General features: G+C 54.1%; 57 protein-coding genes and 1 tRNA gene (2 of these 58 running past the window's edge). 24 read left to right on the forward strand and 34 right to left on the reverse strand.

Annotated elements, in window-relative coordinates; genetic code table 11:
- The 6 genes in view from hisF to IT893_RS15840 are tightly spaced (at most 34 nt apart) and all read right to left on the reverse strand, a layout consistent with a single transcriptional unit that may run on beyond the window.
- Positions 1–236 carry the beginning of an imidazole glycerol phosphate synthase subunit HisF gene (gene hisF, locus IT893_RS15815; protein WP_064779755.1) on the reverse strand. It extends 535 nt beyond the left edge of the window, so the window shows 236 of its 771 coding nt (coding positions 1–236); the start codon lies at positions 234–236; the stop codon falls past the left edge of the window.
- Between the two features lie 34 nt (positions 237–270).
- Positions 271–1314, reverse strand: coding sequence for a nucleotidyltransferase family protein (locus tag IT893_RS15820; RefSeq protein ID WP_064779756.1), 1044 nt, complete (start codon positions 1312–1314; stop codon positions 271–273).
- Positions 1314–2414, reverse strand: coding sequence for an N-acetylneuraminate synthase (gene neuB, locus IT893_RS15825; RefSeq protein WP_064779757.1), 1101 nt, complete (start codon positions 2412–2414; stop codon positions 1314–1316). Before neuB ends, IT893_RS15820 begins: the two co-directional genes overlap by 1 nt.
- The gene (neuC, locus tag IT893_RS15830) at positions 2411–3604 is read right to left on the reverse strand and encodes a UDP-N-acetylglucosamine 2-epimerase (protein ID WP_064779758.1); all 1194 of its coding nucleotides are present in this window, start codon (positions 3602–3604) and stop codon (positions 2411–2413) included. Before neuC ends, neuB begins: the two co-directional genes overlap by 4 nt.
- Entirely contained in the window at positions 3594–4808 is a 1215-nt protein-coding gene (locus IT893_RS15835; protein WP_197145886.1) for a LegC family aminotransferase, read from the reverse strand. The genes neuC and IT893_RS15835 overlap by 11 nt, the downstream gene beginning before the upstream one ends.
- A 15-nt stretch (positions 4809–4823) precedes the next feature.
- Positions 4824–5825 carry an NAD-dependent 4,6-dehydratase LegB gene (locus IT893_RS15840; protein ID WP_064779759.1) on the reverse strand — a complete coding sequence of 334 codons (1002 nt, stop codon included), beginning with the start codon at positions 5823–5825 and terminating at the stop codon, positions 4824–4826.
- A 330-nt stretch (positions 5826–6155) separates the two neighbouring features.
- Here IT893_RS15840 and IT893_RS15845 point away from each other — a divergent pair, with 330 nt between their 5' ends.
- The gene (locus IT893_RS15845) at positions 6156–6302 is read left to right on the forward strand and encodes a hypothetical protein (protein WP_157097693.1); all 147 of its coding nucleotides are present in this window, start codon (positions 6156–6158) and stop codon (positions 6300–6302) included.
- A gap of 15 nt (positions 6303–6317) precedes the next feature.
- Here the strand turns inward: IT893_RS15845 and IT893_RS15850 are convergent, their stop codons facing one another.
- A complete protein-coding gene (locus tag IT893_RS15850) occupies positions 6318–7505 on the reverse strand; it encodes an alpha/beta fold hydrolase (protein ID WP_252723976.1) in 1188 nt (395 codons plus the stop codon).
- The gene (locus IT893_RS15855) at positions 7402–8202 is read right to left on the reverse strand and encodes a hypothetical protein (RefSeq protein ID WP_197145888.1); all 801 of its coding nucleotides are present in this window, start codon (positions 8200–8202) and stop codon (positions 7402–7404) included. The genes IT893_RS15850 and IT893_RS15855 overlap by 104 nt, the downstream gene beginning before the upstream one ends.
- A gap of 329 nt (positions 8203–8531) precedes the next feature.
- On the opposite strand from IT893_RS15855, the gene phaR reads away from it, so the two are divergent.
- On the forward strand, positions 8532–9149 hold the full coding sequence (gene phaR, locus IT893_RS15860; RefSeq protein ID WP_197145890.1) for a polyhydroxyalkanoate synthesis repressor PhaR: 618 nt from the start codon (positions 8532–8534) through the stop codon (positions 9147–9149).
- Here the strand turns inward: phaR and IT893_RS15865 are convergent.
- A complete protein-coding gene (locus IT893_RS15865) occupies positions 9115–9363 on the reverse strand; it encodes a hypothetical protein (protein ID WP_197145892.1) in 249 nt (82 codons plus the stop codon). The genes phaR and IT893_RS15865 overlap by 35 nt on opposite strands.
- Positions 9364–9432: 69 nt before the next feature.
- Here IT893_RS15865 and IT893_RS15870 point away from each other — a divergent pair, with 69 nt between their 5' ends.
- Together IT893_RS15870 and IT893_RS15875 are read left to right on the forward strand one after the other, a co-directional pair.
- Positions 9433–9789 carry a hypothetical protein gene (locus tag IT893_RS15870; protein ID WP_008889413.1) on the forward strand — a complete coding sequence of 119 codons (357 nt, stop codon included), beginning with the start codon at positions 9433–9435 and terminating at the stop codon, positions 9787–9789.
- A 168-nt stretch (positions 9790–9957) separates the two neighbouring features.
- The gene (locus IT893_RS15875; RefSeq protein ID WP_062956477.1) at positions 9958–10353 is read left to right on the forward strand and encodes a helix-turn-helix domain-containing protein; all 396 of its coding nucleotides are present in this window, start codon (positions 9958–9960) and stop codon (positions 10351–10353) included.
- 146 nt (positions 10354–10499) lie between these two features.
- Here IT893_RS15875 and proB read toward each other — a convergent pair whose 3' ends face one another.
- The 4 genes from proB to rplU form a co-directional block, all read right to left on the reverse strand.
- Positions 10500–11624, reverse strand: coding sequence for a glutamate 5-kinase (gene proB / locus IT893_RS15880; protein ID WP_197145894.1), 1125 nt, complete (start codon positions 11622–11624; stop codon positions 10500–10502).
- Positions 11621–12658 (reverse strand): GTPase ObgE, encoded by a 1038-nt coding sequence (obgE, locus tag IT893_RS15885; RefSeq protein ID WP_197145896.1) that lies wholly within the window; start codon positions 12656–12658, stop codon positions 11621–11623. Before obgE ends, proB begins: the two co-directional genes overlap by 4 nt.
- 167 nt (positions 12659–12825) lie before the next feature.
- A complete protein-coding gene (rpmA, locus tag IT893_RS15890; RefSeq protein WP_008889409.1) occupies positions 12826–13086 on the reverse strand; it encodes a 50S ribosomal protein L27 in 261 nt (86 codons plus the stop codon).
- Between the two features lie 35 nt (positions 13087–13121).
- Entirely contained in the window at positions 13122–13433 is a 312-nt protein-coding gene (gene rplU / locus IT893_RS15895) for a 50S ribosomal protein L21 (protein WP_008889408.1), read from the reverse strand.
- Positions 13434–13749: 316 nt separating this feature from the next.
- Here rplU and IT893_RS15900 point away from each other — a divergent pair.
- Positions 13750–13839: transfer RNA gene (locus IT893_RS15900), tRNA-Ser, on the forward strand.
- Between the two features lie 12 nt (positions 13840–13851).
- On the opposite strand, the gene IT893_RS15905 is transcribed toward IT893_RS15900, so the two are convergent.
- Positions 13852–14592 (reverse strand): glycosyltransferase domain-containing protein, encoded by a 741-nt coding sequence (locus IT893_RS15905; protein ID WP_197145898.1) that lies wholly within the window; start codon positions 14590–14592, stop codon positions 13852–13854.
- A 144-nt stretch (positions 14593–14736) separates the two neighbouring features.
- Here IT893_RS15905 and asnB point away from each other — a divergent pair, with 144 nt between their 5' ends.
- Positions 14737–16689, forward strand: a complete 1953-nt coding sequence (asnB, locus tag IT893_RS15910) for an asparagine synthase (glutamine-hydrolyzing) (protein WP_064779765.1) — start codon at positions 14737–14739, stop codon at positions 16687–16689.
- Between the two features lie 34 nt (positions 16690–16723).
- On the opposite strand, the gene mntR is transcribed toward asnB, so the two are convergent.
- Positions 16724–17149 carry a manganese-binding transcriptional regulator MntR gene (gene mntR, locus IT893_RS15915; protein ID WP_197145900.1) on the reverse strand — a complete coding sequence of 142 codons (426 nt, stop codon included), beginning with the start codon at positions 17147–17149 and terminating at the stop codon, positions 16724–16726.
- Positions 17150–17290: 141 nt separating this feature from the next.
- Between mntR and IT893_RS15920 the strand changes: the two genes are divergently transcribed.
- From IT893_RS15920 to IT893_RS15935, 4 genes are read left to right on the forward strand one after another with little or no spacing between them, the layout of a single operon-like run.
- Positions 17291–18265, forward strand: coding sequence for a metal ABC transporter solute-binding protein, Zn/Mn family (locus tag IT893_RS15920; RefSeq protein ID WP_197145908.1), 975 nt, complete (start codon positions 17291–17293; stop codon positions 18263–18265).
- Positions 18266–18320: 55 nt separating this feature from the next.
- Positions 18321–19121, forward strand: a complete 801-nt coding sequence (locus IT893_RS15925) for a metal ABC transporter ATP-binding protein (RefSeq protein WP_252723977.1) — start codon at positions 18321–18323, stop codon at positions 19119–19121.
- Between the two features lie 5 nt (positions 19122–19126).
- Positions 19127–20356 (forward strand): metal ABC transporter permease, encoded by a 1230-nt coding sequence (locus IT893_RS15930; protein ID WP_197145910.1) that lies wholly within the window; start codon positions 19127–19129, stop codon positions 20354–20356.
- Positions 20353–21303, forward strand: a complete 951-nt coding sequence (locus tag IT893_RS15935; RefSeq protein WP_197145912.1) for a metal ABC transporter permease — start codon at positions 20353–20355, stop codon at positions 21301–21303. The genes IT893_RS15930 and IT893_RS15935 overlap by 4 nt, the downstream gene beginning before the upstream one ends.
- A gap of 52 nt (positions 21304–21355) precedes the next feature.
- On the opposite strand, the gene IT893_RS15940 is transcribed toward IT893_RS15935, so the two are convergent.
- Positions 21356–22423: a siderophore-interacting protein gene (locus IT893_RS15940; RefSeq protein ID WP_197145914.1), complete on the reverse strand. Its 1068-nt coding sequence runs from the start codon at positions 22421–22423 to the stop codon at positions 21356–21358.
- Positions 22424–22606: 183 nt separating this feature from the next.
- Between IT893_RS15940 and IT893_RS15945 the strand changes: the two genes are divergently transcribed.
- The 4 genes from IT893_RS15945 to IT893_RS15960 all read left to right on the forward strand — a co-directional run bounded on the left by IT893_RS15945 (position 22607) and on the right by IT893_RS15960 (position 27139).
- Positions 22607–23458: a GNAT family N-acetyltransferase gene (locus IT893_RS15945; RefSeq protein WP_252723978.1), complete on the forward strand. Its 852-nt coding sequence runs from the start codon at positions 22607–22609 to the stop codon at positions 23456–23458.
- A gap of 423 nt (positions 23459–23881) precedes the next feature.
- A complete protein-coding gene (locus IT893_RS15950; RefSeq protein WP_252723979.1) occupies positions 23882–24721 on the forward strand; it encodes a motility protein A in 840 nt (279 codons plus the stop codon).
- A gap of 44 nt (positions 24722–24765) precedes the next feature.
- On the forward strand, positions 24766–25701 hold the full coding sequence (locus tag IT893_RS15955) for an OmpA family protein (protein WP_197145918.1): 936 nt from the start codon (positions 24766–24768) through the stop codon (positions 25699–25701).
- 61 nt (positions 25702–25762) lie between these two features.
- Positions 25763–27139, forward strand: coding sequence for a pentapeptide repeat-containing protein (locus IT893_RS15960; protein ID WP_197145920.1), 1377 nt, complete (start codon positions 25763–25765; stop codon positions 27137–27139).
- On the opposite strand, the gene IT893_RS15965 is transcribed toward IT893_RS15960, so the two are convergent.
- The 9 genes from IT893_RS15965 to IT893_RS16005 form a co-directional block, all read right to left on the reverse strand.
- Positions 27136–27651, reverse strand: a complete 516-nt coding sequence (locus IT893_RS15965; RefSeq protein ID WP_197145922.1) for a GNAT family N-acetyltransferase — start codon at positions 27649–27651, stop codon at positions 27136–27138. The genes IT893_RS15960 and IT893_RS15965 overlap by 4 nt on opposite strands.
- Before the next feature lie 8 nt (positions 27652–27659).
- Positions 27660–29621 carry a DNA mismatch repair endonuclease MutL gene (mutL, locus tag IT893_RS15970; protein WP_197145924.1) on the reverse strand — a complete coding sequence of 654 codons (1962 nt, stop codon included), beginning with the start codon at positions 29619–29621 and terminating at the stop codon, positions 27660–27662.
- A 110-nt stretch (positions 29622–29731) separates the two neighbouring features.
- Positions 29732–31063 carry a pitrilysin family protein gene (locus IT893_RS15975; protein WP_197145926.1) on the reverse strand — a complete coding sequence of 444 codons (1332 nt, stop codon included), beginning with the start codon at positions 31061–31063 and terminating at the stop codon, positions 29732–29734.
- A 1-nt stretch (position 31064) separates the two neighbouring features.
- Complete coding sequence (locus IT893_RS15980; RefSeq protein ID WP_252723980.1) at positions 31065–32459, reverse strand: pitrilysin family protein; 1395 nt, start codon at positions 32457–32459, stop codon at positions 31065–31067.
- 206 nt (positions 32460–32665) lie between these two features.
- On the reverse strand, positions 32666–33247 hold the full coding sequence (locus IT893_RS15985) for a DUF3035 domain-containing protein (RefSeq protein ID WP_063088643.1): 582 nt from the start codon (positions 33245–33247) through the stop codon (positions 32666–32668).
- A 50-nt stretch (positions 33248–33297) separates the two neighbouring features.
- Positions 33298–33771, reverse strand: a complete 474-nt coding sequence (gene lspA, locus IT893_RS15990; protein ID WP_064787433.1) for a signal peptidase II — start codon at positions 33769–33771, stop codon at positions 33298–33300.
- 66 nt (positions 33772–33837) lie between these two features.
- Positions 33838–36675 (reverse strand): isoleucine--tRNA ligase, encoded by a 2838-nt coding sequence (gene ileS / locus IT893_RS15995; protein WP_197145930.1) that lies wholly within the window; start codon positions 36673–36675, stop codon positions 33838–33840.
- A gap of 109 nt (positions 36676–36784) precedes the next feature.
- A complete protein-coding gene (locus tag IT893_RS16000) occupies positions 36785–37741 on the reverse strand; it encodes a bifunctional riboflavin kinase/FAD synthetase (RefSeq protein ID WP_064787435.1) in 957 nt (318 codons plus the stop codon).
- A gap of 130 nt (positions 37742–37871) precedes the next feature.
- On the reverse strand, positions 37872–38309 hold the full coding sequence (locus IT893_RS16005) for a MaoC family dehydratase (protein ID WP_063088640.1): 438 nt from the start codon (positions 38307–38309) through the stop codon (positions 37872–37874).
- A gap of 243 nt (positions 38310–38552) precedes the next feature.
- Between IT893_RS16005 and IT893_RS16010 the strand changes: the two genes are divergently transcribed.
- The gene (locus tag IT893_RS16010; RefSeq protein WP_197145932.1) at positions 38553–39344 is read left to right on the forward strand and encodes a class I SAM-dependent methyltransferase; all 792 of its coding nucleotides are present in this window, start codon (positions 38553–38555) and stop codon (positions 39342–39344) included.
- Here IT893_RS16010 and IT893_RS16015 read toward each other — a convergent pair whose 3' ends face one another.
- Positions 39345–40136, reverse strand: coding sequence for a sterol desaturase family protein (locus IT893_RS16015; RefSeq protein WP_197145934.1), 792 nt, complete (start codon positions 40134–40136; stop codon positions 39345–39347).
- A gap of 175 nt (positions 40137–40311) precedes the next feature.
- On the opposite strand from IT893_RS16015, the gene IT893_RS16020 reads away from it, so the two are divergent.
- The 5 genes from IT893_RS16020 to IT893_RS16035 all read left to right on the forward strand — a co-directional run bounded on the left by IT893_RS16020 (position 40312) and on the right by IT893_RS16035 (position 45694).
- Positions 40312–41340 carry a M23 family metallopeptidase gene (locus IT893_RS16020; RefSeq protein WP_197145936.1) on the forward strand — a complete coding sequence of 343 codons (1029 nt, stop codon included), beginning with the start codon at positions 40312–40314 and terminating at the stop codon, positions 41338–41340.
- A 121-nt stretch (positions 41341–41461) separates the two neighbouring features.
- Positions 41462–43897 (forward strand): EAL domain-containing protein, encoded by a 2436-nt coding sequence (locus IT893_RS16025; RefSeq protein WP_197145938.1) that lies wholly within the window; start codon positions 41462–41464, stop codon positions 43895–43897.
- 218 nt (positions 43898–44115) lie between these two features.
- Positions 44116–44238, forward strand: a complete 123-nt coding sequence (locus tag IT893_RS20255) for a hypothetical protein (protein WP_255356118.1) — start codon at positions 44116–44118, stop codon at positions 44236–44238.
- Positions 44239–44444: 206 nt separating this feature from the next.
- Positions 44445–44771, forward strand: a complete 327-nt coding sequence (locus IT893_RS16030) for a hypothetical protein (RefSeq protein ID WP_063088636.1) — start codon at positions 44445–44447, stop codon at positions 44769–44771.
- A gap of 59 nt (positions 44772–44830) precedes the next feature.
- A complete protein-coding gene (locus IT893_RS16035) occupies positions 44831–45694 on the forward strand; it encodes an NUDIX hydrolase family protein (RefSeq protein WP_197145940.1) in 864 nt (287 codons plus the stop codon).
- 81 nt (positions 45695–45775) lie between these two features.
- Here IT893_RS16035 and IT893_RS16040 read toward each other — a convergent pair whose 3' ends face one another.
- From IT893_RS16040 to IT893_RS16050, 3 genes are all read right to left on the reverse strand, one after another.
- Positions 45776–46258 (reverse strand): hypothetical protein, encoded by a 483-nt coding sequence (locus tag IT893_RS16040; RefSeq protein WP_063088634.1) that lies wholly within the window; start codon positions 46256–46258, stop codon positions 45776–45778.
- A gap of 114 nt (positions 46259–46372) precedes the next feature.
- Complete coding sequence (locus IT893_RS16045; RefSeq protein ID WP_064780015.1) at positions 46373–46834, reverse strand: hypothetical protein; 462 nt, start codon at positions 46832–46834, stop codon at positions 46373–46375.
- Positions 46835–46960: 126 nt separating this feature from the next.
- Complete coding sequence (locus IT893_RS16050; protein ID WP_197145942.1) at positions 46961–47620, reverse strand: NnrU family protein; 660 nt, start codon at positions 47618–47620, stop codon at positions 46961–46963.
- A 199-nt stretch (positions 47621–47819) separates the two neighbouring features.
- Here IT893_RS16050 and IT893_RS16055 point away from each other — a divergent pair, with 199 nt between their 5' ends.
- The gene (locus IT893_RS16055; RefSeq protein ID WP_063088632.1) at positions 47820–48260 is read left to right on the forward strand and encodes a GcrA family cell cycle regulator; all 441 of its coding nucleotides are present in this window, start codon (positions 47820–47822) and stop codon (positions 48258–48260) included.
- Positions 48261–48360: 100 nt separating this feature from the next.
- Here the strand turns inward: IT893_RS16055 and IT893_RS16060 are convergent, their stop codons facing one another.
- Together IT893_RS16060 and IT893_RS16065 are read right to left on the reverse strand one after the other, a co-directional pair.
- Positions 48361–50322: a bifunctional 2',3'-cyclic-nucleotide 2'-phosphodiesterase/3'-nucleotidase gene (locus tag IT893_RS16060; RefSeq protein WP_197145944.1), complete on the reverse strand. Its 1962-nt coding sequence runs from the start codon at positions 50320–50322 to the stop codon at positions 48361–48363.
- A gap of 153 nt (positions 50323–50475) precedes the next feature.
- Complete coding sequence (locus IT893_RS16065) at positions 50476–51756, reverse strand: MFS transporter (RefSeq protein WP_197145946.1); 1281 nt, start codon at positions 51754–51756, stop codon at positions 50476–50478.
- 155 nt (positions 51757–51911) lie between these two features.
- Here IT893_RS16065 and IT893_RS16070 point away from each other — a divergent pair, with 155 nt between their 5' ends.
- Complete coding sequence (locus IT893_RS16070) at positions 51912–52712, forward strand: helix-turn-helix domain-containing protein (protein WP_197145948.1); 801 nt, start codon at positions 51912–51914, stop codon at positions 52710–52712.
- 11 nt (positions 52713–52723) lie between these two features.
- Here IT893_RS16070 and IT893_RS16075 read toward each other — a convergent pair whose 3' ends face one another.
- The gene (locus tag IT893_RS16075; protein WP_197145949.1) at positions 52724–53302 is read right to left on the reverse strand and encodes a hypothetical protein; all 579 of its coding nucleotides are present in this window, start codon (positions 53300–53302) and stop codon (positions 52724–52726) included.
- Positions 53303–53676: 374 nt separating this feature from the next.
- Entirely contained in the window at positions 53677–54237 is a 561-nt protein-coding gene (locus tag IT893_RS16080) for a hypothetical protein (RefSeq protein WP_197145950.1), read from the reverse strand.
- Between the two features lie 420 nt (positions 54238–54657).
- On the opposite strand from IT893_RS16080, the gene IT893_RS16085 reads away from it, so the two are divergent.
- Positions 54658–55695 (forward strand): AraC family transcriptional regulator, encoded by a 1038-nt coding sequence (locus IT893_RS16085; RefSeq protein WP_197145951.1) that lies wholly within the window; start codon positions 54658–54660, stop codon positions 55693–55695.
- Positions 55696–55831: 136 nt separating this feature from the next.
- A complete protein-coding gene (locus IT893_RS16090; protein WP_197145952.1) occupies positions 55832–56773 on the forward strand; it encodes a DMT family transporter in 942 nt (313 codons plus the stop codon).
- Between the two features lie 8 nt (positions 56774–56781).
- Here the strand turns inward: IT893_RS16090 and IT893_RS16095 are convergent, their stop codons facing one another.
- Positions 56782–57671 carry the 3' portion of a ketopantoate reductase family protein gene (locus tag IT893_RS16095; protein ID WP_064779786.1) on the reverse strand. It continues 4 nt past the right edge of the window, so the window shows 890 of its 894 coding nt (coding positions 5–894); its start codon lies off the right edge, out of view; it ends in the stop codon at positions 56782–56784.

The raw sequence follows: 57671 nt of genomic DNA on the forward strand, positions 1-57671 counted from the left end.
GGAATAAAAACATTCTCCGTTGTAGATCGGACGATATCGCCAAGACCATTTCTCTGATAAAGACTCGCGACAACATCCATATAGATGATCTCGTCAACGCCTTGCTTATAGTACTCTTCAGCAAATGAAGCCGGGTTTCCCAGTTTTCTGAGCCCTTCTAAGTTTATAGATTTGATTAAGTTCGGTGCCTTAACGTCCAAGCGCGCAATTAGTCTTTTTTTGCTTTTTGAGATCATCTCGTACGACTTCCAAAAATCTTAGATCTTAAATTTACTTATCCGAATACTCTTCATTCGCGAGCTCTAAATCATCTGGTCTACCAACATCCCTCCAAGCTTCGAGAATAGGAAAGACGTGAGTCGGATAATTCGACTCCCTGATAATTTCAAATAAAGTTGGCATATCCAAATACTGGTTTGGCTTCACAAAATTCAAAACATCTGGCTCAAGCAGATAAATTCCCGCATTCACCAAATAGGTTGATGTTGGTTTTTCTTCAATTTGTAAAATTTTGTATCCATCGACATTAACCACACCGAAAGGCACTTCATAAGAGTGTTCGCGCACGCACATGGTCGCTTTACAAGGATGGGTGTGATGGAAGTCTATCAAGTTCCGAGTGTTAACCTGCGTTAACACATCGCCATTCATAACTAAAAACGGATCCTTAATGTCTTGGTTTATCAAAGAAAGAGCCCCTGCAGTACCTAAAGGCATTTTCTCTTCAACATAACTAATATTTAATCCTTTGAATTGCCCGTCACCAAAATACTCTTTAATCATTTCACCTTTGTAATTCAGCGATATTACAATATTGACAAACCCTTCACTAGCAAGTCTATCAAGTATGATTTCAAGCATGGGCTTACCTGCGACATGAACCATCGGCTTGGGAACAGAATCCGTAAATGGGCGAAGTCTCTTTCCTCGACCACCAGCCATAATTACAGCAGTATTTGGAATCTTCTCTTGGTTCAAAAGTCCATCAAGGGTTTCAAGCCCAACCAATTTTCCGTTTGGCCCCAAAATAGGAACGTGTCTCAAAACCCTGCTCACCATCATGCTCAAGAGGTGCTCCTTGTCATCAAGCAAGTTGGCAGTAGTTGGCTTAGAGTTCATCACCCGTGAGACCGGAGCATCGAAAGGCATACCATTCAAAATAGCGCGTCTAATATCTCCATCAGTAACAGTTCCTAACAGTTCGTGTTCAGGGCTGACAATGAGGACAATTCTTGCAGGGTGACGATCTAAAATCGCGATCGCCAGCTTAACTTCATCTTCAGGCTCTAAAACAATTTCTGATATATCCTGCATCAAATTTGGTCTTCCAATACTGAAGTATCTATCATCTCATCTTCGAGATAATCACGGTTTGACTTGCGCCCAAGAATATCCCAGATAGCCATAGGCGAAAGCCCTCCACCGGGCCGCTTGGCAGTAACATCAGCTGCTGTAAATTCTTCACCTGACCTTATGTTACGTTTTACCACTAAGCTTTTACGAACAACGTTCAAGTTTTCGCCTTCGGCATCGTTGCAAACCTTCGTTGGCAGTCCCATCAAACGTTCGACATCACGAACCCCAGCAACTAATTTTTGCAAATCATGAGGCTCAATGGATGCGGCGTGGTCTGGTCCTTCCATCCCACGGTCTAACGTAAAGTGTTTTTCAATAACAGTTGCTCCATTGGCCGCTGCGGCAATTGATGCCATAATTCCTTCAGTGTGGTCCGAGTACCCAACAGGTAAACCAAAATGCTTGGCTAGCGTCCCCATTGCGCGCAAATTGACTTGATCAAAAGGTGTTGGATATTGGGTTGTGCAGTGTAGAATTGTAACTTTCTTCTCCAACATTTCTATCCCGCGCTCGCTTTCACGGGCGGCTCGAAATGCTTCCATCCTGGGACTTTCGCCCTGAGATGAAAGATATCCGAATGCGAGAACCCCCAATGCATCGGAGATTTCTTCTACCGTGCTCATGCCTGTCGAGAAAATGATAGGTAGCTGAGAACGCGCAGCCTCTAACAACAACATCCCATTTGTTATCTCACCAGAGGACATTTTAAGTTTTTGAACCTTTACGTCACGAACAAGAAAGTCGAGTTCCTCCAAGCCGAAGGGAGTAGACAAGAACTCTATCCCCGCGTTTTCGGCATAATCTTTAAGTTCAAAATGGGCATCTCGACTTAACTCTAGGACTTTTAACATGTCATACTGAGAACTGTCTGACTTGCTATTTCGTTCTTGGTAACGCGCCTTAGGAGCTGATTTCGTAACCAAATTTTCTGAAAAGAAAGTTTGAAACTTAACCGCATCTGCCCCGGCTCTGGCTGCTTCTTCAACCAAATCTTTAGCAATTTGCAGTGATCCGTTATGATTAACTCCAGCTTCAGCTATAATATAAACTTTATTCATTTCCGCTGATTTTCCTTATCTTCGTCTACGTCGAAGAAGTGTTTAACCAATATATGATCAAGGTTAATACCTTTAAGAATCTCTTTTATTTTTTTTGAAATCTGTCCTGGCTGGCCATATGGATTCTCAGAAGAAAACACTGATTCGAGGAAATCTCTCGACATACACATATTTATAGTCTTCGTTATATCTAGAGGTACGTTTACACAGTCTAAAACAGATGGGGCGCGCAAGCGACCTTTCTGGCGATCACCAATATTGACGGCGGGAACACCTGCAGCTGGTGCCTCGATAATACCACTTGAGGAATTCCCGATTACCACATCGACAAGCTTCAACAGCCCCAAATAACGCGCCTGACCAAGAGAAGTGGTAACCAAAACTCTATCTGGATATTTTTTTGCAAAAGCATCCAACTCGGCATTTATAGCTCGCCCTCCAGCATCAGCGTTCGCTTTAGTGATAATACAGGTTGCGTCATCGAAAGCGGCTAAAGCTTCTAGCAAAGGCTGAACTGCGGCACTAGGCTCTTGATTTGCGAGGGTTTCAGGATGAAATGTCACAAGAAATAAGGGAGCCTTTAGCTCAATACCTAAGCTTAACTCCAAAGAAGTGCGATCAGGTAAATCCATTGCCGCGAAGTTATCTAATCCAGGTGCACCAAACGCAAATACATTTCTCGGATTTTCCCCCATTTGGATTACCCTCTGCCGATAAGACTCGGCAGCGGTGAAGTGAAGGTGCGCCATTTTGGTCACTGCGTGTCGAATACTCTCGTCAACGGCGCCCTCTGTCGTTTCGCCTCCATGAATATGCGCCAGAGGTATCTTCATCAACATTGCCGCCTGAGCAGCAGCAAGAATTTCATATCGATCACCTAACAGCACAACAATATCTGGCTTCAGCAGGTCATATGCATCGGCAAAACCTATGACCGCCCTCCCTGTCGATTTAGTGATACTTACGGGCGTGTCGCCAGTCAGCGACATATCAACCTTCGCATTAATATGAAAACCATCTTCTTCAATATACCGATAGGTATAACCAAACTCTTCCGAAAGGTGTGAACCGGTAACTATCGTTTGAAGCGCCAACTCGTCATCGCAAGCTATCTGGCTCATTAAATTAGATAGAATTCCGTACTCAGCTCGTGTCCCAGTGACAACGCAAATCTTACGCTTATATGTCATCCCTCCCCTCCGCCAAGTAAGAACTACTGGGCGTATTGATGACACGAGCTGCCATGTCTTCAGCACATGATAAATCCATTCGGGGGTTCTCAGTGAACATTGGCAATGTATGCATCAAATTCCAAACGGGACGGCACCAAAGGCCTGCCTTATTAAGAGCTTCCAGAACTCCATCTCGCTGCTCAAATGACGTCCCTGGTTTCAAAACGATCGCATTTAACCAGTGGTTCGACACTGAGTCCTCTGGAACCACCAACAAATCGATATCAGAAACATCTTTCAGGATATTTCCATAAGCCTTAGCCAACTTCCTTTTTAGCTCTATCCTTGTGTCCAGTTGTTCCAGCTGAGCACACCCCAAAGCCGCATTGATGTTCGGGAGCCGATAGTTATAGGCAACACAATCATGCTCATACAGCCACGGATGGGGACGCTTCGCCGTGGTGCAAAGATGGCGGGCGCGCTCAGCAACCTCGTCGCTATTTGTTAAGACAGCCCCACCACCACCGGTGGTGATGATTTTATTACCGTTAAAACTTAACGCTGCTGCATTTCCAAACGATCCGACTGGTCTTTCTTTATATTTAGATCCCAGCGCCTCTGCTGCATCTTCAATAATGAGCAGATTGTATTTACTAGCAAGATCAACCAAAGCCTCAATATCCATAGGGATACCAAATACGTGCATTGGCACAATGGCACGCAGCACCCGCCCTGTCTGGCGATTTCGGAATACTGGGCCATTTGATCCCTCGCCATCCGCTACTGCTATTTCTTCGAGATATCTTGCCAATTTTTGCACATCTACGCCAAGACGATCTTTATCGCAATCGACGAAGTGTGGCACGGCTCCAGCATGGCAAACGGCATTAGCAGTAGCCACGAATGTCAATGCTGGCACAAAAACCTCGTCATTTGGACGAACACCTGTTGCCATGAAAGCAGCATGTAGTGCAGCTGTACCATTTACTGTTGCTATCGCATGACGAACCCCGCACCTGTCCGCTAGCTCATTCTCAAATCGATCAACAAAAGCACCAACGGAAGAAACCCACCCTTCGTCTAGGCAAGACTTGACATACTCCCATTCCCGCCCCCGAAATTCCGGCTCATGCAAAGGGAAGACTTCTTGATCAATGGGCAGCACTGAACGCAGAGCACCGACCAGTTTCTGGATCGTTGCAGCTGTCAACGACGTGTCCAAACTCGCATCTCCTCGTTAAATTGTGTATTGACCAATGCGATACTGTGCGAGATTTTCGGGCGATGAAAACCACGTAATTGTCTCGGCAAGTCCCTGTTTCAAACCTTCCCGACCACCAATTCTGGGCTCCCAATCCAATAACGATTTGGCTACTGAGGCATCCGCAAGCAGACGCTCTACTTCACTCGCTTCCGGACGAATACGTTCATTCTTGGAAATAATTTCCACTTCTGCATTCATGATTTCGGCAACCAGCTCAACCATATCACCCACCGAAATTTCATAGCCACTACCGATATTGATAACTTTGCCGACAGATGCTTTCCCGTCAAGAATAGCAATCATTCCTTGAACGGTATCTTTCACAAAGTTGAAGTCCCTGGTTGGACTGAGCGCGCCAAGCTCAATTGTTTTTTTGCCACCAGCGATCTGTGTAATTACTGTCGGAATTACCGCACGTGCGGATTGACGGGGGCCGTATGTATTGAATGGTCGGGCAATAGCCACCGGAACTTCGAACGAGCGCCAATAAGACATGGCAATTTGGTCCGCGCCAATTTTGCTCGCTGAATATGGCGATTGCCCAACCAGTGGGTGCTCTTCTGTAATTGGGACAAACTGGGCTGTTCCGTACACTTCACTGGTTGAAGTATGCATAATCTTCTCGACACCCAAGTCTCGAGCCGCCTGGACGACGTTAAGCGTTCCCACAACGTTCACGTCAACATAGGAATGTGGAGCAACGTAGGAATATGGAATTGCAATCAAGGCCGCCAAATGCATGACGGCACCACAACCTGTCATCGCATTTCTTACGCAGATCGGATCACGAACGTCGCCAGAAACGACTTCGATTGCATCCTTAATTTCCTGTGGCGCCTGATCCAGCCATCCCCAACTATCAAACGAATTGTATAGGACAAGAGCTTTAACTTCGCGACCTTGACGAACAAGCTCCTCCACGAGATGGGAACCAATGAAGCCATCTGCACCAGTTACAAGGATTTTCCCGTTCACAGCTTTTCCTTTATAGTTACCTTCATAATTTTCGCTCCCTGCCCAAATTAGTGCATGCGCAGAGAAAACAATTCACTTTGCAAGCGATACAGAAAAATACATTTTTTTAACATCCACTTGTGTAAACAAATTTGCACTTTCTTCGCTAGATAAAAAATGCGCCCACTCAGGCAAATTTGATAGTCAAAGCTTGTTCGATTAGCATTTGCATACACGCCAAACAATGACGAATAACCAATATCAATGTAGCCCCCATAAAGTTAAATCAGCATCCACACCCAAGAATAGAAATACAAACTGACAATTTATCCTTTGCGCGGTGAACCTACATTGACCGACTTGCACTTAACTCGGATCACCCGGGTGTTGTTTGTCGGACGTGTGATCCTGACCCTGATCATCATCGCCCTTCTGGCGCGCCTGACCCTGCGCTGGGCGCCAGAGCGCGCCCAACTTGCAACCGAAAGCCCCGATTAAAAGCGGGCTTTCGGGTTAGCCTGCAAGCCAATCAACCACCGGCTTCCAGGTGGATTTTTCCGCACGTGATCCGACCATCATGCCGATATGCCCGGCAGAGGGATGAAGTTCAGTGCGGAGATCTTCGGGGCAGGCATCAAAAAGCGCCTGCGCGCTTTCGGGTGGGACGATGCGGTCATTTTCCGGGATCACAGCCAGCACCGGACAGGACAAGTCCGCCGGGTTGATATCGATGCCGTCAATCTGCCACTGGCCTTTGGCCGGGCGGTTTTCAACATACCAGCCAATCAGGCAATCAACCGCGACCCGGCGCGGAAGCGGAACGCCGTCATTCAGCCAGTCTTCGAGGGCGACAAAATCCTGTGCCTTGGTTGAATCCATTGCCATGGCCTGAAAACGCCGGAACTTTTCGCCCATCATGAAGGGATCGAGGCTGGCAAACAGGCTTTGCAGCACATCGACCGGAAGCGTGTCATGGATCGCCAGCATTTGCGGCAGCGAGGGCGCAAAGGCCGCAGCAATGCGTGACTGGGTCGGACCGGCGGCCATGAAGTCCCACGGGGTTGCCAGCAGAACAAGCTTTGACACCTGTGCCGGATCGAGAAGTGTCGCCGCAAGGGCAACAACCCCGCCCATGCAATAGCCCACCACCGGCACCGGCCCGCCATTGATATCGGCGACATCCTGAAGAATGGTGACCAGACGGCCAGCGACATAATCATCAAGGCCAAAGTTGGCCTCATCCATGCCGGGATAGCCCCACTCGACCAGAAGCGGGCGATAGCCGCATTTGGCGAGATAGCGCGCAAAGCTTCGCTTTTCATTGAGATCAAGGATATAGCCACGATTGACCAGCGACGGCACAAGCAGGACAACTTCGCCGGTTTTCGCCGCCTTGTTGTCAGAAGTCACGCCATAGTCATACACCCGCGTCGATCCCTCTTCCCAGACGGTCGGGATATCTTTGCGGTCCTGATCGCGTGGGCGGCGATAGGGATGGCGTTGATAGGCGCGCACCCCGTCATGGAACCCGGCATGGCGATCAAAGGCGACACGATCAAGCGCCTGTGCGACATCATCAGGGTGATAGGCTTCGAGCTCAGCCAGAAGACTTTCCGCCTGATCCTTCAGTTCCGGCTTCCAGGGCAGCAATTGTTTCAGAAAGATCGGCAATGCGGCGCGCGAGCTGAGCCAGCTCGTCATCTCGACTGCCAGATGCATCGGAAGCGGTCTTGGCCCCGCCCGCCTCTGATTTTCGCGTTTTGGCGGAAGCGGTTTTTGTTTTGGCGGACTGATCATTCTTCCCCTGCCCCTTTGTAGCATTTTTTGCAGCACGTTTTGTTTTGGAAGTCTTGTTGGCTTCATTGGTAGCGGATGTTTGTGCGCTGTCTTTATCGGATGTCTGTCCAGCAGCATCCGCGACATCCGGTTCGGCTTTTGCATTGTCTGGTTTGGGCGTCATCCCGGCCATACCGGCCATCGCCGACATATCGGACGCAAACGGCATGCCCGCGAACGGGGATGCCGGCAGTTCGCGTGCGGCCTTGGCCATCTGATCCATCATTGCCTGCAACGGATTGGCGGCTGCCATGGCATCGCCCATCGGGTTGTTGATTGGATTTCCAACACCGGATGCAGGATGTTGGCCCATCGCCATTTGACCAATCAGCTTGCCCCAGGCTTCAAAGCCTTCGCCCATGCGGGTGGTATCGGCACCAAGGGATGCATAAAGGCGCCCGATGGCACTGGCAGCATGGGCGCCGTCGGCGGTAGCGGCGACCTGTTGGCGCCAGAGTTCAAGAAACTGCCGGGCAAGTTGGTCAAGCCGTTCGTCATCGGGGTCCGAAAACCCCGCACCTGTTTCTTCGGATTGGTTCGTGCCGTTTGTCCGCTTGGCCATCGGCGATACCTTCATTACTGCTTGATGCAAAGCATATCTGCTGGAGAACACTATAGAATGTTGGCGTGCATGAGAAAACGAATTCCCGTGCTGTGCTGCAGCAAACCTTATTCAAAGTTGTTTTTCGCACTGCACTTCGCGTTGAATACTGGACACATTGGAAAATTCGCGGCACTCTCACAGTCTTCTGAGCGAATGCAAAATCGAAAATGCTGCGCAACATCGTAAACGCAACAATGTGAATTGCCGGGGCGCAAAGCAGGTGGAACGACACCACCAGAAGGTTCGCCAGACATACGTCCGGGAAACAGGGAAGCAGGAAAGACGCCATGACCAACAAGAAATCAGATGATCAGGACCGCATCGTTATCAAGAAATATGCGAACCGCCGCCTCTATAACACGGCGACCAGTTCCTATGTGACGCTTGATCACCTTTCGCAGATGGTCAAAGACAATACCGACTTTGTTGTCTATGACGCGAAATCGGGTGAAGACATCACCCGTCCGGTCCTTACCCAGATTATTGTCGAGGAAGAAAACAAGGGGCAGAACCTTCTGCCGATCAGCTTCCTGCGCCAATTGATCGGTTTTTATGGAGACAGCCTTCAGGGGCTGGTGCCGAGCTACCTTGAACAGGCAATGCGCGCCTTTGGCCATAATCAGGAACAGATGCGCGAATATATGCAGGGCACCATGCAGGGCATGTTCCCGTTTGGCCAGTTCGAGGAAATGAACAAACAGAACATCGCGCTGTTTGAACAGACGATGAAAATGTTCTCGCCCTTCATGCAGGATGAAAACGGTGAGCCGACCGGCGAAGGCCTGAAAAAGCCGACAGCCCCCGGTGCTGCGAAATCCGACGCGTCGCTTGATGAGCTGAAAAGCCAGCTTGAAGCCATGCAGGCGCAGCTTAACAATCTTGCCGGTGGCAAATCCGGCAAATAAGGCCCCCGGCCCGCATCCCCGGCACCGAGATCAAAAAGGCGAAGCTGCCATAGCGCACTTCGCCTTTTTTCATGCCCGCATGAGATCGGGCGGCAAACAATGCCCCGCCGAACGGCCAAGCCGTCCGGCACCAATCCTGCATAAATTTTTCGTTAACACTTTTAGAACGCCCGGCACCGCCGAAAGGCGGCAATTTTTGCCGGGTGAATGCCATGACCACGCACCAAAACCCACGGAGTCCCGAAATACACAGGCAACAATGACCCAATAAACCGAAAAACACATGACCGCGATCACACCGATTTCCATGCTCCCGGCCCGCAGGACCGAAACTGCGAGCAGTGGAACCGATGGTCCTGCCGGGATCGGGATCGAGCAACTGACGCAATTTTCACCTGTTGAAAAAATTGCGCAGGGTGGTGGCGCGTGGCTGCAACCCCATGATCTTGTGGGCAGTGCAGCATTCTGGACCCAGCTTCTGGGTCAGATCCTACCTCAGGAAAACCTTTTGCAACCGCCGGTCATTCAGTCTGCGCATGCCAGCTATGCGCTTCATCACAAACCAGACAGCGTAGAAACGAACGTCTTTTTTTCGCCTTCTGCACTAGACAAAGACAGCTCGATTGACCTATATAGCTAGCTTCTGGCGGAAAGCTGTAATGATTATCTGACCAATGTTCAGGTACAGGTCATCAAAATCGCAGTGCCTGAAAGGTGCCGCGATGGGTGTGACATATCGGGAAAAACAACGAACCCGACAGCATCCGAAGTGGGGAATAATAACTGGCGGTTGATAACGGATTATAAAATGACTGAGAATGCTCAAAACGAAGAACCGAAACGCGCAAACCGCGCCACAGACACTGACCGTTATGTTGGTCAGCGCATCCGCGAACGTCGCATCATGCTGGGTCTTTCCCAGCAGCAAATGGCGGATCTGATTGGCGTTACCTATCAGCAGGCTCACAAATACGAGCGCGGCATTAACCGCATCTCTGCTGGTCGCCTTTATGAGATCTCCCAGGTCCTGGGCGTTCCGGTAAGCTATTTCTATGAAGGCCTGGAAGGCAATCAGGAAACCGAGCTCAATGCGCGTCAGCGTATGTGCCTGGAACTTGCGCGTAACTTCGCAAGCATCAAGCACGAGAAGCATCAGGAAGCACTGAGCCAGATGGCTCGCGCTCTTGCCGATCAGGCTGCTTAAGTCCACATATCCGGACCATAGTGCCACCGCAAAAAAGGCTGTCCTCTGTATTCCGGAGGCCAGCCTTTTTTATGCTCGGTTCGCAGATGCAAAAAAGGGACGCGAACGTCCCCTTTGGGTCTGCTGGAATTGTGCAGGGTTTGCGCCTAGCCCTCGACCAGCACCAGATCATCGGAATGAATGATGGCGTTGCCGCGCGTAAAGCCAAGGGTTGCTTCGATATCGGCCGATGCATGGCCCATCAGAAGCCGGGTTTCCTCCGCGCCATAGGATGTGATGCCGCGCGCGATCTGCATCCCGTCAGGCCCCAGCACCCGCACAGCATCCCCATGCTTGAACCGGCCATCGACGCCAGTTATTCCCGCCGCCAGAAGGTTCTTGCCGGCCGCCAGGGCCTTGGCCGCCCCGGCATCGACAATGATGGCTCCTGACGCCTTGAGCGAGGTCGCAATCCAGTGACGACGTGCGGCCAAAGGACTTTCACTCGGCAGGAAGACGGTATTGGGGGCGCCTTCAAGCTGGGCTTTCAGCGGATGATAGATGGTGCCGCGCGCAATGATCATGCGGCAGCCGGCCTTCATGGCGATTTCAGCAGCCTGAAGTTTGGTCACCATCCCGCCGGAGCTGTACATAGTCGGCGCAACACCGGCCATACTAAAAATCTCTGGCGTCAGTTCGCGGACCTCGGGGATCAGTTCGGCATCCGGGTTCTTGCGCGGATCGGCGGTATAAAGACCATCGATGTCAGAGAGCAGAACCAAAGTATCGGCCGAAATCATGTGCGCGACCTTGGCACCCAGACGATCATTATCGCCAAAGCGGATTTCCTCGGTCGCGACGGTATCATTTTCGTTGATCAGCGGAATGGCGCCATGGCCAAGCAGGGCATTGAGCGTCCCACGGGCATTCAGGTAGCGACGACGGCCTTCCATGTCCTCAAGTGTCACCAATACCTGTGCCATGGTCAGGCCATTGCGACCAAGCGCCTCCTGCCAGACCTGTGACAGGCTGATTTGTCCGGTGGCGGCGGCGGCCTGCTTGTCGGCCAGACTGATCGTACGGTGATCAAGGCCAAGCAAACGACGGCCAAGTGCGATTGCGCCGCTGGAGACCACAATCACCTCGACCCCGCGTTCACGCAGAAGGGCGATGTCATCAGCCAATGCTTCAAGCCAGGCACGACGCAGCTTGCCGGTATTTTCATCAACCAGCAGGGCCGAACCCACCTTGATGATCAGGCGCTTTGCATCCGCCAGGGCATTGCTTGTCACGGCTGGAAGCCCTCTTCTTCGCGGCCTTCCCTCGCACGGCGTTCACGCTCCCCATCAATATAGGCGCGGATTTCGCGATGGATTTCCTTCAAGCCCTGCTGGGTCACGCCGGATACGATATAGACCTTTTTGCCAATACCCTTTTCAAGGATCTGGCGCTGCTCCTCGACCATTTCGGGCAGGAGCTGATCAGCCTTGGACAGGACGACGATTTCGGGCTTTTCGACGAGTTCTTCGGCGTAGCCTTCAAGCTCTTCACGCACCGTCTTGTAGGTTGCGACCGGATCTTCTTCGGCGCAATCAATCAGGTGGACCAGAACTTCGCAGCGTTCGATATGGCCAAGGAAACGGGTACCGATGCCCTTGCCTTCGGATGCGCCTTCGATCAGGCCGGGAATATCGGCCAGAACAAATTCATGATCATCGACATTCACCACGCCCAGCTGCGGATGCAGGGTGGTGAAGGGATAATCGGCGATTTTCGGACGCGCATGCGAGGATGCGGCAAGGAAGGTTGACTTGCCGGCATTGGGCAGACCAACAAGACCGGCATCGGCGATCAGCTTCAGGCGCAGCCACACCCACATTTCCTCTGCCGGCCAGCCTTCTTCGGCACGACGCGGTGCCTGGTTGGTGGAGGATTTGAAATGCGTGTTACCGCGGCCGCCATCGCCCCCCCGGCACAGCAGATAGGTCTGGCCCGGTTCGATCATATCGACAATCAGGGTTTCGCGATCTTCGGCGAGAACCTGTGTTCCGACCGGGACCTTGATCGTGATGGATTTGCCGGAACGGCCAGTACGCTGCCGGCCCATGCCATGCATGCCGACTTCGGCCTTGAAGTGCTGCTGATAACGGAAATCGATCAGAGTGTTGAGGTTCTCGACCGCCTCGAGGATGATATCGCCACCCCGGCCGCCATCGCCGCCGTCCGGCCCGCCATACTCGATATATTTTTCACGGCGGAAGCTGACCGAACCGGCACCGCCGCGGCCACTGCGCACATAAATCTTGGCTTCATCGAGAAACTTCATAACCGGTCCTTCGGGCGCACCCGTTTATCACTTTATATTGGCTCCCCGGTGCGCGAGGGACGCGCAGCGACGGGGTCCGAAATTCTATATCACATAAAACAAGGGAGGAATGATTGCTCATTCCTCCCTCGAAAATCTTGCTACGTATCGCGCAGCCGACGGGAGGCTTACGCCTCGGCCGGAACGACGGTTACGTAGGTACGACCCTTGAAGCCCGACTTGAACTGGACAGAACCGTTCACAGTCGCAAACAGGGTGTGGTCTTTGGCGAGGCCAACATTGTCACCGGCATGGAACTTGGTGCCACGCTGACGAACGAGAATGTTGCCTGCAACAACTGCCTGACCACCGAATTTTTTAACGCCGAGACGGCGACCTTCGGAGTCACGACCGTTGCGCGAACTACCACCAGCTTTCTTATGAGCCATGAAACTCTCCTAAAACTGCATCTCAACCTGATAAATCAGGCTTTGATGTCCTTGATGCGCAGAACAGTCAGGTTCTGGCGATGACCATTTTTACGACGGTAGTTATGCCGGCGCTTTTTCTTGAAAACGATCACCTTGTCGCCCTTGGCCTGCTCGAGAACTTCTGCGGTAACAGAAGCACCTTTGACCAACGGAGCACCAACCTTCGGCGCACCGTCGCCAGCAACCATGAGAACTTCTTCAAGTTTCACGGTGTCACCGGCCTGGGCAGCGATCTTTTCGACTTTGATAACGTCGTTGGCAGCAACTTTATACTGTTTGCCGCCAGTTTTGATGATTGCGTACATCTAAAAGTTCCTGAAAAACATTCTGGAAACACAAACGCGCAGCTCGGTGCCGCTGCTAACAGATACCGAACCGCTGCGAAGAACGGGTGAATTACCGCTTTTGCCCCAAAGAGTCAACCACAGAGTGACCTTTTACGCCGCCCGGGATCGCATGCCAAAGCCGCAGATTTGAGCGAGCTTGCCAGACTTGCAAACCGGTTCAAACATCGCGCCCCAAAAGCCCAGGCAAAAGAGTTCGGTGAAATTTGAGATTTCCCTCTTGCAATCTGGCGCTCATCCCGGTAAACACCGCCTCGAACGCCAAGACCACACATGCGGAGAGGTGCCGGAGTGGTCGAACGGGGCGGTCTCGAAAACCGTTGTACTAGCAATAGTACCGTGGGTTCGAATCCCACCCTCTCCGCCAAACTCTGCATTTCTATTTCTCAAAGCTTAGATACCTCGGTTGTCGCATGCGCTGAAATCGCTTGCGCATTGATTTACCGATACGCGTCCAAAATGATCGGTGGTGCGACCGGGTGCGAAAGTACTGTCGCTTCATACTTTGTGGAAACGCAGAGGGAGAAAACCCTTTGCACCAGCAAACATACGGCAGTGAGAGCTGATCACGTTTGCTTTCCTTTCCAAGCTCATCGAACCAAAGATCACCTAGCTCCATGACCTTAGCCTCATTGTGCCGACGTAATATCAGGTTGTTTTCGTAGAGTGGCGCAGGATCAGAGAGCCCCTCAGCACGGTACTTTTCCTCCTGCCTTTCGAAAACATCTGGTGCATCATATCCCATACGAGAACATTCGCTGAATTCGTCATAGAGGTTACTTCGGAAAGGATGCTCGGAAACGGCAAAGCTCGGCCACCCCAAAGCTTCAAGAAGTTCACTCGGGTCTCGTTCAAATCTTGCATTTCCATCTATATAAACCGAATAGTCATAGTCTGGAAAAAAGAGGTGTGGCTTTAGCTTTGGCAAACGGGAGTACCGCGTCAGGTCAAGGCCTGGATTATCGAAGAGACGAACTTGCCACCGAGAGCGACGCAGGAGCCGTTTCCAGAGAGATGGCTTCTTGTCAGTCAGCAGCACAAAGTCCCAGCCAGGGAAGGGTGGCAAGGAACGAACGTCGTCATAACCACCGACAATCACGGTGTAAATCACCTTGCGCATGGATACCTTTCTGACTATTAGCCAAGGGTAGAGCCCGCCATCTGGCCGGGCACGAACGGCAAGTGTTATAGCCCGCCGAATTCGGCGGCACAAGCGGGCCGAACCAACAAAAACCTGACCGAAGGCTTGGGATAGCGGGAAACTATGTGTGGTTTTGCAGGCCTATATAAGGCCAACACAGCGATGGATCAGAGCCAGCTTGTAGGGCAGTTGCAAGCTGCCGGACAGACGATCATACATCGCGGACCAGACGACAAAGGTTTCTGGACTGATGCTGATGGTCATATCGGATTGGCTTTTCGACGACTTGCCATTCAGGATCTTAGCGAAGCTGGGCGCCAACCAATGCAGTCCGGTTGCGGGCGTTATGTAATCGCCTTCAATGGTGAAATCTACAACCATATGGACCTGAGGCGCATCCTCGAAACTGAAAACCCAGCACATCATGATTGGCGCGGGCACTCTGACACCGAAACGCTTGTCGCAGCTATTGCTCATTGGGGATTAGACAAAACACTATCAATACTTGATGGCATGTTCGCATTTGCCCTTTGGGACAAAAAGCAGAAGTCACTCACGCTTGCGCGCGATCCTTTTGGCGAGAAGCCGTTATATTACGCTGCGTTTGATGGTGCGGTCGCGTTCGCGTCGGAAATCAAGGCACTGCCATCACTCGGTGTACCGAATGGGGAGATCGATGACGGCGCGCTCGCAAGCTTCCTGCGTCACCGATATATCCCCGCGCCAAGGACAATCTGGAAGCACGTCCGCAAACTCCGGGCTGGAGAATTTGTTCGCTGGTCAGTTGAAACCGGAAATGAACCCGTTCACCACCAGTACTGGGATGGTGAACACGAAGCTCTTACTGCTTACGAAAACCCTTTCCAAGGCTCACGAGCAGACGCCAAAGCTCAATTATCCGAGATGCTCGGAACACTCACCAAAAGGCGTTTGATTGCTGATACACCGCTTGGATGCTTTCTTTCGGGCGGGATCGATTCATCCCTGATAACCGCATTGGCTTCGAAGGCTTCACAAGGCCGAGTGGGAAGCTACACAATACGATTTGATGATCCGCGCTACAATGAAGCAGATCATGCCCGAAAGGTTGCTGATCATCTGGGAACCGACCATCACGAGGTTCGTGGATCTGCGGAGGAAGCGGCAAAAATGGTTCCACAACTTGCACAGGTCTGGGACGAACCATTCGCTGATCCATCACAAATTCCGACCCTGCTACTTTGCCGAAAGACACGAGAGCATGTGACAGTCGCCCTGTCCGGCGACGGTGGCGATGAATTTTCCTTTGGCTATGGCCGTTACGCGATTGTTAAGTCAGGCTGGGACACCCGAAAGGGTTCCAGGCGAGGTTCACGGAAGAGCTTCTTCCCTTGGAGGCAGATAGACAACGCATTGGGTCTGCTGCGCGGCAAACCAAGCGTCAAAGCCCGGCGAAGCTACACAAAAATGCTACGCGACAGCGCAGAAACACTGTCGGTCTATAATCATCATCACAGCAGTTTCTGGCGCCATGGAGTTCCGATCAACCCTGCGTATCTTAATGACACTATGGTGATTGACGACATCTGGCCGCTATCGCCAGAAGCAGTTTTGACTTTGCCCATTGCTAACAGCCTTATGGTCGCCGATAGCCTTTGCTACCTGCCCGAAGACCTGATGGTAAAGGTCGATCGTGCATCAATGAGCACCTCGCTTGAGACACGCACCCCGTTCCTAAACCGTGATCTTGCGAAACTCTGCTGGTCATTACCGCAATCGTGGAACGAAGGCCAAGATGGTCGATTGAAGGCTCTGCTGCGCGACATCCTTTATGACCATGTACCCGCCGAACTAGTTGATCGCCCGAAACAAGGTTTTGATCCACCAATTAGAGATTGGTTGCGTGACAACTTGAGGTCTTGGGCCACAGAGCAGATTGAAGAGATGCCTGAAGCACTTCAAAGTCGGCTCAACATGCCTGAAATCGAGAAATGCTTCGAAGACCATCAGCGAGGCGCAAACCTTGAAGGCGAGCTTTGGCCAATCCTGATGTTATCAGCTTGGGGACAAAAAAACCTAACCATGTTTGAGGCTTAACTGGAGGAGCAACAAAAATTCACGATTAGCTTATTTACTTCAATCGAGAGTCAAACACCCGCAAAGTCTCCTCACTCACATGATGCTCGATACCTTCGGCATCGAACTCAGCGACCTTGGGATCGACCCCAATAGAGACGAGGAAGTTATAGACGATCTGGTGGCGTTCGCGACACTTTTTGGCGAGGGTTTCGCCTTTTTCTGTCAGGAAGATCGAGCGGTAGGGGCGTGAGGTGACATAGCCGTCCCGCTCCAGACGTTTGATGGTGTTATTCACCGTGGCCGCCGTTACGCCGAAGCGCTCGGCAAGGGCGACAGAGCGTGCCTCGCCTTCTTCGGCGATCAGATCGCCGATCATTTCCACGTAGTCTTCGGTCACTTCGCGGGCATGCGCGTCGCGCAGGCGCGCAAAAACTTCGGCCTTGTTATGACGCGGGTTAAGCTGGGTGTCTTCGCCCATTGAATTCTCCAATCCAGACTCCTGAAACCTTCATAACAAGTAAGTTGGCAAATAGCAATTTAGCCTTGACTAACTTTAAAAGTCCGCACATAAATAGGGGACATTTACCAGAGTAATTCCAATTAGCTTTCGGATGCCCTGATGCCGTTTTTCCCCTTTGCCCAACCTTTTGCTCGTTACCTTGCCGCACTTGCCATTGCGCTGTTTGTTGCCGCGGGTGTTGCCAATGCGAAGCCGCTGAATGTCGTTGCGACCACATCGATGATTGCCGATGCCGCGCGTCAGGTCGCAGGCGATCGGGCGGAGGTCACAGCACTCATGGGCCCGGGTGTGGATCCGCATTCCTATCGTCAGACGCGAAGCGATATTGCCGCGCTGGCGCGTGCCGATCTTGTTTTGTGGCATGGCCTTTATCTGGAGGCACAGCTTGAAGAGTTCTTCCTTGATCTTGGCAAACGGCGCAACGTGGTTGCGGTTGGCGAAGCCGTGGCACGCGAAAAGCTTCTGAGCCATGCGGACTATGAAGGCCGGTTTGATCCGCATGTCTGGATGGATCCGAAGCTCTGGGAAACCGTCGTTTACGCGGTGCGTGACGCCCTGATTGCGACCGATCCCGATGGTGAGGCCACCTATAATGCCAATGCCGATGCCCATGTGGCCGAGATCGAAAAACTGGTCGACTACATGACATCCGTCACCGCCACCGTGCCAAAGCAAAGCCGCGTGCTGTTGACCGCCCATGATGCGTTTAGCTATTTCGGACGTGGCTATGATTTCGATGTGCTGGGCATTCAGGGCATCTCAACAGAGTCTGAAGCCGGCCTTCGTCGGGTAGAGGAACTGGTCGACACCATTGTCGAGCGCAAGATATCAGCCGTCTTTGTCGAAAGCTCCGTCCCGGAACGCAATGTGCGTGCCCTGATCGAAGGGGCTTCTGCCCGTGGTCAGGACGTTACCATTGGTGGTACGCTTTATTCCGATGCGATGGGTGATCCGGGCACATATGAAGGCACCTATATCGGCATGATTGATCACAATGCGACATTGATCACCCGTGCCCTTGGCGGCGATGCCCCCGAAGACGGTTTTCAGGGTAAGCTTGCGGCCGGATCATAACCGCTTCACATATTAATCCGGATGGCATGACGCAAAACGACGCAGGATACACACCATGAGCAGCGCCAAACTGGTTGCAGAATCAGGCAAGATACTGGACGTCGCATCCAAGGACGCACCGCTGACCGTGCGCGGCCTTACGGTATCTTATGGCAATAAGCCGGCTGTGTTTTCCGTTGATGCATCGATCCCGGCGGGCTCCATGACCGCGATCATCGGCCCGAATGGTGCCGGCAAGTCGACCTTCCTCAAAGGTGCACTTGGTGTGGTGCCGTGTCTTTCAGGCGAAGTGCGCATTTTCGGCAAGCTGTTTGAAGATGCCCGTGACCGTGTGGCCTATGTACCGCAGCGCGCCAGTGTCGATTGGGATTTTCCAGCACGCGTCATCGACGTTGTCCTGATGGGACTTTATGGATCGGTCGGGCTGTTTCGCCTGTGGCGGGCGCGCCATCGGGAACAGGCGATGGAGTGCCTGAAACGGGTTGGCATGGCCGATTTTGCAGATCGCCAGATCGGGCAGCTTTCCGGCGGACAGCAGCAGCGCGTTTTCCTGGCGCGCGCCTTGGCGCAGAATGCCGAGTTCTATTTGCTTGATGAGCCATTTGCCGGGGTCGATGCCGCGACTGAGCGCGCAATTGTTTCAGTGCTGAAGGAACTTAAATCCGAAGGCCGCACAGTGGTTTGCGTGCATCATGATCTTTCGACCGTGGCCGAATATTTTGACCGGGTTCTGCTGATCAATGTCCGGCGCATTGCCGAAGGTCCGGTCGAGACGACGTTCACCGCCGAGAACCTTCAGGAAACCTATGGCGGGCGACTTGCCGCCACCCACATCGATGAATTGCATCTGGCGTAACGCACATGGGATTTGGTGATTATTTCATAAGCGCCCTTTTCCTGCAGGCTGGTTACAACAGCGCGCTTGTTGCCATTGGTGCGGGTTTGCTTGGCCTTTCGGCTGGCAGTGCCGGTGCGTTTATTTTCCTGCGCAAGCGGGCCTTGGTTTCCGATGCAATCAGCCACGCCACCCTGCCCGGTGTCGGGCTTGCTTTTATCATCATGGTGGCGTTTGGCAGTGACGGGCGCTGGTTACCTGGGCTTATTCTGGGATCGGCGATTTCATCGGCCATCGGGCTTTTGATGGTCGAATGGATCACCCGCAAAACACGCCTGACCGAAGATGCCGCCATCGGTGCCGTGCTGTCGGTATTTTTCGGCTTTGGCATCGTTCTGTTGACCGTGATCCAGACCATGTCATCAGGCCGTCAGGCCGGGCTTGAAAACTTCCTGCTGGGTTCCACCGCCGGGATGCTGATTTCAGAGGCCACCACCATCGCCGTTGCCGGGGCCATGGCGGCAGGCTTTGTTTTCCTGCTTCGGCGTCCGATGACGCTGGTGGCATTTGATCCGGAATATGCCGCGACCACTGGGGTTAATGTCCGCAATATCGACTTGGCCATGATGGGGCTTGCCCTGATTGTTACGGTGATCGGGCTTAAGATCGTCGGCCTTATCCTGATTGTCGCGCTTTTGATTATTCCGCCGGTGGCGGCGCGCTTTTGGACCAATCAGGTCGGCAAGATGATCGGGATTGCCGCCGTCATTGGCGGTCTTTCGGGTTATGTCGGGGCGGTATTATCGGCCGCGCACGCAGCGCTTCCGACCGGACCGATCATTGTTCTGGTGGCCTTCGGGTTCTTTATGATCTCTGCTCTGTTTTCGCCGTTACGTGGCGGACTGGCATCGGCGTTGCGGCATCAGCGGTTTCAGCGCCGGGTGCATCGCCGGCAAGGCTTGCTGTCGCTCGCACGCCGAGAACCAATTTATGACGGGCTGACCATTCGTATCCTGCGCCGTGCCGGGATGATCCGCGCAGACGGCGTTGCCACCGCACGCGGTCGGATTGCCGCAGAAAAGGCTGCCCATGACGAGGCCCGCTGGGCGATGGCGCGCCGGATGCTGCCCGATGATTCCGCCATTGAACGCTATGACGGGCTGACCCCGATTGAACGGATGATGACGCCAGACCAGATCGCCGAGATTGATCGCATGATCCAGAACGCGCAAGCCAGCCAGGGAGCAAAGGCATGATCGATGATCTGATCACAGCCCTTGGCGCGGAGTTTGTGCAGCTGAGCCTTACACCGATTGTGATTGGCACGCTGGCCGCCATTGCCTGTGCGCTTCCGGGTAATTTCCTTTTGCTCCGCCGTCAGGCCCTGATTGGTGATGCGATCAGTCACGTTGTCCTGCCCGGTATTGTGGCGGCCTTTCTGGTGACCGGCACCATCACCGCCGTTCCGATGATGCTGGGCGCAGGGGCGGCTGCAATCATTGCCGTGGTGATGATCGAAATCGTCAAGCGCCTTGGACGGGTTGAACCGGGGGCGGCGATGGGACTGGTTTTCACCACGCTCTTTGCCGCTGGTGTTTTGTTCCTCGAAATTACCGATACCAGTTCTGTGCACATCGATGTGCAGCACGCGTTGCTCGGCAATCTCGAAAGCCTGATCTGGTTTGATGCCGAAGGCTGGGGATCGCTTTTGGATCCGGCTGCCCTTGCGACCCTGCCACCGCAATTACCGCGTTTGGCGGTTGTTCTGGTTGGGATTGTCCTGTTTATTTTCCTGTTCTGGAAAGAACTGAAAATCTCGACCTTCGATGCCGCCTTTGCAGGGGCGATTGGTATTCGCACCCGGCTCCTTGGCTTTGCGCTGGTGGTGGCAACGGCGGTTGCCGCCGTCGCGGCCTTTGATGCGGTCGGGTCAATTATCGTGATTGCGATGTTTGTCTGCCCGCCAGCGAGTGCGCGCCTGATGACCAATCAGTTGGCCCGCCAAGTCGGCTGGTCGGTCGTATTTGCCACCATCTCGGCCATTCTGGGTTATGTTTTGGCGGGGTATGGTCCGGGTTGGTTCGGATCGCCTTATGCGGTCAGTGCCGCGGGCATGATCGCGACGGTGTCAGGTGTGATTCTTATTCTGACATGCCTGTTTGGCCCGCAACGCAAACGCGTTGGCCAGCAGGCTGAAGCCTGACAGTTTCCGAACACGCAGTTGCCTTCAACAGGTATTCGCGGTGAGCCGGGATTTAACGCCCGGCCTTGCGCCAGAATGTCATTGCAACACAGCGATCACGATCAAGGCCACAATCCTTGCGCCAATAAGTGTGGATCGGCTTGTAATCAGCCTGTTCGACCCCGGCCCAGCAATAGACGCGATCATGCGCATCAGGAATTTCCACGGATCGAACAGCATCCTGAATCAGGCTGCGCGCAACAGGGTGTTGATCATCGCGAAACAGCCATTGAACCTTTATCTGACTGTCGGTGGGTACCGTGATAACGTCTGATCTGTTTGCGACTTCAATAATCGCGTGGCCGGTTACATGGTCCGGCATTTCGGCCAGATAGCGCCCAATCGCCGGCAAGGCGGTTTCATCACCGGCCAACAGAACCCAGTCGGCCTCGGGCAGTGCGGATCCCAAGGGGCCGGTCATCGCCACGACATCCCCGGGGCTTGCATGCATGGCAAAGGCCGAGCCGGGGCCATTATCGCCATGCATGACAAAGTCGACATCGATCCAGCCGGCCTTGGCATCGATTGCCCGGATCGTATAGACGCGTTGTTCGATGGTGTTTTCACCACTGGGCCAGACGGGCATGCCATTGTCGGCAAGGGTCGGCCATTGCGGATTTTGCTGCCCACGCGGCGGGATCAGAAGCCGGACATGGATACTGCCCGTGTCATAGGCATCAAGATCGCTGGCATGAAGGCGCAAGCGTCGCATATGCGGTGAAAGGTCGGTGATCTCGCCCACTGTCAGCTCGCAGAAATTAGGCAGTTTGCCGTTGCTTTTGCCCGCCCCCGTCCAGCGGCAATCAAGATCAGCACCGGGTGCCGCCCCCTGCAGGATGGAAATAATCGCCGACTTCATCTGGATGACATCGACCTCGGTTTCTGCACCGACTTCGACCTCAAGCGCGGTTTCCGTGCTGCTGAGCTGAATATGGCCGATGGAAACCGATATCCGTGTTTGATCCCCATCCCCTGTGACGTCGCAATCATGTTCGCGATAGAACGCGGCGGCCTGTTTGATCAGGGTCGCACTGTCTGGAAGTGCGATACGCGTTTTGGCCGTCAGAAGCGATGTGGACATGGGGCTCTCGGATAAAGGGGGCGGACAAGATGTGTTTGTCTGTAATAATAACAATGATAGGCATTCTCAATAAAAATTATCATTGATTTTAGCGGTGCGTGATAGATGTTTGGCACATGCGTTTGCCCTGTCAGTGGTGGCAAGTGCGACCTTGATCTGTTTATTGGAAGTCTGAACAAAGCGATGCCTGACAAAATCCGCCGTCTGAAATCATTCGAGTTTCCCCTTGCCGTTGAATGGGCTGCCAAAGAGGGCTGGAACCCCGGCCTTGCCGATGCAGAGGTATTTTTCAACACCGACCCGGAAGGGTTCTGGGGCGCGTTTGACAAACAGGGACTGGCGGCGGTGATTTCAGCAGTCCAGTACAGCTCGGACTTTGGCTTTGTCGGGTTTTACATCTGCCGCCCGGATCGTCGCGGGTCGGGTCTTGGCTATCGCCTGTGGCAGGCGGTGCTTGACGGTAGCGTTCCGAAAACCATCGGGCTTGATGGCGTTGTCGATCAACAGGACAATTACCGCAAATCGGGTTTTGAGTTTGCCCATCGCAACATTCGTTTTGGTGGCGTGATCACGGCCAGTGGCGAAACTCCAGATGATCTGTTCACACTTGCGGTCGATGACATTGCCATTGTTGATGCATTCGAGCAGACCTGTAACCTGTTCGCGGAAAGCCGGATTGAGTTCCTGCGTGGCTGGATTGGCAACGACAAACACAAAGCCCTTGCCTTGAAAGGCCCGCTGGGGCTTCGCGCATATGGCGTGATCCGTCCGTGCCTTGAAGGTCACAAGATCGGACCGCTATTTGCCCCCGATGCCACGGATGCAAAAACCCTGTTTGCGGCCCTTTTGCAAAGCCGGGATGATCAGGGTGGCAAGGTCTATCTCGATGTGCCTGAGCCCAATCAGGCCGCAATTGATCTGGCCACGGCCCATGGCATGGTGCCGGAGTTCGAGACGGCCCGCATGTATAAGGGGCCGGTGCCAAAACTTGATCTTGATATGACCTTCGGGATTTCGTCGTTCGAACTGGGCTAGTTTGAGCCAGATTTTTCGGCAAGTTTTACCGGCAAGTCCTTGCAAACATCAGAAAATGTCAGAATTCCGGTTCTGTTTGGGACTGTTTCCTTGGTGTAAAACCAAAGAGCCCCGCCACAGGAATAGAACTCACTTATTCTTAGGGCGGGGTTGAGTGCTGTTCGAAAGTCTGGCAACAAACATTTAACGCCATAAGTATATGCCTTTCTAAACCAAGGCAGTAACTTCATCGCCGAACGGCGATGATTATCGGCGGCATTTGGTCATTGTCGGCAAGAAGTTGCTGCAAGCATATGGAAAACCAGTAACACAGTCCCAATTTCAGGAGTGTAGTCCGCGTTTCATTTCCATCTGGCAGCCTTTCAAGCAGACGGTTTTCATCTGTGTGTCTGTCAGACCACTGATTAGTGTACGACCCACCACGTGTCGCCTGCCCCGCTTGGTAACGATGCGTTTGACGAACTTGTTTTAAGGCCGGATTTTAAAACCGACATGGATATAGCGACACTTATTGGAATTATCGCCGGGATGGGCGTTATTTTTGGCGCCATCTTGATGGGTGGCAGCCTTGATTCCTTTGTCGACCTTCCATCCGTCATGGTGGTGTTTGGCGGAACAGCCGCCGCCACCCTGATCAAATTCCCGATGCGTGATGTCGTCAAGTCGCTCAAGATCGGCATCGGCATTGCGTTCAAGAACCCCAAGGAAGACCCGCTTTCGATCTATGAAAAGGCAATCGAACTTGCCGGCATCGTCCGCAAGAACGGCCTTCTGGGACTTGAAAGCGTTGAAGTCGAAAATGAAATCATGGCACGCGGCATCCGCATGTGCGTCGATGGTCATAGCGGCGAGGTGATCCGCAGCTCGATCTCAAGCGAGGTGGAAAAATCCATCCAGAATGACGAGCTTGGCGAACTGATGTTCCGCGGTATCGGTGATACAGCCCCGGCATTCGGCATGATCGGGACACTGGTTGGTCTGGTGCAGATGCTGGCCAACCTCTCAGACCCGGATGCCATCGGCCCGGCCATGGCGATTGCCATGCTGACCACGTTCTATGGCGCTGTTCTGGCCAACCTGATCGCGCTTCCGGTTGCCGACAAACTGGCCCTTAAGGTTGATCGTTTGAAAAACACCAAACAGCTGATCATTGAATCGGTGGTGCAGATCCAGGCCAGCCAGAGCCCGATGGTGATGAAGGAAATCCTCGGTCCCTATCTTCCGGGTGGCATTCCGGCCGATCCTGAAGACGGTGGTGCATGATCATGATGGCAGCGGTCATTCAGGCAGCAGACTGGGCATAGGCGATGGCAAAGAAACCAGCAGCAGGCGCACCGGCTTGGATGGCGACATTCGCCGATCTGATGTCGTTGCTGCTTGTCCTGTTTGTGCTGTTGCTGACCTTCGCCGAGATGGATGTCATTCGCTACAAACAGATTGCCGGTTCGGTCAAGGCGGCCTTTGGTTTTTCCCAACAAGATCAGCTTGCAGGCGTGATCGAGCTTGATGGCTCGATCGTTGGCAAATCGCTTAAGGCGCCAACACCCGATACCCCGCGTGTGGTGTCGGAAATTCCGCAGGCCGAGACCCCGGAAGTTGAAAGCAACGAAACCGACAGCAAGGAAGAAAAGGCCGAGGCGCTTGAAGAAACGCTTGGCAAGGTTCTTGATAATATGGGCCTTCAGGATCAGGTCGGGCTGGAGCGCATCGACGGCGAGGTTGTCATGCGTTTCCCCAACGAACTGGCCTTTCCGTCCGGATCATCGGGCATGACAGATGAATTTGCCGCCATCCTGAACCGCGTTGCCCCGGTGATCAACCAGACCGCCGGCGAAATTTTTGTCGCCGGTCATACCGATAACGTTCCTGTTTCGGCGTCGTCTCCCTATATATCGAACTGGGACCTGTCAGCGGCACGTGCGACATCGGTTCTGCATTTTCTGATCGATCAGAATGGTACGGATCCAAGCCGCATGGTCATTCAGGGATATGGCGACAGTCGGCCACTGGCGACCAACGATACCCCCGAGGGGCGGGCGACCAACCGTCGGGTCGAAATAACCATTGAAATGGTCGAGACCAATTTCGACGCCAACAGTGCATCAGAAGGCGGCGAATTCAGAGCCCCGTCAAACGGTGGAGAAGACTTTGATGAGGGTGCAAATCCGGGAACCGGTGATGCCACCAGAAATCCGCACTCTGAAGCACGGCGTACTTTCAGCATTCCGTCTGAGAGCCCCTGACAGAAATCTGCCAACGGGACCCGATCCCAAAAACGCGTAAGCAAAGGGAATACCGCCGATCATGGCGAGCCATGCCAACAAGAAAAAGACAATCCTGTATGCGGATTACAGCGAACGGAACATCAGTGCCGCACGGGCAGCCGTTGAGCATTTTGGCTTTGGCAAATTCGTTGACTGTGACGACCGCGAACGCACCGTCGAACTGGTTGCCGAGCTTAAGCCGGATCTGGTTCTGATTGGTCTTTATCTTGATGGCATGCGCGGCATTTCGACCATCCGCGCCATTCGTGACGCCGCCACGAGTGGAAATCCCCATGGCGGTATCGTCCCGATCCTGCTCGGCGCGCCGAAACTGGATCGCCGCGGTATGCGCGATGCGGTCGACGCCGGGATCGAAGGCGTTTTTCGCCAACCGATTGATCCCGAACGCCTGACCAAGATCATTGAGACGGTCCTGAAAAAACCACGCCGGTTCGTACTGGAAGAAAATTATTTTGGCCCGGCACGGCCACAGGACCTTGCCAAAATGGCGGCTTCAGGTGCCGCCAGTCCGACCGCAAAGCCAAAAAATCCGACGGCAACAGTCCCCGAAAACACCGAGACTTCCGAAACATCGGAAAACGATGGTGCCGGACCGAAAACACAAACAAAGCCCGCCAAACCGTCGCCTGCCATTGGTATGACGACAAATCTCGACATCGACGATAGCCGACCACGCCTGAACGGGGCCGGTCAGACATTTGGTGATGGCGAGCTTGTTGGTGTTCCGAGTACGCGTGACAAACGCACGAGTGCACAGAACATAGAGGCGCTGCAATCTGCCAAAGAGGTCCTGCCTGCCACTGTTGCCAGTGACGAAACCAAGCCGTCCGATGCCGCTGATGAACCGATTGAGGCCGAGGATGACACCACGACAGAAGACGAGGAACTCGTCGAGATTGACCTGCACGCGGCGTTGATCAGTCACAAGCTTTGGGTTGATACCGGCGGACGCGAGGGGTCGGTGATGTCCATCGAACATGCCGACCTGCGCGAGGCCGAGCTGGAAGGCATTGATCTTAGCCGGTGTGGATTGCCGTTTGCCAGCTTCCATCGTGCCAATTGCAAGGATGCGGTTTTGCGCCGGTGCAACCTGGTTGCCGCCGACTTTGGTGAAAGCAATCTGGATAACGCCAACTTGGCGGCAAGCCGCCTTTCAGGCGCACGGTTTAGCAAGGCGATGATGCGCAATACGGTATTTTTGGGATCGGACTTGTCCAACGCCAATTTCCGGGGCCTCAAGATGGTCAATTGTGATCTGAGCGGCACCAATCTGGCCGGAACCGATTTCCGCGATGCGGATCTAAGTGGCACGCGCGGTCTGTTTGCCGAGCAGATCCAGCGGGCACGTGTCAACGCCAATACGCGCCTGCCCCACGGCCTGAAACTGCGCGATTAGTCGAGATCACAGACCATATGCAGGCTGGGAAAACGGAAGTCCGGCGCAAAAGGCGCTTCGAAATCACCGATCACCCGAAAGCCAAGTGATTCATAAAACCGTCTGGCTGTGAGTGTTAAATAGCATTCAAAGCGCGTGACATTTTCAGACGCCTTGGCGTCACGCACGCAGCGATCAAACAGCATGCTGGCAATGCCCTTGCGCGCGTGATCGGGATCGACGGCGAAGTGCCGGACATGGGCCAGCCCCGGTTGAACATCCCCCTCCCGGCTTCCGGGCCGAACCGCTGTCCAGCCGCCCGCGCCGACAACGTCACCGGCCTCTGTCCTGGCGATGTAATAGGTGCCCGAACTTAATAGCTCGGGCTTGGCAAAGGTTAGAAACGGCATGGCGCGTTCAAGAATTTCCGGCGCATAGTCAGGGGCCAGAAACGTCGCATAGGACCGCGCAAACAAGGCACGGATGGCCGGGGCATCGTCAAGGGTCGCGATATGAAGCGTGATCGCCGCCATCTGTTTTCCTACCTGCGGCCAAACATCTTTTCGATGTCGTTAAGCTTGAGCTCGACATAGGTCGGGCGGCCATGGTTGCATTGCCCGGAATGCGGGGTGGCTTCCATCTGGCGCAAAAGGGCGTTCATTTCATCGGCATTCAACTTACGGCCCGAACGCACAGAACCATGGCATGCCATGGTGGCGCAGACATACATCAGCCTGTCTTTTAGCGCCATGCCCTGCCCCAGTTCGGCAATTTCATCGGCCATGTCGCGCACCAGCGCGCTGACATCAACCTTGCCCAACATGGCGGGCACTTCGCGGACAACAATCGCCCCCGGGCCAAACGGCTCGATCACCAGACCCAGTTCGGCAAATTCCTCTGCCCGGTCGGCAATACGATCAGCGGACGCTTCATCGAGTTCGACGACCTCAGGCAACAACAATCCCTGTCGCTTCACGCCGCTTTCGGCCAGATCGGCCTTCATGCGTTCATAGACAATGCGTTCGTGTGCGGCGTGCTGATCGACAATGACCAGACCATCGCGGGTCTGGGCGATGATGTAGTTTGCATGCACCTGCCCGCGGGCCGCCCCCAGCGGATGATCAACAAACTTGCCTTCATCGGCGATGTTATCAATACGCGCGGACGGTCCAGCGGCATCGTAGCCACCCGAAAGGGCTGCCGCCGCGGCCGCCGCAAAACCGCCCTCGCCGCCCGCGATGTTAGCGCTACCACCCGATCCGCCAAATTCGCGCCCGCGATCAAACAGGCCGCCATAGTTTCCGGGGTTTTCCATCGGCGCTTGGGCAGCGTAATTACGTTCAATCGCCGCATGGCCCGGTATGTTTGGTTGATAATGTCCGATGTTAAATCCGCTGCCGCCGCCGCTTCGTGCGCCACCACCATACGGAAGTGAGGGACCCTCACCTTCGCGGCGTACCGCTCCCAAGGCCATGTCGGCCACCGTGGTCGAGGCCCGATGCCCCGCCCCGGCCAAGGCATGTTTAAGTGCGCCGACGATCAAGCCACGCACCATGCCCGGATCACGGAACCGGACCTCCGTCTTGCCGGGATGGACGTTGACGTCGACATCGCGCGGGGAAAGTTCAAAGAACAGCGCCAGTAACGGATGGCGATCACGTGCGAGGAAATCCTGATAGGCGCCGCGCACTGCGCCCTGCAGCAGCCGGTCCTTGACCGGGCGGCCATTGACAAACATGAACTGCATCTGGGCATTGCCACGGTTGAGTGTCGGCACCCCGGCATAACCGGTCAGGCGGATGCCTTCGCGCTCTGCCTCGATCTGAAGGGCGTTATCCTGAAATTCGCGGCCCATGACAGCTCCCAGCCGTTTCAGACGGGCATCAAACAGATCGCCTTCGCAGGCCGGGTAATTCAGGATCGTTTTGTTGTTATCACCACTGAGTGTAAAGCCGACATCCGGGCGCGCCATGGCCAGACGGTCCATGATCTCGCGCGCATACATTTGTTCGGTCCGCGCGGTTTTCAGGAACTTCAGGCGCGCTGGTGTGGCATAGAAAAGATCGCGCACCTCAACCCGCGTGCCATAGGGATGGGCAGCCGGTTCCGGTGCACCCTTGGCCCCGCCTTCCACCGCCAGCGTCCAGGCATTTTCGGAGCCGCGCACCCGGCTGGTCAGGCGCATGCGCGACACTGACCCGATGGATGGCAAGGCTTCGCCGCGAAAGCCCATGAAGCCAATATTGAAAAGATCATCATCGGGCAGCTTGGATGTCGCATGACGTTCGACGGCCAGTGCCAGTTCGTCCGGCGTCATGCCCTTGCCATCGTCAGTGACAGACAGCAACGTCCGACCGCCATCGCGCAGATTGACATCCACCTTGGTCGCCCCGGCATCCAACGCGTTTTCCACCAGTTCCTTAAGCGCGGCCGCAGGACGTTCGACCACCTCACCGGCGGCAATCTGGTTGATCAGGTTCTGTGGCAGGACGCGCAGGGTCATGAAGGCGGTGCTCGTGATGTTTGTCTTGGTTGTGATGAACCTATCAAAGCGCAAAGCGCGGCGAAATCCCTTTCACCGCGCTTTGCAACTTTTCCGATGTGGTTCTGCGATCAGAAGGCCAGATCACCTTCCGGCTTGCCAACCACTGTGACCGTGACATTGGCCGGGTCCATCAGACTTGCTGCCACCCGGTTGACGTCATCAAGCGTGACGGCATTGACCATGTCATTGCGACGATCAAGGAAGTCCATACCAAGGTCTTCCTTTTGCATGCCGACCAGCATGCCCGACAGGTTGCCAAGGCTGGTAAAGCGCAGCGGGAAGGCCCCGGTGAGGTAGGCCTTGGCATTATCAAGTTCTTCCTGGGTAATGCCGTCCTGCTTCATCTTGGTCCATTCGGTGCTGATCAGCGACAGGCTTTGACCAATCGCGTCATTGCGCGTGGCAACCCCGCCCATCATCATGTCGGCATGGTCAAGATTGGCAAGGTAGCTGTAAACGCCATAAGCCAATCCACGCTTTTCACGGACTTCCTCGGTCAGGCGTGACGAGAAGCCACCACCGCCAAGGATGTAATTCATCACATAGGCCGCATAGAAATCCGGATCCTGACGTTCGATGCCCTTCTGGCCCCAGATCGCCTGACTTTGCGGGATGTCCTGTTCGATCACATCGATATCGCCATAGGTCGGTGTGACATCAGCGATCTTGGGCAGGTCGCTTTTTGCGGGCAACGCGCCAAAGGCCTCATCGAGCAGCGGACCAAGTTCTTCGGCGGTGATATCACCGGCGACGCCCACAATCAGGTTGTCCTTGGCAAAGGCACGGCGCACGAAACCACGAAAATCATTGGCGTTCAAACCGGCCACGGTTTCCAGCGTGCCCGAGACCGGACGCGCATAGGGATGATCGCCAAAGATCGAGGCAAAGAATGTGCGGCTGGCGATATCGCGCGGATCGGTCTCGGCCCGTTTGAGGCCCGAAACAACCTGTGCACGGATACGTTCAACCGCCTCGTCATCAAAGCGCGGCTCGGACAGGGCCAGACGCAACAGATCAATCGCCGTTTCGCGTTCACGCGTTAGCGTGGTCAGTGATCCGGCAAAATCATCGCGCCCGGCATCAAAGGAAAGACCGATGGACCGGTTTTCCATTTCACTGCGGAAGGTCTGGCTGTCCATCGCACCTGCACCTTCGTCAATCAGGCCAGATACCATATTGGCCAAGCCAAGCTTGCCATCCGGATCAGTTGCCGCCCCCGCACCGGTAAAGGCGATATCCATGGTCATCAGCGGGTTCATGTGATCTTCGATCAGCCAGGCGCGAATGCCACCGTCTGAAATCACTTCCTGAACTTCGACCGCCTTTGCCTGTTGCGCAAAGCCAAAGCCAAGCGTTGTCGCAAAGGCCACACCGGCGATCTGTTTAAACAGCTTGTTCATATCAGTGCACTCCTTCGCCAGAGGTGATCGGAAGGGCCGCACCAGCCCCGGTGACCGGGCCACCTTCGGGCGGCATCAGCCAGCCGGTGACAGATTTATTGGCATCAAAGACGCGCTTGGCAGCGTCATTGACCTGATCCACCGTCACGGCCGAAATCCGATCCGGCCAGCTTTCGACCTGATCCACGGTCAAACCGACCGCAAGCGACTGACCGAGCACACGCGCACCGGCCGACAACGAATCACGGGCGAAGACGGCACTATCAAGCAGCTTCTGCTTGGCCCGGTCGAGTTCATCCTGCGTGACACCATCGGCAACGACATTGGCAATTTCGGCCTCGACCGCCTTTTCAAGATCGGCGAGGTCAACATCACCGCGCGGAACGGCATAGACGCCAAAGCTTGCCAGATCGACCGCCACCGGGTCATAGAAGGTCCCAACGCTTGACGCGATTTCCTGATCAACCACAAGCGCCTTGAAGAAGCGGCTGGTGGTGCCCGATCCGATGATTTCGCTGAGCACATCAAGCGGTGCGGCATCAGCCGCATCGGTGTTATAGGACGGTGCCAGGTAATAGCGCGACCAGGATGCCTGACCGACCTGCGGGTCACGCATGGTGACCTTGCGCGGGGCATGCTGAACCGGTTCCTGAACACGGTTGCGGGTCATGTCCTTACCACGCGGGATGACGCCATAATATTTTTCGGCCATCGGCAGCAATTCATCCATCGTAATGTCGCCGGCGACAACCAGAATGGCGTTATTGGGCGCATACCAATCGCGATAGAATTCAAGTGCGTCTTCGGTGGTGAGCTTTTCCATCTCGTGGCGCCAGCCAATGATCGACCGACCGTAGGGATGCGCCATATACAGCGATGCGCGCATCTGTTCACCCAAAAGTGCGCCCGGGCTGGTATCAATGCGCGACCGGCGTTCTTCGATGATCACATCGCGTTCGGGCAGAACCACATCATCTGAAAGTTTCAGATTGGTCATGCGGTCGGCTTCCATCTCCATGACCAGATCAAGCCGGTCACGTGCGATGTTCTGGAAATATCCGGTATAGTCCCAACTGGTGAAGGCGTTGTCATTGCCGCCATTGCGCGCAACGATCTTTGAAAAATCGCCCGGCGCCATATTATCGGTCCCCTTGAACATCAGATGTTCAAGGAAATGGGCAATGCCCGAGACACCTTGGGGCTCGTCGGCCGAGCCGACCTTGTACCAGACCATATGGGTAACGACCGGTGCACGGTGATTTTCCACCAGCACGACCTGCATGCCGTTATCAAGGGTGGCAGTTTGCGGGCTAAACACAGCCGCTCGTGACAAACCGGGCACAAGGGCAAGAGTCAGTGCGACGAGGGCGAGCACAGCCACAGAGCTGCGCGTCATTGATCGGATTGTTCCAGAAATTCTCATTGTGGCGTCCCATTCCAATTCAGGATGGTTATGCAAACGGTGTGTTTCAATGCAGGTACGGCAGAACGCGGCACTTGCATTCAACAGGCATTTCTTAAGAACCGAATATGACAGAACAAGGGCGCGAAACCATCGCGCCCTTGTCTGAATGCATCAACTTGTCGTGTGTTCGGCGAAGCTTAGAAGATGTCTTCCAGCCAGCCTTTCTGTTTGCGTTCGATCACAGGGGTATCGGCACCACCGGCAACATTGTCACCCAATGCCTGCTGATCGCGGATGCGCTTTGCTTCGGCGGCCGGATCGACAACAGTGCCGAATTCCGGCTTTTCCTGCCAGAACAGCAGATCGTCGACGACGCCTTCGCTTTCGGAAATGAAGATCGAGGTTTCACGATCCACCGTGTTGCGAATTTCCGGATCGGCATATTGCGCGCCGGAGGCCGACAGAAGGGCAACCTGCCCCTTGCTGCGCGTACCTTCGGTGATGTCACGTTTTACAACGTTGGGATCTTCACCAACCAGAATACGACGCGCCTGATCGGTGGTCGAACCGGTTTGCGGGCGCGGTGCGCCTGGATCAGGAACACGCAAGGTAAAATCAGGCGGCAGGCTGAGCGGGGCGCGCGAAACAACCGCAAACTCGTCAGGCGACTGTTTGTTCAGGCCAAAGGTTTCACGTGTTGATTCACAACCGGAAACGCCAAGCGCAAGTCCGCCCAGCAATGCAATTTTGAAAATATTGGTCGTCAGTTTCCGGGCCATTTGTGCCTCATTACCACTTCAAAACCGGACCATGTTCGCCCGGCCAAAATTCATCTGGTAGATTTTTTACCGCCAAAAAGGGAATCGATCAACAGTAGCGCCGCACCAACCGTGATTGCACTATCGGCAATATTGAATACCGGCCAGTGATAACCCGCAACATGCAGATCAATGAAGTCGGTCACAGCCCCGTGGCGCAGACGATCAACGAGGTTGCCAATTGCGCCGCCAATGATCATTGCCAGGGCAAAGCGCAGCATGGAATCGCGCGTGCGCCACATCCAGATGCCAAAGCCAATGGTGATGGCAGCGGTCACCGCAATCATCACCCAAGGTGCCTGCCCCTGAAACAGGCCAAACGAAACACCCGGGTTCCAGGCCAGAACAAAGTTCATGAACGGCGTCACTTCGATGACGCGAAGTGGGTTAGACAGACCATCAATGGCAAGCGCCTTGGTCCACTGGTCGACACCAAACACGATTGCAATGACGATCAGACCAAACACAAAGGCACGATGTTTCATCAACACTCTTTCTGACTTGCCGGGATGTGCCCTGCCACCAAAGCAGGGCGTTCCCGAACGCCACCGTTACTCGGCGGCAATTCCCATTTCATCAACGGCATCCGCACAGCGGTTGCAAACGGTTTTATGTTCAGCGTGGCTGCCAACTTCCGGCAGGGTCTGCCAGCAACGTTCGCATTTCTCGCCTTCTGCCAAGGCCGGCACAACACCGACACCGGCAACGTCATCAAGGGTATAGGCACCGTCCGGTGCATCACCCGTGATCAGTTCGATGTCAGATGTAATGGCGATTTCGGCAAGATTAAGGCCAGCCAGGGCTTCGACATAATCAGCGGTCGCATAAACCTTTGGTGCGGCATCAAGGCTGGCACCAATGCGTTTTTCGGCACGTTCAAGTTCAAGCGCACCGGTGACAACACGGCGAAGCTTGCGGATTTTGGCCCATTTGGCGGCCAGCGCATCGTCTTTCCAGCCATCGGAAACCGTGTTGAAGGTTTCCGAGTGAACCGAGCTTTCGGCACCATAGCGCGCACGCCATGCTTCGTCGGCGGTAAAGCACAGAACCGGTGCCAACCAACGAACAAGGCAATCAAACACGCGATCCATGACCGTCCGTGCTGCACGGCGGCGCAGGCTGCTTGGCGCGTCGCAATAAAGCGCGTCCTTGCGGATATCAAGATAGAATGCCGACATATCAAGCGCGCAGAAGTTATGCAGCTCGATAAACATCGAGTGGAAATCGTAGTCCGCGGTCGTCTTGCGCACCATGTCATCAAGGTGGCTCAGACGATGCAGAACCCAGCGTTCGAGTTCCGGCAGTTCGTTATCTGCAACCTTTTCGGACTGGTCAAAGCCATCAAGGTTGCCGAGCAGGAAGCGCAGGGTATTGCGCAGACGACGGTAGATGTCGGAATGGCGCTGAATGATTTCATGGCTGATGCGCAGATCATCATGATAATCCGAGCTCACCACCCACAGACGCAGGATATCTGCACCAAGCTTGTCGATGACATCGTTCGGCGCAATGACGTTGCCGAGCGATTTCGACATCTTGCGGCCTTCGCCATCAAGAACAAAGCCATGGGTCAGAACCGCGTCGTACGGTGCACGACCACGGGTACCGCAAGACTCAAGCAATGAGCTGTGGAACCAGCCGCGATGCTGATCCGATCCTTCGAGGTAAAGATCGGCTGGCCATTTCAGATCCTGACGTTCTTCGAGCACGAAGGCATGGGTCGAACCGGAATCAAACCAGACGTCAAGCACGTCAGTAACCTGTTCGAAATCATCGGCGTTGTATTTGTCGCCAAGGAAATACTGTGCATCACGGGTGAACCACGCATCAGCACCTTCTTCGCAGAAGGCTTCGTAGACGCGATCAAGCACTTCCTGATCACGCAGCGGCTGGCGGGTGCTTTTTTCGATGAACACCGTGATCGGAACGCCCCATGCACGCTGGCGCGATACGCACCAGTCCGGGCGGTTGGCGATCATGGAATGCAGACGGTTACGACCGGCTTCTGGCACAAAGCGGGTTTCATCAATCGCCTTGAGCGCCTTTTCACGCAGGTCATTGTCCTGCATGGAAATGAACCACTGCGGCGTGGTGCGATAGATCACCGGTGCCTTGGAACGCCATGAGCACGGATAGGAGTGCTTGAGGCGGCCACGCGACAGCAGCGCACCAACTTCGATCAGTTTGGCGATGACCGCTTCGTTGGCACCCGCTTCCTTGCCGTTTTCATCATAGATGCGTTCGCCGGCAAACAGCGGCACGGTCTGATAATAAGCCCCGTCACCATCGACCATTTCCGGTACTTCCAGACCGTATTTCAGACCGGTCTGGTAATCGTCCGGGCCGTGGGTCGGTGCGGTATGGACAAAGCCGGTACCGGTATCGGTCGTGACATAGTCAGCTGCGAGAAGCGGCACGTCAAAGTCATAGCCCTGACCGCGGAACGGATGGGCCGAGAGCGTGCCTTCGAGGTCGGCGCCCTTAAAGGTGCCGACAACCTTGTGACCGGTAACGCGACCGTTTTTGCATAGGTCTTCAAGAAGATCGGTACAAACCGCCATCTTCTCGCCAACGGTGGCCCAGGCTTCCTCGGCGGTTTCGGTGACTTCGATGACGGAATATTCGATGTCTTCGCCATATGAAATCGCACGGTTGCCCGGAATGGTCCAAGGGGTCGTGGTCCAGATGACGATGGTCGCGTCTTTAAGCAGATCAACCTTGGTCTCGGTGACCGGGAAGCGGACATAGATCGTTTTGGATGTATGGTCGTGATATTCGACTTCAGCCTCGGCAAGGGCGGTCTTTTCAACCACCGACCACATGACCGGCTTCGAGCCCATATAGAGCGAACCGTTCATCAGGAACTTGCCAAGTTCACGGGCAATAGATGCCTCTGCCTTGTAATCCATGGTGACATAGGGATTGTCCCAGTCGCCCATCACGCCAAGGCGTTTGAATTCTTCGCGCTGAATATCAAGCCATTTCTGGGCAAACTCGCGGCATTCCTTGCGGAATTCGGCAATCGGAACATCGTCCTTGTTCTTGCCCTTGGCACGGTATTGTTCTTCGATCTTCCATTCAATCGGAAGGCCGTGGCAGTCCCAACCCGGAACGTAAACAGCGTTCTTGCCCAGCATCTGCTGGGAACGGGTGATGACGTCTTTAAGGATCTTGTTCAGTGCATGACCAATATGCAGATGGCCGTTGGCATAGGGCGGGCCATCATGCAGGACAAACATTTCACGATCAGCCGAAATACCGCGAATTTTGCCGTAGAGGTCCTCTTTCTTCCACTGCTCGAGCAGGGTCGGCTCCATCTTTGGCAAACCCGCCCGCATCGGGAAATCGGTCTTGGGCAGGATAACGGTTTTCTTGTATTCGACACTCATCGTGACGGTCCTGTCGTCTTGAACAAATTAAAAGGGCGAACCCCCGGAGATCTCGCGAAAAGCTGATCTTGCGAAAAGCGCGCGGATCATAGCGGGTTCGTCAACAAATTCAAATCTTGCCGAGAATATCCTTGGCAGCGATCACATCTGCTGCGATCTGGGCTTTCAGGGCATCAAGCCCATCGAACTTCTTTTCCCCGCGGATAAAGCCGTGCAGACGCACGCGTACCCGCCGGTCATAGATGTCCTGATCAAAGTCAAAAAGGTGCGCTTCAAGCCCGGCATCATCATCGCCGCCAAAGCTTGGCCGCACACCAATATTGGCGACTCCGGGGATCCAGCGTTCGACGGTTTTGCCATCGGTTTTAGAAACCAGTCCAAGCTCGACAGCGTAAACCCCGAATTTCGGGCGCAGGTGATTGCCAAGCGGAACATTGGCCGTCGGGAAGCCGATGGTGCGCCCGCGCGCATCGCCATGGGCGACAACCCCGCCGATCTCCCACGGGCGTCCCAAAAGATGCTTGGCGTCTTCGGGGCGGCCATCACGCAGCGCCTGACGGATCGCAGTCGAGGAATAGACAATCCCGTTATCATGGGTGACAGCGGTCACCGCCGTAACGCCAAAACCGGATTTTTCACCAATCGCGCGCAGCAAATCGACATCGCCAGCCCGGCCCTTGCCGAAACAGAAATCCCAGCCAACCACGACATGTTTGGCGCCAAGACCCGTGACCAGAACACGCTCGATGAATTCTTCGGCGGTCATAGCGGCAAAGTCGCGGTTAAACTCGACTTCATAGAACAGGTCGATATCAATGCTGCCAGCCGCGGTTTCGCGATCCTCGGCCGAGGTCAGACGGAACGGCGGATCATCGGCGCGAAACAGCATGCGCGGATGGGGCTCGAACGTCAGGATCGCAAGCGGCGCACCAAGATCGCGGGCAATTGCGCGGGCCTGATCCAGAAGCGATTGATGCCCCAGATGCAGTCCATCGAAATTGCCGATCGCCACAACAGCGCCGCGCGCATCATCGGTCAGGTTCTCAAAAGATCGAAAAACGCGCATTCGCGCCGGTCTCTCTTTGCTGCGTTCCATGCCTGCCGACCTTTTGTCGGCAAATCCAGCAGGCAGCTATATAGGGCGCAGGCCCGAAGCGTAAAGACTTTTCCGACAAAAAAGCGCAGGCTTTCCGGCATCAGGCGCGTGAAGGCACCATCACGGTTGCCTCGCCCGAGATCACGCAACGATCCCCGACATAGCAGTTGGTTTCCATAATGGCGCGTTTCTTGGCCGGGATCAGTTCACGCACGGTCACACGTGCTGTCACGGTATCGCCGATCCGAACCGGTGCCTTGAATTGCAGGTTCTGGGAAAGATAAATCGTGCCAGGCCCCGGCAGGCGCGTGCCAAGGACCGTCGAAATGAAACCGGCCGACAGCATGCCATGGGCAATGCGGCCTTCGAACATCGTGGTTGCGGCGTAATCCTGATTAAGGTGCACCGGATTGGTGTCACCGGTAATTCCGGCAAACATTACGATGTCGGTTTCGGTTACCGTTTTTCCATAGCTGCCCGACAGCCCGATCTCAAGATCTTCGAAATACAGCCCATGAAGTCCGTCGCGTTCATCCATTTCCTAGAAACCCTATGCCTGTTGCGCGGTCGCTTACATTGCAGATGTCGCGCTTATAATTATTTTGCAATGCAATATTTGTAATTTTATTGCGCATTTTTCGAAATGAGCAATGCCTATTTCGTCGAATGTCTTTTTGATAAGCGCTTGAAATTGTCTGAAACGGGGACATATCAGGGCATGCCCACCTGTGATATCAATGATCTAGGGTCCATAAAAACAAACCTTTGGGAAACGCCCCCGATGAACAACACAATTGCAGACACCTATGAAATTGCCATGGGTCGATGGAGCCGCCGACTGTCGCGCAGCTTCCTTGATTTTGTTGCCGCACCGTCTTGTGGGGCGTTGGTTGATGTTGGATGTGGTACGGGCAGTCTGACCTTGGCGGCCGCCAACCGGTATCCGGATGCGCGGGTTGTCGGCATTGACCTGATCCCCGACTACCTTACAGACGCCCTGCGCGAAGAAGCTTCAAATATCGAATTGAAAACCGGGGATGCGTTGTCGCTGCCGTTCGAGAACAACAGTTTTGATACTGCCTTCTCGCAGTTGTTGATCAATGATCTGGAAGACCCGGAAAAGGCGGTTGCCGAGATGGTCCGCGTCACCAAACCGAACGGAAAAATAGCGGCATCTGTCTGGGACCGTGCGGGCGGGTTGACGTTTATCCGCCTGTTTCTCGATGCCGCGGCCATTCTGGTCGGGGTCGAGGGCGAAAAACTGCGCGAAGAGGTTTTCGACGTCCCCTATCAGGATGAAGATGACCTTTATGATCTTTGGTCGGATGCGGGACTGGGCGATATTGAAACAGCAACCCTTGCGGTGCGCATGGATTTCATCGATTTTGATGACTATTGGCAGTCGCTGATGGGGGCACACAGCCTGATCCGCAATTTCTTTAACCGGCAATATGCCGACACGGCCTATGAAATTCAGCAGGCCACACGTCTGGCGTATCTTGGCGGGAAAACCGACGGGCGGCGGTCGCTTGTGGCATCGGCCATGGCGGTCCGCGGCGTAGTACCAGCGTAATCAGCGACGCCGGAACGGCATCCACAAAACGCCCAGCAAACTTTGGCTGTCCATGTCGCGGAATTCCTTCAGGCCGACCTGCATATCGTGATCATTGACCTTGGTGTGATCGATATAGCTGACAAATATCCGGTCCCAGACGGACAGGATATTGCCGTAATTGCTGTTGGTTTCTTTCATCAAACTTGAATGGTGCACCCGGTGCATATCAGGTGTCACGACCAACAGTCGCAAGGCGCGATCAAGGCTTTTGGGCAGATGCACATTGCCATGATTAAACAGGGCAAAGCCACTTAGCATGCTTTCATAAATCACCACCGCCCATGGATCAGCCCCGATCAGCACGACAAAGGTCGATTTGTAGAGTGCCGATGCGACGATCTCGACCGGATGGAAACGCACGGCGGTCGAGACATCAAATTCTGTATCGCAGTGATGCACCCGGTGAAACCGCCAGAACACCGGCACGATATGGGTCAGGCGATGCTGCCAATAGATCGCACAATCAAGAACAATGATGGTGACCAGCCCGGACAATAATGCAGGCATGCCCAAAAAGTTATTTATCCCCCAACCATTGGCCTGCGCCCAGATGGCGGCGGCAATCATCGCAGCCCCGATGGTGAAACGTGCAAGGGCGGCACTCAGCAACAACAGACCAAAATTGGTCAGCCAGCGCATCGGGCGGCGCACGGCTTCCTTGGGTCGATAAGGGGCCACTGCCTCCCACAAGGCCATGACCGCCAGAATGGCGGCAAAGATACCCAGCCGAAATAATCCGCTCTGATCCATTTCATCCTGCCTTGTGTGATAAGGAGCGCGTATGCGTCACCTTGAACTGATATCGGATATCGCAATGTATAAACAACATCTTGCAGTTCGATATCTCATCACCTTTATGTTAGAGAAAGGTGATTCATACTGAAATGCCAGTGCTTGGCGACAAAAACCGATAACGGGGGACTATATGCCAGAACGATCAGGATCCATTCGGACACTCTTTCTTTCCGTGTTCGCGACCCTGTCTTTTGGCAGCCTCGCCCTTGCAGATGGCCCGCCGTTTGATTTGCCGGTCGTTTGTGCCGGCAGCAGTTGTGACATCGTTCACTATGTCGATCATGATGCCGGTCCGCAAATTCGTGACTATGCCTGTGGCACGACAACATATGACGGCCATCGCGGTACTGATTTCGCAATCCCGGATGAAGCCACCATGCTTGATGGTGTTCCGGTCCTGTCCATCGCGGATGGCACGGTCGTTGCCCTGCGAGACGGGGTTGAAGATATTGATTCAGGTCGTATCGCCACCAGCAGCCTTGAAGGCATCGAATGCGGCAACGGCATTCTGATTGATCATGATGATGGCTGGCAAAGCCAGTATTGCCACCTTCGCCGGGGGTGGGTTGCGGTAAAACAGGGCGATCACGTCAGCCGTGGTCAGGTGATCGGGCGGATCGGCATTTCCGGTCAGGCCACCTTCCCCCACCTGCATTTCAACCTGCGCAAGGATGGCGAACTTGTTGACCCGTTCAGTGGCACCGCCATGGGCACCAGCAGTGCCACCGAATGCAATGTCGAAAATGCAGCTCTTTGGTCACCGTCTGCACGCGCAAAGCTTAGCTATAACGAGATCACGCTTTATGGCCATGGATTTTCGATGGCGCGCCCGAACGCATCCGACCTTAAACGCGGATACGGCAAGGATCAGGAACTGCCCCGCACAAGCCCGGCACTTTATTTCTGGGCCTATCTGATTGGCGCCAATGATGGCGATGTCATCCGCATGAGCCTGCAGACACCTGATGGCAAGGGTGGCCATCGCGACTTTGTCATTGATTTGCCCAACGATGCAGGCCCGCGCGCAAAGTGGTTCTTTATCAATATGGACCGCCCCGGAAGCCAATGGCCGGTTGGCACCTATGACGGCGAAATCACCTTTACCCGTGGTGACAATCCCCCGCGCATCATCGGCGAGGGCAAAGTCGTGATCCGCTAGGGACCCCGCCCCGGAAAGATCCGATTTGGGTTGCTTCACGTACACCAGCCGACTTAAAATTACACCAGTAAAATGTATTAGTTATTGAAACTATTACATTAATTTTAGATTTGGCACGTGAATGTACAGAATTTATGACTGTCTGGCACACCAGCACGATATCGTTCTGGTCCTCGTTGCCCTTCTGATTGGACTGGCGGGCATTCATACCGCATTCAATCTGTACGCACGCGCCTGCATCGGTCGCCTTCGTCAGAAAATCGCATGGCTGTTCCTGACCGGGGTTGTGACCGGCGGTGGCATCTGGGCGACCCATTTCATTGCAATGCTGTCCTATGACCCGGTTGTCCCGGTTGGCTATGAGCCCCTTCTGACGGCTATTTCGCTGGCGATTGCGATCGCGACAACCACCATCGGGTTTGCGATTGCCTCGATCAGTGGGCCGCATCTTGTATTGTCGCGTCTTGTCGGCGGCCTTGTTGTCGGGCTCGGTATTTCGGCCATGCATTTCACCGGCATGTCTGCCATCCGTGTTCCCGGCATTATCAGCTGGCACATGGATATTGTGATTGCCGCCATCCTGATGGGGGCCTTGTTCGGCATGGCGTCGCTATATCTGGCCAAGACCGCACAGACCGACCAGCAGAAACTTCTGGGTAAGGCAAACCTGACCATCGCAGTGGCGACCATGCATTTCGGCGCGATGGGTGCACTGGTGATCACACCCGATCCGACTATCCCTGTTCCGGCACAGCTTATTTCGCAGGAATATCTTGCTGTCGGCGTCGCCGTTGTTGCCATCGGGCTGATTGCGATTGGTTTTGTCACCGCCCTTGTTGACCGGCAACTTCGCGATCATGTCAGCAACCGCATGCGCATTCTGGGCGATTCCGCCATCGAGGCGCTCGTTCTGACCCAGAATGGGCGGGTGATTGATGCCAATGACAGTTTCCTGAAACTGGGTGGCGTTACCCGCGCAGACATTCTTGATCAGGATTTCCTGACAGAGTGGCTTTCCGATACACCGGCGGAATTCAAATCAGGGAAGGTCGGTTATGCAGAAACGACCCTGTCCTGGAGCAATAATACCGCCATACCGGTCGAGGTCGTGCGTCGCGAAATTCCCGCCGATGAAATATCGGATGCCACCGTGATATTTGGGCTGCGCGATCTGCGCGAACGGTATGCTGCAGAAAACCATATCCGTTTCCTCGCAGAACGTGACGCCCTGACCAAGCTTTTGAACAGGTCAACATTCAATGACCGACTGGCCGAGGCACTGACGCAATCGGATGAAACCGGCATTCCGTTGACGGTGATGTGCATTGATTTCGACCACTTCAAGGAACTCAATGACAGCTTTGGCCATATTGCCGGCGACCATGCGCTGCGGGAATTGGGTGAACGCCTTGCCGAGCTGTTTAGCGATAATGTAGTGATCGCGCGTGTTGGCGGTGATGAGTTTGTCGCCCTGCTGTCGCACCCTGAACAATCAGATATGGATAACGTTATCGCCCGGTCGCGCGAAACCGCCCAGCAAATCCTTGATTGTGTCGCGCTCCCGGTATTCATCAATGCCGAACACCGTGCGAAGCTTTCTGCAAGTATCGGGATTGCGCATTATCCAACCGATGGCAATGACGCCGAAAGCATTCTTTTTCATGCCGACCTTGCGATGTATCGGGTCAAACAATCGGGCGGCAATGACATTGTGTTCTATTCGTCGGAAATGGACGAGGAATACCGTTTCAAGCGCCAGCTTTCATCGAACCTGCGTCATGCGATGGAGAATGGCCAGCTTGAACTTCATTACCAGCCGCAATGCGAGACCGATGGTAATGATCAGGTGATCCACTCGTTTGAAGCCTTGCTGCGCTGGACCGATCCGGAACTGGGATCGATCCCGCCCGGACGGTTTATTCCGATTGCCGAGGAAACCGGCCTGATTGTGCCGCTGGGCGAATGGGTACTTAGAACCGCCTGCAAAGAGGCCGCGCGCTGGAAAAATCCGCTTGGTATCGGGGTCAATCTGTCAGCAGTTCAATTGCAGAAACATGAACTGCCGGAACTGGTTGCCGAGATCCTGAACGAAACCGGTCTTGATCCGAAACGCCTCGAACTGGAAGTCACCGAGACAGCGCTTATTCACAATCCGGCGCGCTCGATGAAGATCCTGTCTGATATCAAGAAGCTGGGCGTGCGGATTGCCATGGATGATTTCGGCACCGGTTACTCGTCGCTTGCGACCTTGCAGAACTTCCCGGTGGATCGCATCAAGATCGACCAGTCCTTTATCAAGAAGCTGGTCAGCAACGATCAGGCGATTGCCATCGTCCGTGCGGTGATCAATCTGAGCCGCGACCTCAACCTCGAGGTGATTGCAGAGGGGGTCGAAACTGACGAACAGGCAAGCTTCCTGAACGATCATGATTGCCGCTCTGTGCAGGGGTATAAATACGGATACCCCAAGCCGATAAGCGACTACGCACATGTCGTAAATCCGACGGAATCCCCCGAAACCACCGCGAATCGGGACAGCGGCATTGAAACCGTTTGATTGTTATGGAACCGGAAAAGGCATAATGCGTTTCAAACAGGCAGGCCCATTACAATTTGTGACAAAACAGGCAGCGAAAACGTGACCTTTTCCATGAGGTTGAAAGTTTTTTGACGTTTTTTGAGCAACAACTCTTGTAACTCGGCCATCTGCCTGCCTATATTTGACGTGTGCCGAGCCCGGCACATTGACACTACCTGTCATAAGACGGAGTAAACATGATGAATAAGCGCAAAGCAGTTGCAATCGCCATTGCCCGTGAACAGCAGATCGCCCGTTCGATGGAAATCCTGTTCGCTGGTACCATTCTGGCCGTCATCGCATCGCTTCTGGTCATCTGACCTACGCTTCGCTTTCATCATTAGCGTCCCCATTCAAACCAACTGGCAAACCAACTGGTTTTGAAGAGACCTTCTTTTAAATAGCTCCATGACACATCACAGCGTCTTTTCGGTCATCATTGCGCGAATTATCAGCCCGGTTGTCTAAGGACACCGGGACGTATCTGTTCGCCTTTTTGATGCACTGAATATCTGTGAGCATTGTCATGACTGATCATGCATTTGCTGCGTCCGCAATGGACGCACATACCCCCAAATCCGTTTACTGTTTTTCCGTTCACGCCGCTGCCGAACCGGACGTGATGCCGCGCGTTCTCGAACTGTTTGCCAAGCGTAATCTGGTTCCTGCCAGCTGGCATTCGACGGTTGCCAATGGGCTGCGCGGTTACGAGGAACTTCAGATCGACATCCAGGTTCAGCAACTTGAAACCAAAGTTGCCGAGCACATCGCGCGATGCCTGCGTCAGATCATTCACGTCAATACGGTTCTGACATCGGAAAAAGGCTATTCAAACTCAGCGCTTAGCGCGTAGGCTGTCTTGGTTGCGGCACTGCAAAACTGGCAGTGCCTCTGCCCGACAGGAGTTCTGAATTGGCCTATCTTGATCATATCCATGCGTGCAATAACGCCAATCTGTCGCGCTATGCCCGGTTTCGCATTGGCGATCTTCCGGTCGGGGCCTTCCGGTCAGAATTTGCCAGCGCCCTTACCGGGCTTGGGGACAGCTTCATCCGTGACGAGAACGGCGAATATGGTTTTGGCCCGCACATCAAAACCATTGATGCGCGTAACCAGACCCTGATCGAGGCAACCGAGGCTCTGTGCCAACAAGGCGTGATCAAGCACCTGCACGGCGAGAAGTTTGATATCCGCAATCGGCTTTCCGACGATCCGTTGTGCCAGCTGGATCGGTTTGCCATGCCTTATTTCGGATGCCGGTCGTGGGGCGTGCATATGAACGGCTTTGTCCGCAAGACCGATGGCATTCACATGTGGATCGCCAAACGCGCGCTGGACAAGCCGACCTACCCCGGCATGCTCGATAACATGGTGGCGGGCGGCCAACCGACCGGCCTTGGTTTCCACGAAAACATGATCAAGGAATGCGCCGAAGAGGCCGGTATTCCAGCAAACCTTGCTGAAAACGTCGTCGCGATCGGTACTGTTTCATATCTTTATGAAACCGATGAAGGCTTGAAACCCGACGTGATGGTCAATTTCGATCTGGAATTGCCAGAGGATTTTGTGCCGCATTGCGCCGATGGTGAGGTCGCGCAATTTGATCTTTTACCAATCGCCGAAGTGGCCGAAATCGTCCGCACCGGATTTGATTTCAAATTCAATTGCGCCCTAGTCGTGATCGACTTTCTGATCCGCCACGGATATCTCACGGCGGATAACGAGCCATCCTATTGCGAACTCGTCACAGGCCTTCACCGCAGCCTTGAGCCCTGATCCGTCCTTTGCCGACACCACAAAAAAGAATGGCACCAACCCGATCCGGGTGGTGCCATCTTCTTACAGGCTTATAGAAATTTACTGACGCGGCGTATTTGGCCCGCCCATCAATGCACCAACGGCCATCACCGTCAGCTTGGCGCGCAGATCGGGATCCAGCTGATCAAGGTCACTTTGTTTGCTGCGCAGCGCCTTGACCGCTTCATTGATCAGTTCCTGACGACGTTCGTCCTCAGGCGTTGCGATCTTGCTTTTCTTTTTGCCAAGCTTGGCATCGGCGGCATTCAGCGCCTTCATGATTTCGGTATGCGGGGCGTCGGCCTGTTCGGTCAGGGTTTCGGCAAGGGCAAGCGCACGGGCTTCTTCGAGCGACATGCCTTCTTCCTGATGGGCAAGGGCGCGGTCTTCGATGCGACGTGCCTGACGCGCCTGAGCGGCTGTTTTTTCCGCAGTGGCGCTGTCACGCATATGGAGGGATTGCGCGTCGTTATAAGCCTGAATCGCATCCCGGCCTTTTTTGCCGACAAAGACGCGCATCAGCGTTTCCTTGAGCAATCCCATCAAATCATCCCTTGATTAAACATCCCGCCCTCGCGTGCAACTGATGTGCAATCAGTATGCGCCCAAAGAGTTTCGAAAACATTGCACCGAAAGACGGCGAAATTTTGCAACGTTCTAAATATGTTGTGCGACGCGGGTTTCTTCAACTGCCAGAATGTAGTCGATCAGTGCCTCGCAGTCGCTTGTTTGCAGATGTTCAAGATCACAAACAAAGTCGACATTCCCCGCGGCCGGATCATCGGCATGACCGACAATACCGACTTTGACATATTCCGCGTCCAGCGCATCGAGTGCGGAAATCAGATCAGCAACACTGACCCGATCTTCTGCCGTCATGGACGTGCGGATCAGAAGCAGGATATCGGCGTCGCAATCAATCACCTGCAGGGCAATGGATTGTGCATCGGAATGGCGGGGCGCCACATCGACGTCAAACCCGCCATCGGCAAACAGGGTTGCGACATGTTTGTGGTGTTTTTCTTCGACGGAGGATGCCGTCGCCAGAAGAAGACGCGGGTGACGTCCTTCCATTTCGGCGAATTTGGCCAGACTGCTCGCAAGTTGAGGAGACGTCATGTTACCTCGCTTGAAACTGCCCTTTGCCATACTATACGGCAAAGCGGGCCAGTGCAGATTTCCTGCACCGCACCCCCAGTATCCCTGTCAAAACCTTGGCTGACAAGCCTTGCGATCAAAACATTATTACCAGCCTGCCATTGCAAGTGGATCGACACCAATCACATGACCATGCCCACCCAGGATCAGGAGATAAAGAACAATCCCGGCAAGGATATCCCGCCCCCGAAAGGCACCCTTCAGGCCTGACAGCGAAAAGCGTCGGGTTGCTGCCAGAAGGATCGCCTGTTCGCCATCCGTCATTCCGCGCAGCCGGATTTTTTCCATCCGCCAGAACCCGATCAGGGCAAAAATGCTGCTGCCGCCAAAGAACAGAACGGCGACAGTATCACCATTGGCGATCGTGTGTCCGGCACCCCAAAGGATCATGCCCAATAGCAATGGATGACGGCAAAACCGATTGACGCCGGGCTTTGCCGGATCAAAGCCGGCTTTTCGACCAATTGACAGCGGACAGGGTTGAAGAATGGCACAGGCCCACAAAATACAGGCAGGCAACATGACAACCACAAGGAGCTGTGCCTGCCAGGTTTGATAGTCCCAGAGCAAAAACGACTCCGCGACCAAAACCTCGTGAATGACCCAGCCAAACAGCAGAACGGACAGGATCGAGAATGCAATAATATAGGGGCGGTAGCCAATACGTCTTATAAGCCTTTCGCGCAGCAAGCCCGGAATAATGTGGCCTGCAAGGAAAACGGTCACTGCAATGAAAAACCCTGCCAAAACGCGATCCCCTCTTTACATTGTGGCTTCAACATGCAAATTGCCCTGTTCGCGCAGACGGGCCGGGATGCGAATCTCCAAGACCCTTGCGTTACACGATATTAGCGGATACCTCTGTATCCCTGTTTGACATCGAACAACAAGCACCTGCCGCCGGATATTCTGACCGGCAGACCAAGAAATACGGAATATACTCGAAATGAGCTGGACGCCGGAAAAGATTGAATTGCTGACCTCGCTCTGGAATCAGGGTTGGACCACGGCACGCATCGGTGAAGAACTGGGCGTTGGCAAGAATGCCGTCGTTGGCAAGGCACACCGCCTTGGACTGCCCAAGCGCCCGTCCCCGATCCAGCGCCGCGCCGAGGAAGCAGAACAGAAAAAGGCACCGGCCCCCAAACAGCAGACCAAAGGCATTTCGATCTTTGATCTTGGTCCGGGCATGTGCCGTTGGCCGTTTGGCGATCCGGGCGATGACGACTTCCATTTCTGCGGCAAGAAAATCGTACCGAGCAAGCCTTATTGCGACGAACATTGCGCACAGGCCTATCTTAACGGCAAGAACCCGCGCGAAGACAATCCCCCTGCACAGCAAGGTGGCCCCGGCGGCAAAGGCCCGCAGGCTGCAAACCGGAAATAATACCCTCTGCGCCAGGCAATCGCCTGCAGAGACACCGAGATACAAAAAAGCCGCCTGATCAGGGCGGCTTTTTCGTTGGGCGATATCAAGGTTCTGTTGGTTACCTTGTTTGCAGCACGTATTTGGCAAAGCCTTCCTGATCCTCGCCAACGAAGCTGATATTGTCAGGTGCGTTCACGGCCGAGGATGCCTTGGGGCTGGTAACAAACGTTACATCGGACGCCTCACCGATTGGGGCAAAGGTCCAGTTGCCATCCGCCTTCGGATCAATTTCCTTTTCGGTCAGGATATAGTTGGCAAGCACCGTACGGTTTTCATCTGGTGCCTCGACAATGATCGTCGATCCATCAAGGCCCGGGAAATTGCCACCACCGCCGGCGCGATAGTTGTTGGTCGCAACGACAAACTTCTGATCTGCTGTCACCGGTTTGCCTTCGAAGCTCAGATTGACGATGCGGTGACTGTCGGGATTGATCACTTCGCCCGCCTTGTTATAGCGGGCCGGTTTGGTGACATCGATTTCGTAGGTCACGCCATCAATCACATCATAATTATAGGTCGGGAAATCCGAGTTGATCAGAGCTTGTTCTTCGCTGCTGTTCGGATCAATCTGATTGAACTGGCCTGCTGACATTTCAAGCCATTCACGCACCTGATCACCATCAAGCAATACTGCGCGCACGGTGTTTGGATAGATGTAAAGATCCGCGACATTTTTAAGCGCAATTTTGCCTTCGGGAATGTCGGTGAAATAGTCCGGACCACCACGACCACCGGCCTTGAACGGCGCCCCGGCCGACAGGATTGGAATGCCATCATATTCCGATCCGTTCAGGATCTTTTCGAGATACCATTTCTGGGCATTGGTCACGATCTGGATCGAAGGATCATCGGCCACAAGCGCAAAGAAGCTGTTGATCGGTGCCGACGTGGTGCCCACACCTTCGCGCATATAGGCAATGGTGGCTTCGTGCTCTTCCTTGACCGCGGCAATGATTTCCGGATCGGCTTCAACCAGCGGCGTCACGGTCCGGCCTTCGCGCTGATAGATCGGACGTGCATCAGACAGACTGTCGGTGACACTCCATTCGCCGTCATCGGTGACATTCAAGGTCAGGTCAATCACGCCAAGATGGCTGCCCCAGAAGCCAGGCATCACTGCCGCAACGCCGTTGATTGTGCCTTTGGCAATATCGACACCTTCAAGATCGGAAAAGGCCTCAGACGGGAACACAGTGTGGGCATGGCCAAACAGGATCGCATCAATGCCATCGACTTCGGAAAGGTAATAGGTGGCATTTTCTTCCATGCCATTACGCGCCATGGTCGACAGGCCGGAATGCGGAACAGCAATGACGATATCCGCACCCTTTTCGCGCATTTCCGGGACATATTTTTTTGCCATCTCGACAATGTCTTTTGCAATCACATTGCCTTCCAGATTGGCCTTGTCCCACTGCATGATCTGGGGCGGCACAAACCCGATCACACCAACCTTCGCCTTGTGCACCTTGCCGTCATTATCGGTAAACTCCCGATCCAGCAGCACATAGGGTTCGAAATACGGCTTGTCGTTGTCGGGATTGTCATCGCCATCATCAACAAAGACGTTGGCACTGACATAGGGGAAGTTGGCACCGGCCAATGATTTACCGAGGAAATCGAGACCGTAGTTAAATTCATGGTTCCCGATATTGGCCGCGTCATAACCAAGAAGGTTCATCGCCTTATAGACCGGATGGACATCACCGTCCTTAAGACCACGTTCCTTGGCCATATAATCGCCAAGCGGATTGCCCTGGATCAGGTCACCATTATCGATAAAGACAACGTTCTCTGCCTCGCCACGTGCGGTTTTAAGCAGGGTCGCGACCTTTGCCAGACCAACCGTGTCGGACTCGCCATCACGGTAATAGTCATAATTAACCAGATGCGTGTGGATGTCGGTGGTTTCGAGGATACGCAAAGACACCGTGCTATCGGCCAATGCCGTGCTGCTTACCAGTGCAAGTGCCATCGAAATCCCGGTCATCCGGGCAGCGTTTTTGTGAATGAATACCATCGAGCCGTGTCCCTGCTTATGCGTTAAACCGCGAAACTGTAATCCCGTTTAAATGGCGGGGTTTTGAAGATTTTGCGAAAAAGGCAGGGCAAACACAAACAGAAACGCCTGCCACGATCGGCAGGCGTTTCTGGTCTGAGAGATATTTGGTGATCAGGCTGGCTGCATCGCGGTTGACTTGTATCCGCGAATAACCTCGTTGCCGGGCTCCGGATCGTGTGGGACGTTCAGGGCCAACACCAGCGAGACAAAGGCCATGGCGGCCCCGGCAAGGAACACCGCACCCGGCGAAATCAGCCAAATCAACCCGAAGGCCGCCGGGATGAAAACAGCCGCGATATGGTTGATCGTAAAGCTGACCCCGGCGGTTGAGGAGATGTCAGCCGGATCGGCGATCTTCTGGAAATAGGTCTTGATAGCGATCGCCAGCGCAAAGAACAGATGGTCAATCACATAAAGACCACCGGCCAGAATGTGGTTTTCGACAAAGGCGTAGGAGACGAAAACAATGAACAGTCCGACATATTCGAAGACCAGCGCACGGCGTTCGCCCCATTTGCCGATCATCTTGCCGATTTTGGGGGCCAGGAACATGTTGATCACGTGGTTAAGCAGATACAGCAAAGTGATGGTTGCTGCGTCATAACCGAACTTCTCGACCATCAGGAAGCCGGCAAACACGGTAAAGATCTGACGGCGTGCGCCACTCATGAAAGTCAACGCATAGTAAAGCCAGTAGCGTTTGCGCAGGATCAGCTTCTTGTTCTGCGGATGGGCATCAGCAAATTTCGGAAACGCCCCCCAGACAAACAAGGCGGCCAGGACCGTCAACGCACCGCCGAACAGATAGACGTAGCGATACTCGACGGCAAAGACTTCGAGCATCACCCAAACCATGCCAAACATGATCAGCGACGAAATTGATTTTGCCGACAGTTGCCGTCCCATGACCATGGCGGTGCGATCCTTGCGCACCCATTGCAATGACAGGGCCTGTTGCATGGTTTCGAAATAATGGAAGCCGATCGACATCAGAACCGTCGTGCAATAAAGCCCGATCACGGTCGGGAAATAGCCCGATATGGCAACGCCAATTCCAAGCACCAGCAAAGACAGAACTGCAAATGTCTGTTCACGCAGGACCAGCAGCACAAAAATCGCGGTAAAAGCAAGGAAACCGGGGATTTCACGCAAGGACTGCAAGATGCCGATCTCGCGGCCAGTGAAATCGGCCATTTCGACCGAAAAGTTGTTTAGAAGCGCCATCCAGGTCGAAAAGGACAGCGGCATGGCGGCCGCCATAACGATCAGCAGAACTTCCGGATTGCGCCAACCCTTATGAACCGGGGCTGCACTCACATTATTGGGGGCGTCGGGCGCATCACCAAGTGGGGCCGCGTGATTGCTGGCTTCCGGTATGATTTCGTTGGACATTGTACCTCCGAGGACAGGATCGTTGTGGTGGCGACGCCCCTGTCACATCTTGTGCGTTTTGGAATGCGACCAAGTTAAACCTGTCCGATCCGTCTGTCTTGCGGTAATCTGCCATCATATATCGCAATCAAGACAGATTTGAATGTCGCCGCATCATGGTTCATATCCTCAATACCTTTGACGGACGTCCGGAACATCACAACAAGGTCCCCCGCCCGCGTGAGTTGCCACGCGCGGTATATGTCCGCGTCAGTGATATGCCTGCTGGCTATCATGTTGCGGCACATAGCCATGACTGGAACCAGCTTTTATATGCGATTGAGGGTACGATGACCGTGGTGACAGAGGCCGGGATGTGGATCGTGCCACCACAGCGCGCAGTATGGGTCCCGCCCCACACGCAGCATGCCGTGACCTGCACCGGGTTTACCCGAGCCCGCCACCTTTATATCGGTCGGGACGTTGCCGCCAACCTGCCCGATCGCTGCATGGTTCTGGAAGTCAGTCCGCTTTTGCGCGAACTGATCCGGGCCGCAACAGAAATTCCGGTCGAATATGATGAAGATGGGGAAGAAGGACGCCTGATCCGGGTGCTTCTGGATCAGATCAAGGCGCCAGATCAGGACAAGCTTTACCTGCCTGCGCCCAAGGACACCCGACTGGCACGCATCTGCGATCACTTGCAAAGTGACCCGGCAGATAACCGCACGCTTGAGGATTGGGCAAAAGTATGCGGTGCCTCAAGCCGGACGCTTGCCCGGCTTTTTCAGCGCGAAACCGGCATGCCATTCCGCGAATGGCGGCAAAAGCTTCGTCTGCTCCATGCGCTTGAAAAGCTCGCCAATGACCGTCCGGTAACCGAGATTGCACTTGATCTTGGATACGAAACCCCATCGGCCTTTATCGCAATGTTTCGCAAGGTCACAGGCCGCACACCGGGCAGCTATTTTCGCTAGGCCCGGGATGCTCAGTGGTCGTAACGGGTTACACGTGGTTTTGGCGGAATGATCTCGTGCTCGGGCTCAAGATATGTTCCGTACCGCTTTGTCACTTTCACATGGTCCCGGCAAGGATTCTGTCCGTTGGTGCACATGTTGTGAAGCTGAACCATGAATTCCGAGGACAAGCCGTTTCGTTCATGCGTCGCGTTTTCCGACGCCCGATTGGTAAACCTGCCATTGCTCAGACGATCAAGGCGCTTATCCGCTTTCGGCGCAACGGCACCGTCATGATGCATGACGCGGATGCCTTCAAGAAACGCCATCATTTCCATCACTGATTTAAGCATCCCGACGCTGTTTGCGAAGGTTCGGGTCACGGCGACTGAAGCTTCTTCTATGTAGTCGGCAAATAATCCATCACCGTCTGCATCGGAAGGTTCGTATTTGTGTATGCCCGCTGCCATGCGGCTTTTCCAAGCCTGATGGTTGGGCTCATTGACGCGACGCCCTGGAAGAATATGGCTGTTTTGTCCCCAGTCACGTCCATGACCGGTACAATTAACCTCACCCTTCCGGCGTGCCGGATGTGGTTCGTACGACATCATCTCTTTCCCCAGAGCGTAATAATTGCGCTTCTCTGATATCCATGCCCTTACTTGAACGCAGATATTCCCACTCTGTGAACGGACATGTGTCTTATTATTTAATCCACAAATACCACAGGTTGTTTGCTGGAATTGCACATTCCATCCATATGAATATGCAAATTGTCCAAAAAACGTGGCAAAACCCAGCTTTTCGGCTTTGGAAAAGCACGCAGCAGCCAACAGCCCCCAGATACACTATCCGGTCTGATGCGCATTTATGCCTGGATCAGGAAACAGAAATACACACTGCAATACACACCGGGTGATCGCAAGTCAGCCTCACCTCGGGCAGTGATACATCCAGTCCTCTATGGTCGACCTTGAGTTTATTTTTAGTGCGAGACCCGTGATACGACATCATTCGCCGCTTGAATGCGGTCGCCATAGGCCATCGCCTTCGCACCATGGTTGAGCGACGGAATGCGTTCCGACGCGCCCAATACGGCCAGCTGGTCAATCACGGCCAGCACCCATGGGCGGGTGTCATTGCCTTCGCCACCTGCTGACGACGTGTCTTTCGTATGATCCAAAAGTCGCTCGTCTGCGCTGAAGATATCATTTTCATTAGACACAGAACGGATGGCTTCCAATACGCGGACCAGTTCAGAAAGCGACTTCATCATATCGAAGGTCGCCGCAAGAGACTGGTTCACAGAAGACGGTTCTGCACCTTGCACCATCTCAGGATCGCCAAAGCATGACGCTGCTGATGGTTCATCATCAAAGGATAGGAACACCGGTTCCTGATCTTCCCGGCTCTGCCAGAAATTGTGATTTTTCTCGCCTTGACGACGTCCGGGTAACACGTGGCAGTTCTTTCCCCAGTCGCGGCCGGGGCCGGCATAGTTTTTCTCCCCCGTCCGGCGTGCCGGATGTGGTTCTGTCGAATGCATCTAATCCCCCAAGGTTCGGTGCACACACTGATAAGGGCCGCCAGCGTTTTCTGTTTTTCGTCATAGGCGGCATCTCTGTTTTTTGGATTTTTACCATGTGCAGCGGGGTGACAATGCACGAAGCGTCCAAAAAAATGTGCGAACCATCCAAAACACCTAATAAAGGGATTTCGAAAAAATAATCCCTAACATCCCGTATAGCCATAAGACCTTAAAACCAAAGGTATAATCCAGATCCACTTACGCAATCATAATACCTTTGCGTTCATTTTAACCTAAACCTATACCTTTGTGGTTTTGACGGAACGCCCGGTTTCCGCTTAATATGAAAAAAATCTGGTATTAGAGATGTCGAATATTAATCCAGATGCACCCGCGCAAGTAGCGTTGTTTGCAATGAAGCAAAACCGGGAGTCAGGCATGACACAGTCAGCAACCCATACTTTTTTCACGGTCAATGACCTACCCATGTCCAAACGTTATGACGTTTGGCAAAGTAGTATTGACTGCATTTTCAGCGTCGAAACCCTTCCCGACATCCGCAAGAACAACTTCCATGCAACATTGGATGCGGATCTGTTGGGATCGATGATGATTGCCCGCACCAACAGCACACATCAGTTCTGGGAACGCAGTTCCAAGACAATCGCTGCCGACGGCATGGATCATTATATGGTCCAGCTTTACTATAACGGTGGTATGTCGACAGATGATGGCAAGGACGGCCAGGAAATAGAAGCTGACGGCTTGCTCTTTCAGGACCTGTCGCAAGTCGCACGGGCGACAACAAGCGATTTTGATAACCTTGCCTTCATCATTCCTCGCCCCCTTCTTGAAGACCGGCTTACCCTGCCCGAAGATCACAACATGCGGTTTCTCAGCCCACGTGACCCGATGGTCCGGATTGTTGCAAATCTGATGCGCTCGCTGAAGGCCAATGCGTCTGCGCTTAAGAGCGAGCATGCCCATGTGCTTGAAAACAGCTTTGCCGATATGCTTGCCGCCTGCCTCAATTCCGCATATGGCGAAACAAGCGAGACGACCAATAAACGCCAGAACCTTGAAGTCATGACGCTAATCCGGCGTTATTTCCGTGAGAATTTTTCGCGCCCCGATCTCACCCCGGACCGTGCGGCAAGAGAGTTAGGCATTTCACGGTCCAAGCTGTATCAGTTGCTTGAAGAGCATGGCGGCGTTTATCGCTATACACGTGATCTGCGTCTGCGCCGTGCCAAGCAATTGCTGAGCACCACAACGAAGCGCCCCCGTTCCCTTTACGACGTCGCGCTTGAGTGCGGGTTTTCCAGTGACACGTCCTTCATCCGGGCATTTCGCGAAAAATTTGACATGACGCCGGGTGATTTCAGACGCAGCCAGCAAAATGCATCGAATAACGTGCAGGACGCGGATGGCAGTGAACGTGATACACGCTATGAAAAGTGGCTGCACACCCTTTAAAGAGCACCTTTTGCCGCCAAACCGTGTCAGATTTCCCGCATCTCTGACATGAAATTTTATCAGTATTGCCCGCCACCAACTTACGATATTCCTGAAAACAGGTGCCAAGCACCCGCCACCATTCAGGAAGATCGCAATGAACAGTTTCTGGTCTGGAATTGGGTTACGCCTTGCCGCGACCGGATTGTTCGGGGTCATGAACCTGTTTGTACGGTTGGCATCCTTTGAGGCCCCGACCGGTCAGATCGTTTTTTGGCGGAGCAGTGTCGCACTGATCCCGATTGTGCTGTATCTGATGTGGCGCAATCAGTTTCCCAGGGCGCTTAAAACCAAACGCCCGTTTGGACATCTGAAACGCAGCACGTATGGCTGCGTTTCGATGTTTCTGGCCTTTGTGTCACTGGCTTATCTGCCACTGGCGCTGGCCACTGCACTTGGCTTCCTTGCCCCGCTTATTCTGATCCCGGTTGCGATCATCACGCTTCGTGAAAATCCGGGATGGCTTGTGATCAGTGCAACCATCGGCGGCTTTGCCGGGGTGTTCCTGATGCTGTGGCCGATGCTGTCGACCCCGGGGCTGGATCACAATACCCTGATCGGGATTGGTGCCGGTGTGGCCTTTGCTGTCACCACTGCCTTTGCCAAGGTACAGATAAAGTCGCTGACCACGACGGAACCATCCGGCACTATTGCCTTTTACTTTGCCGTGATCTGTTCGATCGGTGGACTTTTGACCATCCCGTTTGGCTGGGCCCCGCTTTCGACAAGCAATATTGTCTTTCTGATTGGCGCCGGGCTGACCGGCGGGCTTGCCCATATCGCCATGACCGAGGCACTGGCGCGTGCCCCGGCATCGACCCTGTCGGCCTTTGAATATACTGCCATGATTTGGGCGATCATTCTCGATCTTGTCGTGTTTGGCGTATTGCCGGCCCCGATCAGCCTGATGGGCGGGGTCTTCATCGTGATGGCCGCGGCCCTGGTGATGTTTAACGACCAGATCGTTGCAGCCGTTGCCCGCAAATTCAAAAGAACGCCCGAGACATCAACCGAGCAGGCCAACTCCCCGGCCGAATAACCCGGCGATTAGGCCAATTTGGTTTCCTGAAGCTTGGTCAGGGCATGCAGGGCAAGATTGGTCGGCGTCGCGATACCAAGCTCCGCCCCCTTGCGAACGATATACCCGTTCAGGAAATCAATCTCGCTTGCTTTGCCGCGTGCCAGATCCTGTGCGGTCGAGGAAAACTGACCGGGCATGGTTTCGGCGATCTTTTCAATCGCGCCCCAAACATCACCCGGCACCGTCACTCCACATCCCTTGGCAACGGCCAGACATTCATCCACCGCATTACGCATTACATCCCAGACACCGACACCTTGCACGACCTCACCGTAAGGGAGCTGCGTGATCGCCGAAAGCGCATTATAGGCACAGTTCAAAATCATCTTGGCCCACAGGGCGCCGTCGGCATTGTCGGAAACCTCAACCGGAATTTTGGCTGGCACCAGTGTATCGACGACTGTCTGACTTTGCGCAGATGGGCCGATGACAAGCTCGCCCCGCCCGTGGTGTTTGACGTGGCCCGGGCCGCCCATACTGGTCGCTACATAGACCACCACCGGAATGACGGGTTGACCAAGAACACCGCCAAGTCGTTCGGCGTTATCCACACCGTTTTGCAGGCTTAGCACAATTGTGTTGGCAGAGATGAATGGCTTAATCTGCTCGCCGGCCTCAATGGTGTCGGTGGACTTAACGCAAAACAGGATCATATCCGCACCTGCAACACCGGCGGCATCGGTATTCCCGGTCACGATGACATATTCCTGCGAGGATCCGAAATCGAGCAACAAGCCATCGCGGTTCATCGCCTCGACATGGCTGGGACGCCCGATCAGGGTAACGTCATGACCAGCACGGGCAAGCATCGCCCCGTAGTAACACCCAACTGCCCCGGCACCCATAACCGCGATTT

The organism is Thalassospira sp. A40-3 (genome assembly GCF_015871485.1).
GTDB classification, from domain to species: Bacteria; Pseudomonadota; Alphaproteobacteria; order Rhodospirillales; family Thalassospiraceae; genus Thalassospira; species Thalassospira tepidiphila.

Coding starts and splice junctions, on each gene's coding strand:
- IT893_RS15820 (WP_064779756.1), bottom strand. CDS start 1,314: ATGCAGGATATATCAGAAATTGTTTTAGAGCCTGAAGATGAAGTTAAG.
- neuB (WP_064779757.1), bottom strand. CDS start 2,414: ATGAATAAAGTTTATATTATAGCTGAAGCTGGAGTTAATCATAACGGA.
- neuC (WP_064779758.1), bottom strand. CDS start 3,604: ATGACATATAAGCGTAAGATTTGCGTTGTCACTGGGACACGAGCTGAG.
- IT893_RS15850 (WP_252723976.1), bottom strand. CDS start 7,505: ATGACGAGCTGGCTCAGCTCGCGCGCCGCATTGCCGATCTTTCTGAAA.
- IT893_RS15855 (WP_197145888.1), bottom strand. CDS start 8,202: ATGGCCAAGCGGACAAACGGCACGAACCAATCCGAAGAAACAGGTGCG.
- phaR (WP_197145890.1), top strand. CDS start 8,532: ATGACCAACAAGAAATCAGATGATCAGGACCGCATCGTTATCAAGAAA.
- IT893_RS15865 (WP_197145892.1), bottom strand. CDS start 9,363: ATGGCATTCACCCGGCAAAAATTGCCGCCTTTCGGCGGTGCCGGGCGT.
- IT893_RS15870 (WP_008889413.1), top strand. CDS start 9,433: ATGACCGCGATCACACCGATTTCCATGCTCCCGGCCCGCAGGACCGAA.
- IT893_RS15875 (WP_062956477.1), top strand. CDS start 9,958: ATGACTGAGAATGCTCAAAACGAAGAACCGAAACGCGCAAACCGCGCC.
- obgE (WP_197145896.1), bottom strand. CDS start 12,658: ATGAAGTTTCTCGATGAAGCCAAGATTTATGTGCGCAGTGGCCGCGGC.
- rpmA (WP_008889409.1), bottom strand. CDS start 13,086: ATGGCTCATAAGAAAGCTGGTGGTAGTTCGCGCAACGGTCGTGACTCC.
- rplU (WP_008889408.1), bottom strand. CDS start 13,433: ATGTACGCAATCATCAAAACTGGCGGCAAACAGTATAAAGTTGCTGCC.
- IT893_RS15905 (WP_197145898.1), bottom strand. CDS start 14,592: ATGCGCAAGGTGATTTACACCGTGATTGTCGGTGGTTATGACGACGTT.
- asnB (WP_064779765.1), top strand. CDS start 14,737: ATGTGTGGTTTTGCAGGCCTATATAAGGCCAACACAGCGATGGATCAG.
- mntR (WP_197145900.1), bottom strand. CDS start 17,149: ATGGGCGAAGACACCCAGCTTAACCCGCGTCATAACAAGGCCGAAGTT.
- IT893_RS15920 (WP_197145908.1), top strand. CDS start 17,291: ATGCCGTTTTTCCCCTTTGCCCAACCTTTTGCTCGTTACCTTGCCGCA.
- IT893_RS15925 (WP_252723977.1), top strand. CDS start 18,321: ATGAGCAGCGCCAAACTGGTTGCAGAATCAGGCAAGATACTGGACGTC.
- IT893_RS15930 (WP_197145910.1), top strand. CDS start 19,127: ATGGGATTTGGTGATTATTTCATAAGCGCCCTTTTCCTGCAGGCTGGT.
- IT893_RS15935 (WP_197145912.1), top strand. CDS start 20,353: ATGATCGATGATCTGATCACAGCCCTTGGCGCGGAGTTTGTGCAGCTG.
- IT893_RS15940 (WP_197145914.1), bottom strand. CDS start 22,423: ATGTCCACATCGCTTCTGACGGCCAAAACGCGTATCGCACTTCCAGAC.
- IT893_RS15945 (WP_252723978.1), top strand. CDS start 22,607: ATGCCTGACAAAATCCGCCGTCTGAAATCATTCGAGTTTCCCCTTGCC.
- IT893_RS15955 (WP_197145918.1), top strand. CDS start 24,766: ATGGCAAAGAAACCAGCAGCAGGCGCACCGGCTTGGATGGCGACATTC.
- IT893_RS15960 (WP_197145920.1), top strand. CDS start 25,763: ATGGCGAGCCATGCCAACAAGAAAAAGACAATCCTGTATGCGGATTAC.
- IT893_RS15965 (WP_197145922.1), bottom strand. CDS start 27,651: ATGGCGGCGATCACGCTTCATATCGCGACCCTTGACGATGCCCCGGCC.
- mutL (WP_197145924.1), bottom strand. CDS start 29,621: ATGACCCTGCGCGTCCTGCCACAGAACCTGATCAACCAGATTGCCGCC.
- IT893_RS15975 (WP_197145926.1), bottom strand. CDS start 31,063: ATGAACAAGCTGTTTAAACAGATCGCCGGTGTGGCCTTTGCGACAACG.
- IT893_RS15980 (WP_252723980.1), bottom strand. CDS start 32,459: ATGACGCGCAGCTCTGTGGCTGTGCTCGCCCTCGTCGCACTGACTCTT.
- IT893_RS15985 (WP_063088643.1), bottom strand. CDS start 33,247: ATGGCCCGGAAACTGACGACCAATATTTTCAAAATTGCATTGCTGGGC.
- lspA (WP_064787433.1), bottom strand. CDS start 33,771: ATGAAACATCGTGCCTTTGTGTTTGGTCTGATCGTCATTGCAATCGTG.
- ileS (WP_197145930.1), bottom strand. CDS start 36,675: ATGAGTGTCGAATACAAGAAAACCGTTATCCTGCCCAAGACCGATTTC.
- IT893_RS16000 (WP_064787435.1), bottom strand. CDS start 37,741: ATGCGCGTTTTTCGATCTTTTGAGAACCTGACCGATGATGCGCGCGGC.
- IT893_RS16005 (WP_063088640.1), bottom strand. CDS start 38,309: ATGGATGAACGCGACGGACTTCATGGGCTGTATTTCGAAGATCTTGAG.
- IT893_RS16010 (WP_197145932.1), top strand. CDS start 38,553: ATGAACAACACAATTGCAGACACCTATGAAATTGCCATGGGTCGATGG.
- IT893_RS16015 (WP_197145934.1), bottom strand. CDS start 40,136: ATGGATCAGAGCGGATTATTTCGGCTGGGTATCTTTGCCGCCATTCTG.
- IT893_RS16020 (WP_197145936.1), top strand. CDS start 40,312: ATGCCAGAACGATCAGGATCCATTCGGACACTCTTTCTTTCCGTGTTC.
- IT893_RS16025 (WP_197145938.1), top strand. CDS start 41,462: ATGTACAGAATTTATGACTGTCTGGCACACCAGCACGATATCGTTCTG.
- IT893_RS20255 (WP_255356118.1), top strand. CDS start 44,116: ATGATGAATAAGCGCAAAGCAGTTGCAATCGCCATTGCCCGTGAACAG.
- IT893_RS16030 (WP_063088636.1), top strand. CDS start 44,445: ATGACTGATCATGCATTTGCTGCGTCCGCAATGGACGCACATACCCCC.
- IT893_RS16040 (WP_063088634.1), bottom strand. CDS start 46,258: ATGGGATTGCTCAAGGAAACGCTGATGCGCGTCTTTGTCGGCAAAAAA.
- IT893_RS16045 (WP_064780015.1), bottom strand. CDS start 46,834: ATGACGTCTCCTCAACTTGCGAGCAGTCTGGCCAAATTCGCCGAAATG.
- IT893_RS16055 (WP_063088632.1), top strand. CDS start 47,820: ATGAGCTGGACGCCGGAAAAGATTGAATTGCTGACCTCGCTCTGGAAT.
- IT893_RS16060 (WP_197145944.1), bottom strand. CDS start 50,322: ATGGTATTCATTCACAAAAACGCTGCCCGGATGACCGGGATTTCGATG.
- IT893_RS16065 (WP_197145946.1), bottom strand. CDS start 51,756: ATGTCCAACGAAATCATACCGGAAGCCAGCAATCACGCGGCCCCACTT.
- IT893_RS16070 (WP_197145948.1), top strand. CDS start 51,912: ATGGTTCATATCCTCAATACCTTTGACGGACGTCCGGAACATCACAAC.
- IT893_RS16075 (WP_197145949.1), bottom strand. CDS start 53,302: ATGATGTCGTACGAACCACATCCGGCACGCCGGAAGGGTGAGGTTAAT.
- IT893_RS16080 (WP_197145950.1), bottom strand. CDS start 54,237: ATGCATTCGACAGAACCACATCCGGCACGCCGGACGGGGGAGAAAAAC.
- IT893_RS16085 (WP_197145951.1), top strand. CDS start 54,658: ATGACACAGTCAGCAACCCATACTTTTTTCACGGTCAATGACCTACCC.
- IT893_RS16090 (WP_197145952.1), top strand. CDS start 55,832: ATGAACAGTTTCTGGTCTGGAATTGGGTTACGCCTTGCCGCGACCGGA.